Origin of the sequence: Leeuwenhoekiella palythoae (genome assembly GCF_900130045.1) — a bacterium.
GTDB lineage: Bacteria > Bacteroidota > Bacteroidia > Flavobacteriales > Flavobacteriaceae > Leeuwenhoekiella > Leeuwenhoekiella palythoae.
The window spans coordinates 288358-346028 of the sequence record NZ_FQXT01000005.1 but is presented as its reverse complement, the minus strand read 5'-3'; the positions used below and the strand labels follow the sequence as shown (position 1 = coordinate 346028).

Annotated in this window: 50 protein-coding genes and 1 tRNA gene (2 of these 51 only partly in view); 19 read left to right on the top strand and 32 right to left on the bottom strand. The window is 39.9% G+C overall.

Annotation, left to right across the window (positions count from 1 at the left end; genetic code table 11):
* The 11 genes from BUA96_RS14875 to BUA96_RS14825 form a co-directional block, all read right to left on the bottom strand.
* On the bottom strand, positions 1-1594 hold the 5' portion of the coding sequence (locus BUA96_RS14875) for a DNA polymerase III subunit alpha (RefSeq protein ID WP_072984387.1). The gene continues 1415 nt to the left of window position 1, outside the view; 1594 of the gene's 3009 nt are visible here — the first part of the coding sequence; its start codon is at positions 1592-1594; its stop codon lies off the left edge, out of view.
* Positions 1595-1618: 24 nt separating this feature from the next.
* The gene (dinB, locus tag BUA96_RS14870) at positions 1619-2839 is read right to left on the bottom strand and encodes a DNA polymerase IV (protein WP_072984385.1); all 1221 of its coding nucleotides are present in this window, start codon (positions 2837-2839) and stop codon (positions 1619-1621) included.
* A gap of 96 nt (positions 2840-2935) precedes the next feature.
* Complete coding sequence (locus BUA96_RS14865) at positions 2936-3676, bottom strand: LytR/AlgR family response regulator transcription factor (RefSeq protein WP_072984383.1); 741 nt, start codon at positions 3674-3676, stop codon at positions 2936-2938.
* Positions 3673-4707: a sensor histidine kinase gene (locus BUA96_RS14860; protein WP_072984381.1), complete on the bottom strand. Its 1035-nt coding sequence runs from the start codon at positions 4705-4707 to the stop codon at positions 3673-3675. Before BUA96_RS14860 ends, BUA96_RS14865 begins: the two co-directional genes overlap by 4 nt.
* A gap of 77 nt (positions 4708-4784) precedes the next feature.
* Complete coding sequence (locus tag BUA96_RS14855) at positions 4785-6005, bottom strand: ABC transporter permease (RefSeq protein ID WP_072984379.1); 1221 nt, start codon at positions 6003-6005, stop codon at positions 4785-4787.
* A 1-nt stretch (position 6006) separates the two neighbouring features.
* Positions 6007-6747 (bottom strand): ABC transporter ATP-binding protein, encoded by a 741-nt coding sequence (locus tag BUA96_RS14850; protein ID WP_072984377.1) that lies wholly within the window; start codon positions 6745-6747, stop codon positions 6007-6009.
* A 4-nt stretch (positions 6748-6751) separates the two neighbouring features.
* The gene (locus BUA96_RS14845; RefSeq protein WP_072984375.1) at positions 6752-7957 is read right to left on the bottom strand and encodes an efflux RND transporter periplasmic adaptor subunit; all 1206 of its coding nucleotides are present in this window, start codon (positions 7955-7957) and stop codon (positions 6752-6754) included.
* 4 nt (positions 7958-7961) lie between these two features.
* On the bottom strand, positions 7962-9320 hold the full coding sequence (locus tag BUA96_RS14840; RefSeq protein ID WP_072984413.1) for a TolC family protein: 1359 nt from the start codon (positions 9318-9320) through the stop codon (positions 7962-7964).
* A 175-nt stretch (positions 9321-9495) separates the two neighbouring features.
* Positions 9496-10338: an EcsC family protein gene (locus BUA96_RS14835; RefSeq protein ID WP_072984373.1), complete on the bottom strand. Its 843-nt coding sequence runs from the start codon at positions 10336-10338 to the stop codon at positions 9496-9498.
* Between the two features lie 206 nt (positions 10339-10544).
* Positions 10545-10829: a GIY-YIG nuclease family protein gene (locus tag BUA96_RS14830; protein ID WP_072984371.1), complete on the bottom strand. Its 285-nt coding sequence runs from the start codon at positions 10827-10829 to the stop codon at positions 10545-10547.
* Positions 10830-10879: 50 nt separating this feature from the next.
* Positions 10880-10952: transfer RNA gene (locus tag BUA96_RS14825), tRNA-Phe, on the bottom strand.
* A gap of 146 nt (positions 10953-11098) precedes the next feature.
* On the opposite strand from BUA96_RS14825, the gene BUA96_RS14820 reads away from it, so the two are divergent.
* From BUA96_RS14820 to BUA96_RS14790, 7 genes are all read left to right on the top strand, one after another.
* Positions 11099-11830, top strand: coding sequence for a type III pantothenate kinase (locus BUA96_RS14820; protein ID WP_233430659.1), 732 nt, complete (start codon positions 11099-11101; stop codon positions 11828-11830).
* Positions 11830-13086: a BamG family beta-barrel-assembly machinery protein gene (locus tag BUA96_RS14815; RefSeq protein ID WP_072984368.1), complete on the top strand. Its 1257-nt coding sequence runs from the start codon at positions 11830-11832 to the stop codon at positions 13084-13086. Before BUA96_RS14820 ends, BUA96_RS14815 begins: the two co-directional genes overlap by 1 nt.
* A 31-nt stretch (positions 13087-13117) precedes the next feature.
* Entirely contained in the window at positions 13118-14494 is a 1377-nt protein-coding gene (locus BUA96_RS14810; RefSeq protein ID WP_225597692.1) for a tetratricopeptide repeat protein, read from the top strand.
* Positions 14495-15085: an LPS export ABC transporter periplasmic protein LptC gene (gene lptC / locus BUA96_RS14805; protein ID WP_233430658.1), complete on the top strand. Its 591-nt coding sequence runs from the start codon at positions 14495-14497 to the stop codon at positions 15083-15085.
* Positions 15085-15279, top strand: coding sequence for a hypothetical protein (locus BUA96_RS14800; protein ID WP_072984364.1), 195 nt, complete (start codon positions 15085-15087; stop codon positions 15277-15279). Before lptC ends, BUA96_RS14800 begins: the two co-directional genes overlap by 1 nt.
* Before the next feature lie 3 nt (positions 15280-15282).
* Entirely contained in the window at positions 15283-16569 is a 1287-nt protein-coding gene (locus tag BUA96_RS14795) for a hemolysin family protein (RefSeq protein WP_072984362.1), read from the top strand.
* A gap of 105 nt (positions 16570-16674) precedes the next feature.
* On the top strand, positions 16675-18798 hold the full coding sequence (locus tag BUA96_RS14790) for a peptidylprolyl isomerase (protein WP_072984360.1): 2124 nt from the start codon (positions 16675-16677) through the stop codon (positions 18796-18798).
* A 224-nt stretch (positions 18799-19022) separates the two neighbouring features.
* Here the strand turns inward: BUA96_RS14790 and BUA96_RS14785 are convergent, their stop codons facing one another.
* Genes BUA96_RS14785 through BUA96_RS14775 form a run of 3 tightly spaced genes read right to left on the bottom strand, consistent with a single transcriptional unit; the run spans position 19023 to position 22418 of the window.
* A complete protein-coding gene (locus BUA96_RS14785) occupies positions 19023-19940 on the bottom strand; it encodes a GYDIA family GHMP kinase (RefSeq protein WP_072984358.1) in 918 nt (305 codons plus the stop codon).
* Position 19941: 1 nt separating this feature from the next.
* On the bottom strand, positions 19942-21027 hold the full coding sequence (locus BUA96_RS14780) for a serine hydrolase domain-containing protein (protein WP_084673179.1): 1086 nt from the start codon (positions 21025-21027) through the stop codon (positions 19942-19944).
* A gap of 59 nt (positions 21028-21086) precedes the next feature.
* On the bottom strand, positions 21087-22418 hold the full coding sequence (locus BUA96_RS14775) for a hydroxymethylglutaryl-CoA reductase, degradative (protein ID WP_072984356.1): 1332 nt from the start codon (positions 22416-22418) through the stop codon (positions 21087-21089).
* A gap of 344 nt (positions 22419-22762) precedes the next feature.
* Between BUA96_RS14775 and BUA96_RS14770 the strand changes: the two genes are divergently transcribed.
* The 4 genes from BUA96_RS14770 to BUA96_RS14755 are packed head-to-tail and all read left to right on the top strand — an operon-like array spanning position 22763 to position 28699.
* Positions 22763-24934 (top strand): S9 family peptidase, encoded by a 2172-nt coding sequence (locus tag BUA96_RS14770; RefSeq protein ID WP_072984354.1) that lies wholly within the window; start codon positions 22763-22765, stop codon positions 24932-24934.
* Positions 24935-24940: 6 nt separating this feature from the next.
* Positions 24941-26353, top strand: a complete 1413-nt coding sequence (locus BUA96_RS14765) for a peptide MFS transporter (protein ID WP_072984352.1) — start codon at positions 24941-24943, stop codon at positions 26351-26353.
* A gap of 15 nt (positions 26354-26368) precedes the next feature.
* Positions 26369-28111, top strand: a complete 1743-nt coding sequence (locus tag BUA96_RS14760) for a peptide MFS transporter (protein ID WP_072984350.1) — start codon at positions 26369-26371, stop codon at positions 28109-28111.
* 39 nt (positions 28112-28150) lie between these two features.
* Entirely contained in the window at positions 28151-28699 is a 549-nt protein-coding gene (locus BUA96_RS14755) for a thioredoxin family protein (RefSeq protein ID WP_072984348.1), read from the top strand.
* 7 nt (positions 28700-28706) lie between these two features.
* On the opposite strand, the gene BUA96_RS14750 is transcribed toward BUA96_RS14755, so the two are convergent.
* From BUA96_RS14750 to surE, 4 genes are read right to left on the bottom strand one after another with little or no spacing between them, the layout of a single operon-like run.
* Entirely contained in the window at positions 28707-30752 is a 2046-nt protein-coding gene (locus tag BUA96_RS14750; RefSeq protein ID WP_175546504.1) for a ComEC/Rec2 family competence protein, read from the bottom strand.
* A gap of 47 nt (positions 30753-30799) precedes the next feature.
* The gene (locus BUA96_RS14745) at positions 30800-31378 is read right to left on the bottom strand and encodes a C40 family peptidase (RefSeq protein WP_072984344.1); all 579 of its coding nucleotides are present in this window, start codon (positions 31376-31378) and stop codon (positions 30800-30802) included.
* 13 nt (positions 31379-31391) lie between these two features.
* Positions 31392-32510: a lipid-A-disaccharide synthase gene (lpxB, locus tag BUA96_RS14740; protein ID WP_072984342.1), complete on the bottom strand. Its 1119-nt coding sequence runs from the start codon at positions 32508-32510 to the stop codon at positions 31392-31394.
* Positions 32511-32543: 33 nt separating this feature from the next.
* A complete protein-coding gene (gene surE / locus BUA96_RS14735) occupies positions 32544-33326 on the bottom strand; it encodes a 5'/3'-nucleotidase SurE (protein ID WP_072984340.1) in 783 nt (260 codons plus the stop codon).
* 142 nt (positions 33327-33468) lie between these two features.
* Here surE and BUA96_RS14730 point away from each other — a divergent pair, with 142 nt between their 5' ends.
* The 3 genes from BUA96_RS14730 to BUA96_RS14720 are packed head-to-tail and all read left to right on the top strand — an operon-like array spanning position 33469 to position 37533.
* Entirely contained in the window at positions 33469-35598 is a 2130-nt protein-coding gene (locus BUA96_RS14730; RefSeq protein WP_072984409.1) for a carboxy terminal-processing peptidase, read from the top strand.
* Positions 35599-35601: 3 nt separating this feature from the next.
* A complete protein-coding gene (locus BUA96_RS14725; protein ID WP_072984338.1) occupies positions 35602-36720 on the top strand; it encodes an ABC transporter permease in 1119 nt (372 codons plus the stop codon).
* Between the two features lie 3 nt (positions 36721-36723).
* Positions 36724-37533: a DNA/RNA non-specific endonuclease gene (locus tag BUA96_RS14720; protein ID WP_072984336.1), complete on the top strand. Its 810-nt coding sequence runs from the start codon at positions 36724-36726 to the stop codon at positions 37531-37533.
* Here the strand turns inward: BUA96_RS14720 and rodA are convergent, their stop codons facing one another.
* From rodA to purH, 6 genes are all read right to left on the bottom strand, one after another.
* Positions 37534-38799, bottom strand: coding sequence for a rod shape-determining protein RodA (rodA, locus tag BUA96_RS14715; RefSeq protein ID WP_072984334.1), 1266 nt, complete (start codon positions 38797-38799; stop codon positions 37534-37536).
* Complete coding sequence (gene mrdA / locus BUA96_RS14710) at positions 38799-40715, bottom strand: penicillin-binding protein 2 (RefSeq protein ID WP_072984332.1); 1917 nt, start codon at positions 40713-40715, stop codon at positions 38799-38801. Before mrdA ends, rodA begins: the two co-directional genes overlap by 1 nt.
* On the bottom strand, positions 40712-41218 hold the full coding sequence (locus BUA96_RS14705) for a rod shape-determining protein MreD (RefSeq protein ID WP_072984330.1): 507 nt from the start codon (positions 41216-41218) through the stop codon (positions 40712-40714). Before BUA96_RS14705 ends, mrdA begins: the two co-directional genes overlap by 4 nt.
* On the bottom strand, positions 41208-42032 hold the full coding sequence (mreC, locus tag BUA96_RS14700; RefSeq protein ID WP_072984328.1) for a rod shape-determining protein MreC: 825 nt from the start codon (positions 42030-42032) through the stop codon (positions 41208-41210). The genes BUA96_RS14705 and mreC overlap by 11 nt, the downstream gene beginning before the upstream one ends.
* A gap of 14 nt (positions 42033-42046) precedes the next feature.
* Positions 42047-43075 (bottom strand): rod shape-determining protein, encoded by a 1029-nt coding sequence (locus BUA96_RS14695; RefSeq protein ID WP_009779085.1) that lies wholly within the window; start codon positions 43073-43075, stop codon positions 42047-42049.
* Between the two features lie 70 nt (positions 43076-43145).
* Complete coding sequence (purH, locus tag BUA96_RS14690; RefSeq protein WP_072984326.1) at positions 43146-44672, bottom strand: bifunctional phosphoribosylaminoimidazolecarboxamide formyltransferase/IMP cyclohydrolase; 1527 nt, start codon at positions 44670-44672, stop codon at positions 43146-43148.
* 138 nt (positions 44673-44810) lie between these two features.
* On the opposite strand from purH, the gene BUA96_RS14685 reads away from it, so the two are divergent.
* Positions 44811-46064 (top strand): ABC transporter permease, encoded by a 1254-nt coding sequence (locus BUA96_RS14685; protein ID WP_072984324.1) that lies wholly within the window; start codon positions 44811-44813, stop codon positions 46062-46064.
* Between the two features lie 70 nt (positions 46065-46134).
* Here the strand turns inward: BUA96_RS14685 and BUA96_RS14680 are convergent, their stop codons facing one another.
* On the bottom strand, positions 46135-46593 hold the full coding sequence (locus BUA96_RS14680; RefSeq protein WP_072984322.1) for a GAF domain-containing protein: 459 nt from the start codon (positions 46591-46593) through the stop codon (positions 46135-46137).
* Positions 46594-46631: 38 nt separating this feature from the next.
* On the opposite strand from BUA96_RS14680, the gene xrtF reads away from it, so the two are divergent.
* From xrtF to BUA96_RS14665, 3 genes are read left to right on the top strand one after another with little or no spacing between them, the layout of a single operon-like run.
* Positions 46632-47174, top strand: coding sequence for an exosortase family protein XrtF (xrtF, locus tag BUA96_RS14675; protein WP_072984320.1), 543 nt, complete (start codon positions 46632-46634; stop codon positions 47172-47174).
* Complete coding sequence (locus tag BUA96_RS14670) at positions 47171-47608, top strand: exosortase F system-associated membrane protein (protein ID WP_072984318.1); 438 nt, start codon at positions 47171-47173, stop codon at positions 47606-47608. The genes xrtF and BUA96_RS14670 overlap by 4 nt, the downstream gene beginning before the upstream one ends.
* A 40-nt stretch (positions 47609-47648) precedes the next feature.
* Positions 47649-48188, top strand: coding sequence for a DUF3347 domain-containing protein (locus tag BUA96_RS14665; RefSeq protein ID WP_072984316.1), 540 nt, complete (start codon positions 47649-47651; stop codon positions 48186-48188).
* An 89-nt stretch (positions 48189-48277) separates the two neighbouring features.
* Here BUA96_RS14665 and groL read toward each other — a convergent pair whose 3' ends face one another.
* From groL to miaB, 7 genes are all read right to left on the bottom strand, one after another.
* Positions 48278-49921, bottom strand: coding sequence for a chaperonin GroEL (gene groL, locus BUA96_RS14660; protein WP_072984314.1), 1644 nt, complete (start codon positions 49919-49921; stop codon positions 48278-48280).
* A gap of 76 nt (positions 49922-49997) precedes the next feature.
* Positions 49998-50273 (bottom strand): co-chaperone GroES, encoded by a 276-nt coding sequence (locus BUA96_RS14655; RefSeq protein ID WP_072984312.1) that lies wholly within the window; start codon positions 50271-50273, stop codon positions 49998-50000.
* A gap of 146 nt (positions 50274-50419) precedes the next feature.
* Entirely contained in the window at positions 50420-50767 is a 348-nt protein-coding gene (secG, locus tag BUA96_RS14650) for a preprotein translocase subunit SecG (RefSeq protein WP_072984310.1), read from the bottom strand.
* Between the two features lie 53 nt (positions 50768-50820).
* Positions 50821-51768 (bottom strand): hypothetical protein, encoded by a 948-nt coding sequence (locus BUA96_RS14645; protein WP_072984308.1) that lies wholly within the window; start codon positions 51766-51768, stop codon positions 50821-50823.
* Between the two features lie 41 nt (positions 51769-51809).
* Entirely contained in the window at positions 51810-52325 is a 516-nt protein-coding gene (locus tag BUA96_RS14640) for an LptE family protein (protein WP_072984306.1), read from the bottom strand.
* A 52-nt stretch (positions 52326-52377) separates the two neighbouring features.
* Positions 52378-53634, bottom strand: coding sequence for a sigma-54 interaction domain-containing protein (locus tag BUA96_RS14635; protein ID WP_072984304.1), 1257 nt, complete (start codon positions 53632-53634; stop codon positions 52378-52380).
* Positions 53635-53644: 10 nt separating this feature from the next.
* The gene (miaB, locus tag BUA96_RS14630) at positions 53645-55090 is read right to left on the bottom strand and encodes a tRNA (N6-isopentenyl adenosine(37)-C2)-methylthiotransferase MiaB (protein WP_072984302.1); all 1446 of its coding nucleotides are present in this window, start codon (positions 55088-55090) and stop codon (positions 53645-53647) included.
* A gap of 268 nt (positions 55091-55358) precedes the next feature.
* Between miaB and topA the strand changes: the two genes are divergently transcribed.
* Positions 55359-57671 carry the 5' portion of a type I DNA topoisomerase gene (gene topA, locus BUA96_RS14625; protein ID WP_072984299.1) on the top strand. It continues 198 nt past the right edge of the window, so only the first 2313 of its 2511 coding nucleotides appear in the window; its start codon is at positions 55359-55361; the stop codon falls past the right edge of the window.

Below are 57671 nucleotides of genomic sequence, written 5' to 3'. Positions count from 1 at the left end.
TCGCATTGATTTTTGGATCTTTAAAAAAAGGTTTTGGGTTACGTATATCTAAAAGTTGTGCTTCGGGTTGATTTTTTTTGATGATGCTAACGGCGTCTTTGATCTTACCTAAACCGCGCTGCCCTAAAATATCAAACTTGCACAGACCTACATCTTCAGCAATATGCATATCAAATTGTACTGTTGGAAAATCTTTAGGTGGTAAATGCGTCGCAGAAAAGTAATGAATAGGTCTATCTGAAATTAAAATTCCGCCGGCGTGAATGCTGAGATAATTAGGCTTTTTATGAAAATAAGCTGCATACTTAAGAATGAGCTGCGCAATCGAATCTAAGTCTGAAACATTAAACTGACCGCTACTCAACTTGTCTATTTCGGTTTTAGGGAGTCCAAAAACTTTCCCCAGTTCGCGTACGGCCCCGCTATGTTTAAAAGTGACATAAGAGCCTAGTAAAGCAACTTGATTGTTTTTTCCGAATTCTCTAAAAATATATGCCGTTACATCCTCACGATCCCAAGTAGAAAAGTCGATGTCAAAATCAGGCGGACTGCTTCTATATTCATTTAAAAAGCGTTCAAAATAAAGATCTAATTCTATAGGGTCCACATCGGTTATGCGTAACAAGTAAGCTACAATACTGTTGGCACCGCTACCGCGACCTACATAAAAATAATCTTGACTTCGGGCGTATTCAATGATCTTCCAATTGATCAGGAAAAAAGAAACAAAGTCTTTCTTCTTGATCAGTGTAAGCTCACGTTCTAGTCGCTCCCTAATTTTAGGTGTGATCTCATCGTAACGCTCTTTTAAACCCTTTTCACAAAGTGCTAAAAGATGCTTGTAGTCTTTTTGTTCGCTGCCAAAAACAGTTTTTAAATTTTGATTTTGACGCTCTTTAGCAAATTTAAAATCGATGCTGCATTGCTTTAATAATGCTTGAGTGTTTAATAGAATCTGCGGAAACTCTTCAAATAGATTTTCTATCTTTTTTGGATCAAACATCAACTCATCAGGCAAGGCCTGTGCTTCTTTTGGGAGTTTGCTCAGCAGACAATTCAAATCTATGGCACGCAGTAACCGGTGCGCATTAAAATCTCTTTTAGAATTGAAACTCACCGGAAGCAACAAGACCAATTTGTCGTGATAGGTGCTGTATTGAGAAAAGCGTAGCTTGTTTAAATCGTGAATACCAATACCTATAAACTCATTTTCACTGAAATGGGTTTTGTCTAATTCAAGTGCGCGTTCAAAAGCATAAATGGTGAATGCATTTTTAAAAGATGGAGCTGTTTCGGGGAAATTAGTTTTGTTATGAAGATGCTGAGCTAAAAAGTTATTGAGTTCAAGATAGCCTTCGTTATTTTTAGCAAGGCATACATAGCACTGTTCGATTCTGTTTCTAAAATCTACACCTAGCACAGGCTTGACTTTTTTTTCTTTTGCTTTGCGTACAAAATTGAGTCCGGCAGAAGTACTATTAATATCAGTAAGTGCAATAGTGTCCAGTTTATGATCTACCGCAAGATCAAGTAACTGCACCTCAGAAAGAGTGCCGTAACGTAAACTAAAAAAAGAGTGACAATTTAAATACATAAAATGCTTAGGTTGCTATAAATGCTACTGATGTCTGTGTGCTAAAATAATAGGCGGTTGCCCATTAAACGGATTGCCTTGTCCACCAATGGTGCGCGAACCTTCGCCCAGCGTTGCAGCGCGCATAATACTGCGGTCGCCGTAACGTAGGCGTATCGCATCCATCGCTTTATAGAGATTGACGGTGCGGCTAGTGTTTTCAAAAAGATCTATCTGGTAGTGTCCTTCGGTCAAGCCGCTGTAGCGCACACCTACTAATCGTATGAGCAGTCTGCGGTTATAAAGTTTTTCAAAAAGCTCTAAGACCTGCGGAATCAAGTTGTGATCTGCCGCGGTATATGGAATCTTAAGTTGTTTTGAATAGGTCTGAAAATCTGAATATCTCACTTTTACCGTAATGCAGGAAGTCAATTTATTGCCTGCACGTAATTGAAAGGCCAGATTTTCGGCCATTGCACGTATGGTTGTTTTGAGTTTTATGAGATCTGTGGTGTCTCTACCATACGTACGCTCACTAGAGATCGATTTGCGCTCGTGGTATTGCACAATAGGTGTGCGGTCAATACCATTTGCACGTTCCCAGATGACTCTTCCGTTTTTGCCAAAAACAGAAACCATCATTTCTACCGGCATTTGCTGTACCAGTCCCACTTTTTTAACGCCCAGATTACAAAACGTTCTAAAAGTTTTTTCGCCCACCATAGGAATTTTTCTGATAGAAAGTGGCTCGAGAAAGATTTTCTCAAAACCAGCATCAACCTTTAATTGGCTGTCTGGCTTAGCCTCATTTGTAGCGACTTTTGAGACGGTTTTATTCACTGAAAGGCCAAAAGAAATAGGCAAGCCTGTTTCTCTAATAATTTTAGTTCTAAGCTCTTTAGCAAATTTATAGCAACCAAAAAACCGATCCATCCCGGTAAGGTCTGCGTAGAACTCGTCTACACTTGATTTCTCTAAAACAGGCACTTGTTCCTGTAAAATATCGGTTACCATTTTAGAGAATTTGGTATAAACACTTGCGTTACCGCGTATGTAGGTAGCGTGTGGACAAAGCTGTCGCGCCATACGCATCGCCATACCAGAGTGTACGCCATAAGCACGACACTCATAGCTGGCAGCGCTCACCACACCACGATCGCCGGTACCTCCTACAATCACTGGTTTGCCTATGAGTTTGCTGTTTAATCTTCGTTCGCATGAAACGAAAAAAGTATCAAGGTCGAGATGTAAAATATTTCGGTTCATAATAAATAGGAATAAATACAAAATTATGGAAATATTCCTAATAAGTGAAAATCTCAAATTTTATTTGATGTTAAAACTTATGCGGCCTTGTCTGGTCTAGGATTGTATAGAATTGTCTGAAATATAATTTTGAAAGGCTTCTTTGTAGCCTTCAGAAACAGTTATGCGTTTTCCTGAAATGATAACTTGACTACGTTCTATTTCATCAATTTTATCTAACGAAATAATAAATGAGCGATGTATGCGCATAAAGTCAGACGGCAACTCTTGTTCTAAAGCTTTTAGACTTTTTAGGGTGAGCACCGGTTTTGACTGACTCGCGAGGTAAATCTTTATGTAGTCTTTTAAACCTTCAAAATACAGGATGTCGTCGAGTTCTAATTTTACCTGTTTATATTCAGATTTTACAAAAAGGTATTTTTTAGGCGGTGTGGTGGTAGTGTCAGTAGCTGTGCTAACTAACTTAAACCACGATAGCGCTTTGTTTGCCGCTAGTAGAAATTCGGTGTAATTAAAAGGTTTTAAAAGATAGTCTAGCGCATCAACTTTATAGCCTTGCAAGGCATAACTATCAAAAGCTGTTGTAAAAATAACACGCGTGGTTTTGCTAAGCGTTTTAGATAGTTCAATGCCTGTTAGATCGGGCATCTGGATGTCTAAAAAAATAAGATCTATTTGTTCTGTATTCAGAATTTTAAGCGCTTGAATGGCACTACTGCATTTTCCTTTTAGATCAAGAAAGGGTGTTTTTTGAACATAACTTTCTATAAGATTGAGCGCCATAGGCTCATCATCAACAACAATACAGGAAAGTTTAGGTTCTTGAGAAATACTCATCTAACAGGAATATTGAGCTTAGAGATAAATAAATCATTTTGCACATCTATTTTGAGCTTGTGATCATTACCGTAAATCAATTGTAAACGTTTATCTAAGTTAAGCAATCCTATACCAGAACCACTCTGATCTGTGGCATCTTTAGGATAATAATTGTTAACCGAAACAAATTTAATAGTTTCTTCTTCTACGCTGATTTTAAAATCAATGCGGGATAATTCAGTTGATGAGATCCCGTGTTTAAACGCGTTCTCGATAAGTGTGATGATCAGAAGGGGCGCTATTCTTACGTCGCCGGAAACTGTAGGAAAACTATAATTAACGATGACATTGCTAGAAAACCGCAGTTTCATCAACTCGATATAGGTTTTTAAAAAATCTATTTCTTTCTGAAGCGGTACATACTCGGTAGCGGTCTCATAAAGCAGGTAACGCATTAATTTACTCAAGCTGTGAATGGTTTCTTTAGCTTGGTCTGGAGCAATATCTACAAGCGAGTAAATATTGTTTAACGAATTAAAAAAGAAATGCGGCTGAAGCTGGTAACGTAAATACTGCAGTTCTGATTCAAGCTTGATCTTTTCAGCTTCTTGCGTGCGGGTCTCGTCTTTTTTCCACTTTTCGATGGTTTTAAATGCCAGTGCAAAAACTAACGGAACCACAAAAGTGATACTGTTTAAATAAATGAATAAACCCTCGTGAGGTGGGCGCTCTATAGTCTTGTTCTTGGCGAGAATATGCTCAAGATACATTTCTTTAAGCTCATAATTTAAAAACGCTAAAAGACCAATGAGAACCAGATTGATGAGGATAAAAACAGTGTTCTTTTTCTTAAACAGAAATGCATTGATCAGGTATAAATAATTCAGATAAAAAATAACTGCATACAAACCTAGAGGCACCCAGGTATTCATAGCTACCGGCGACAACTCTACCTGACCACCTGCTAAAAAATAGGGCGTAAAAAACAGAGCCGCCCACACCATAAGGTGCAGTAAGATTAGAATTCGTTTGTTTCTTGTGAAATGCATACTTGTTTTTTTATTGGCTCCGCCAAAGAGTTTAATATTCCGTCCCGATAGCTATTGGGATGTTTTGAAATTAAAAGTTACTCGTAACGTAAGGCCACAATAGGATCTAGAGCAGCTGCTTTGCGCGCAGGATACCAACCAAAGAATATTCCGGTGATGGCACATACTGCAAAAGAGATGATCACAGAATATAAAGTTACAATAGTGGGCCAGTTAAACACATTCTGAATGATCAAAGTTGCGCTGATGCCTAGAAGCACGCCTAAAATTCCGCCGGTGATGCTTATAAGAATAGCTTCGATCAAAAATTGAATCAAAATATCAGCTCCTTTACCGCCTACCGCCATTCTTAGTCCAATCTCGCGTGTACGCTCTTTAACCGAAACATACATAATATTCATAATCCCGATTCCGCCAATTAATAATGAGATACCGGCGATGGCTACCAAAAGTACGGTGAGAATTTCGCTGGTAGAACTCAGTGCGGTGATCAACTCTTCCATAGAAAAAACATTGAAATCATCTTCTTGCGGATTGGTGATCTGGTGGTTTTCTCTAAGAATAGCCGAAACCTCTTCAACGGCATCTGGCGCCTGCTCTTCATTTACTGCCGAAGCAACAATAGATTGTAAATAATCTATGGCCAAAATACGCTTTTGAACAGCAGTATACGGCGCCAGAATAATATCGTCTTGATCCTGCCCAAAGGTATTCTCGCCTTTAGGCTCAAGAACCCCAATGACTTTAAAAGGGATTTTATTAAACCGAATCATTTTACCAATAGGGCTCTCTCCATCAGGAAAAATGTTCTCAACAATGGTCTGGCCTATCACGGCAACTTTAGCGGCAGATTTAACTTCAGCGGAAGTAAACATACTGCCCTCTGCCAGCTCAAGTACGCGAATGTCAAGATACTCCGGAGTCACCCCATAAATAGAAGACGGCCAGTTATTAGCACCGCTAATCACTTGACCACTACCGGAAACTTGAGGCGAAATCGCGGTGAGTAAAGTCGCTTGATCTCTAAGGCTCTCATAATCTTCGAGCTTAAGACTTTGCATTTCGCCGGGATCAGTACGCACACCACCCTGCATTCCTGCGCCGGGACGTATCGTGATCATATTAGACCCCATGCTTGATATTTGAGTTTTTATACTTTGTGTAGAACCTTCTCCCACAGCAAGCATCGCAATGACTGAAGCAACACCAATTATAATCCCCAACATCGTCAAAAAAGTGCGCATCTTGTTCAGTTTGATAGCGCGCCAAGCGATCTTTAATAAGTTTAAAATTCTCATATTAATTTTCTTTAGGAAGCGCTGCAAGCTCTTGGGCAGCGTCTAAAATGTCTTCGTTGATTTTATCTGAAATGATAGTGCCGTCTTTTAAAATAATGGTGCGATTACTGAAGCGTGCTATATCATCTTCATGCGTTACAAACACAATGGTTTTGCCTTTTCGGTTTAAGTCTTGAAAAAGCGCCATGATCTCGTAAGAAGTTCTGGTGTCTAAGTTTCCGGTGGCTTCATCTGCTAGAATCACCACGGGATCATTTACCAGTGATCTGGCAATCGCTACACGCTGTTGTTGCCCTCCAGAAAGTTGTGCCGGGGTATGATCTAGACGCTCGCCTAATCCCACAAGATTTAAAGCGTCAATTGCGCGTTTTCTGCGTTCTTCAGAAGAAACCTTACTGTTGTATAAAAGCGGAAGCTCTGCATTTTCAATAGCTGAAGTTCGCGGTAATAAATTATACGACTGAAAGATGAAGCCAATTTTCTCGTTGCGTATTTGCGCGAGTTCGTTTCGGCTTAATGCATTTACGGCAACTTGATCAATTTTATAACTCCCAGAAGTAGGCTGGTCAAGACAGCCTAGAATATTGAGCATTGTACTTTTGCCGCTACCGCTTGAGCCCATTATGGTTACAAATTCACCTTCTTTTATAGCATACGAAATGCCTTTAAGGGCGTGAACGGTTTCGGTACCCATAATAAATTCACGTTTCAGTGTATCTATGTCTATGATCGTTTTACTCATGATTTTACTTTTTTCCGGGAGGTTTTGGCATAAAAGGGCTACTACTGTCTTCTGCGCCGCTTTCTGAAGCGGTAATTGTTTTTAAATTATACACCAGTTTAGTGCCGGCTTGCAAACCAGATTTAACCTCGATATTGATTCCGTCGCTTGCGCCTAAAGTAACTTCTACCGGTTTTAGTGAACCATCAGCGCCATATTGCCAAACTCTACTTTTTCCTTCGGAAACTTTAGGGATTTCGGACATGGTTTTATCAATTCCCTGTTGTTTGTAGTAGGTGTTGATCTCATTTAAAGCTGGATTGAAGTTTACCGCTTTAGCTTCCGTAGTCAATACATCATCAAGCTCTAGCGTGTAGATCGAAACGGTTGCGGTAAGTCCCGGTTTAAGTTTAAGGTCTGGGTTGTCTGCTTTTATGACTACCGTGTAGGTGATCACGCTTTCTTCTTCGGTAGGATCTAGACGCACCTGCGTTACTGTACCCGTAAATGTCTCGCCTTGATAAGCATCTACTGTAAAACTTACGCGCTGTCCCTCGGCAACATTGCCTATATCTGCTTCATCTACATCTGCTTCAACCTGCATTTCTTTAAGGTCTTTTGCGATGGTAAACAAAGTAGGAGTTTCAAAGCTGGCTGCTACCGTTTGTCCTTCGTCAACCTCTTTAGAAAGTACTACGCCGTCAATAGGCGAATAAATATCTGCATAACTCAAGTTGGTTTTTGCTTCCTGCAAATCAGAAAGTGCTTGAGTGACCGAAATTTTGGAGTTGTTGAAATTGTATTCTGCATCATCAAAATCTGCCTGACTGATGACCTCTTCTTCGTAGAGTTTTTTCTGTCTTGAGTAGATTTTATTATAATAATCGCGCTGAGTTACCGCATTAGAATAAGAAGCATTTGCTTGCTGAAGGGCTGCTATTAAATTGGTTTTGTCTAACTCGGCAAGGAGTTGACCTTTAGTGACTGTACTGTTATAATCTACATAGATCTTCTCTACTTCGCCTGATACTTGAGTACCTACTTCAACTTCAGTAAGAGGTTCTATGGTGCCGGTTGCGGTAACCATAGTGGTTACTTTTCCTTTGGTTACCGTTGTGGTTTCGGCGGTAATGGTTGTGCCTGAATCTGCACCGAAGAAGGCATAGCCTACCCCTGCGATAACGCAAACCAGTATAACGGCAAGAATTATTTTTGACTGTGTTGTTTTCATCTAATTAAAGTTTGATTTCGTTTCCTTGATAAAATTGAAGCAGCTGCGCATAAAGGATTCCTAGGTATTTTGCCTGAATGTAATTTTGCTCAGCATTGCTGTATGTGTTCTGGGTAAGCACCAAATCTGTGGTATTGATGGCGCCTACTTCATATTGTTTTTGAGCAAGTTCGTAAGAGTCTTTTGCTGCATTTCGGGCAGCCTCAGCGGCGATTAACTGTTCTTGAGAAGAGCGGGCATTTCTCCACGCGGTCTCTACTTTATTATAAAGTTCTTTTTCTTGAGTACGCAGGGCGATGTTTGCTTTTTCAATATTGATTTTGGCGTTTTGTACGTTGGCTTTAGTCTGACCTCTATTAAATATGGGCACACTTAAAGAAAGTCCCAGACGCTGGTTGAAATTAATATCAAACTGATCTGTAAAACTCATATCCTGTATGCTGGTATATCCACTACCTAAACTACCTGTTAAGGATAGTGTTGGGAGATAGGCGCCTTTTGCGATCTCAAGATCTTTTTCTGAAATGTCAATGTCTAGTTTGCTAGCGGCAATTTCCGGAAGGGTATTCAAAGCATTGTGATAGACGTCTACTTTGTTTAGCAGCAGTGTGCTGCCGTTATAATCAATATCAGGATCAACGATATCAAAGTTGGTCTCAGGCTCAAGTTCTAGCAATTGTCGTAACAGCAGCAATTGAGCTTCATAACTGTTTTGAGCTTGAATCAATTCGTAATTATTAGATGCTTCCTGAGATAAAGCATCAGAATAATCTTTTTTAGCGATTGCTCCCGCATCATAACGTGACTTAGCAATTTTTGATTCTTGTTGTGAACCTGTTAATGTATTTTGTGCAACTGCAATTGCTTCTTTATAGTATAAGGCTTGAAGATAGGCTTCGGTAAGACTTAACGTGATATTGTTTTTAGCTTCCTCAATAAAGAGCGCACTTTGATCAAGCAACAGGGCGTTTTGATCTATTTGATTATTCAGTTGTGAACCTTGAAATAATGTGATTGAAGTATTTAAAGAGGTGCTTGTGCTAAAGATATCCTGATTTACATAGTTGCTGGTAATGGGGTCAATGCTGTAACCGCGACTGTAAGATTCAGATGCGCTACCGGTAAGATCGGGTAATCGTTGTTGTTTTGATTGCTTGTAGTTTACCGCGGCACTGCTTGCATCTAATTGGGCGTCTAGAACCGTAAGGTTGTTCAGAGCAGCATAATCGATACAGTCTTGCAATGACCAGGTAACTTGATCAGGATCTGTTTCGGTAAGTTTCTGCTGAATTGCTTCAAGCTTTTCTTGAGCTCTTGATAGCAGCGGAAACAATACAATTAGTATGATGAGGTATTTTTTCATTTGGCTATTCATTAAAAATGATAGTCCAAAATACCTGAGTTTAAAGCAGTTTTACACTACGTAATAGAAGTTGAGCGCGATTCTCTAGACGAATCCCGTTGTTTTATAGAAGTTATTTTTTAGTTAACTGAAGAATTATGTAAAAACAGAGTATGCCTGGGTTGTAAAATTAGTGCTAAGCTATTTGATTTAAATTCAGGTTTTCATAGGTTTCTTGAATGAGGGCTTTAGAGTATTTACGTTCTAAGCGTCTCAACGTAAAATGTGCAGTAGCCATTTTCTGAAAATGCGAGATGAATAAAACATTGATTGAAGCGCCAGCGGCAGCCCCAATAACAGGGATGGCCTGAGCGGCAAATTTTTCACCTACTTGTACACTAAAACGCGCCGCCACCTGGTTAATGAGTTTTGCAATAGGAGCTGCAGTTTGAGCAGTGATCGTTTCTATGATCTTTTTAGTGCCATTTTCGGCAATATAAGCGCTGGCTTGATTCATCGTGGTGTGTAGTGCGGCTCGAGTCGCATAATAGCTGGTGTCGAGTTCGTCATCGTGTTCAGAAGTTCCGCCTAGCGCGAAGACTTGTAAACAGGCTAGTTGGGTATCGATACTATGAATATCTTCACCTTGACTTCGGGCGATATCCATTATGGAGCGCATCATAAACTTAGTAGAGAATAATAAATCTGCTGTAAAACCCGCCACACCAAAAAATCCACCTGTAGCTCCGGAAATTCCGGTGGCGAGTTTATAGGTTAAATTAGAAGAAGGCAGGCTGCGCTTTTCGGGTTTTAGCGTTTTTAAATTGGCTTTTACAGCTAACTGTAATGCTTTTTGAATCGTATCACTAACCTTATTCTGAAGATTTTTTGGTAAAAGCTCTAATCCTGAATCTATGGGCGTGCCAATGGTATTGAGCGCGCGCATCAAAAAGGAAATCTCATCAAGGTCTTTGCGGGATTTTTTGATGAGGGCTAGGTCTTCTAGCGAAATTTTATCTGTTTTAGTGAGTTGCGTCATGAGTGTTATTCAACAGTTATAAGCCTAAGATACACTTTACAAATTAAGCGCGAATACAGCTAAATGATAATATGTAGTTAAAACGAAACTTTAGAATTTTTATTGGCGCAGCAAGTGGTATGGGATAAAAACAAAAAACCCTGAAACATTTGTTTCAGGGTTTAATTTGTGGTACCTCCAGCCCCGATGCTTCGGGGGAACCAGGGTTACTTTTTATTTAAAATATTAAACAGCAAATAGGGATCATCAATTATTTTCTGAATAAATTTCTTACTCTTCATGCGTTTTATAAAGCGTTCAAGAAATAAAGCTTCGGTTCTGTCCTTACAAGGAAAAGATAGCATTAGTTTCCAGTCACTCGCAGCTTTTGTATAAGCAGTTTTAATTGCGTGGTTGTTGTGTATAATTATGCGCTCTTGAATATTTGATGTTTCACCGGTATAGAACTTATCTAGATCCTTTGAATAAATGATGTATAAATAGTGTTTCATTTTGATCTAAAACAAAAAACCCTGAAACAAGTGTTTCAGGGTTTAATTTGTGGTACCTCCAGGAATCGAACCAGGGACACACGGATTTTCAGTCCGTTGCTCTACCAACTGAGCTAAGGTACCTCGCCAAAGCGGCTGCAAATATAAAATCAATTTTTAGATTGCACAACAGTTAAATGAAAAAATCTGCTAATAATTTTTATTCCTTTTTCTAATTATATGATTGCGAGGTATTAGGTATTTGTATTTTTACCAAAAAAAATTGACTTATGATCAATCTTGCTATAGATTTTGGAAATACTCGCGTAAAATATGGCGTATTTCAAAATTCAGAGTTAAAACTAACCTGGGCAGGAAGCGTGTCTGATGCTAAGACAAAGCTGGTTGAATTACAAGAAACCTATGTCATTGATAAAGCAATGCTTTGTGCTACGGGCAATTCAAAAGATTTTGTCACGTTTGTAAAAAAAGCAGGTCTTTCAATTGAGGTTTTATCGTCACAGACACCGCTGCCGTTTGCAAACGATTATGAGACACCACAAACACTAGGTGTTGATCGTATCGCTCTGGTGGCTGCTGCTCAAAAGTTGTATTCAGGAAACCATGTTTTGGTTATTGATGCAGGTACGTGTGTGACGTACGATTTTAAAGATGCTTATGATGTTTATCAGGGAGGTGCAATCGCTCCGGGGTTGCACATGCGTTTTAAAGCGATGCATGAGTTTACGGCAGGTTTGCCGCTTGTGGCTTATCCTGAGGCAGAGGTTCCGGTGATTGGCAAGAATACAGAAAGTGCCATGCAATCTGGTGTGATTAATGGATTGATTGCCGAAATAGAAGGTGTAATGCGTTGGTATCAATTAAATTATAAGCAATTAACGATTATTTTAACAGGAGGGGATGGGCTATTTTTGTCTAGTAGGTTAAAAAATGGCATCTTTGCGCATTCTAATTTTCTCCTGGAAGGACTGAATTATATAATAGAATTTAATAGAGATTAATGATAAAAAGAATATTAGTAGTTGTTTTAATTACCATCACAACTTCTGCATTTGCTCAGGAAGGAAATTCATCACCGTATTCATTTTATGGCTTGGGGCTCTCTAATTTTAAGGGGTCAATAGAAAATCAAGCGATGGGAGGGTTAAGTATATTAGGAGATAGTATACATACTAACTTTAGAAACCCTGCCGGATATGGCGCACTTAAGCTCACAAACTTTACCATTGCCGGAAGTCATCGGGAAGTAAATCTAGAATCTGATAATCAAACAGGTTCTACCACTTCTACTACCATAGACTATTTATCTTTAGCTTTTCCTGTGTCAAAAAGAGTGGGTGTTGGCTTCGGTCTGATCCCTGAAACTTCTGTTGATTATGAAATTTTTGAAGGTGATGATGAAGCGCTCTCACAATATACCGGGAGAGGCGGAGTCAATCGCGCTTATTTAGCTGCGGGTGTTGAGTTGTTTAAAGGCTTTAGAATTGGTGCAGAAGGAAGCTATAATTTTGGAAGCATTAAAAACGAGAGTATTCAAGCTAACGTTGATCAGCAATATAGCGTGCGCGAAATCAATGAGTCTGATGTAAGCGGGTTTACCTATAACCTAGGCGCTCAGTTTGAAACAACACTGACCAGAGATTATAAAATTTTTACTTCTGCGAGCTTTCAGCCGGAAACCACCCTTACGCTGGAAAATGAGCGTGCTTTAGAATCTGTAATTTATTCGCGCTTAGATAATGCAGTTATAGGCGTGGTGGATTCTCAGGATATCCCGGTAGGAGATACCGAGTTTATTAATCCAAATACATACTCGTTTGGTTTAGGTACAGGTCAAGTAAATAAGTGGTTTGCCGGTGGTCAAATTGAGTTTTCTGAAACGAGTAAAATGACCAATAGAGCATTTAATATTGCAAATGCTTCTTATGACGATTCATTTAAATATCGATTGGGAGGTTATTTAGTTCCTGATTATAATTCACTTACAAGTTATTGGAATAGAGTGACCTATAGAGTGGGTGCGCGCTATGAAGAATCAGGATTATTAATAGAAAATCAGTCTATTGATGAGTTTGGCATATCTTTTGGACTTGGGTTACCGTTAGGAAGAGGATTCAGTAATGCCAACATCACTTTTGAGTATGGGCAACGCGGAACAACAACCGCCGGTCTCGTAAAAGAAGATTTTTTTAAAGTTGGTCTTAGTTTATCGCTTAACCCGCTTAGACCGTGGTTTGTTCCTAACAAATACAACTAAAATTCTTAATATTGCTTTTTTAAACCTTACAATGATGAAAACTAAACTGACATTACTTTTTATAGCCCTTGTGGGAGCTGTAAACTTCGTGAGCGCTCAAGCAACCGAAGAATGCATTACCACAATGTCTATTTTTTCAGAACACGCAAAAGTTAAAAACTATGATGCGGCTTATGAGCCTTTCATGAAATTGCGTAAAGATTGCCCAACCACTTCTTATGCACTTTATCAATATGGAGAGCGTATTCTTCACCATAAAATCGAGAATTCTACCGGTGCAGAGCAGAAAGCATTTCTTGCTGATTTAAAGAAATTATATAAAGAGAAAAAAACACATTTTGCAAGCAAAGCAAAAGAAGGTGATGATATTGCTGATGTTGCACTCGTAATGAATGAGAATAACATTGGTACTGCTGAAGAGCAATATGCAATGTTTAACGAGGCTTGGGAGACTGATAAAGAGACTTTCAACAATGCTAAAGGACTTTATGTGTATTTCAACTTAGCTGTTGAATTACAAGAAGCAGGCAAAATTGAATTACAAGAAGTATTTGATCTTTACGATGCATTACAAACTAAGATCACAGATGTTCAGAATGATTATGCAGAGCGTCTTCAGAAGATTTTAGAGAAAAATGAAGCAGGTACTGCGTTAACTTCACAAGAGAAAAGAGTGGAGCAAATTGCAGAAGTAAACCTTTCAAACTATTCTAAAATTGCTGCTGGTATTAACCAGAAATTAGGAGTGCTTGCAGACTGTGATCGTTTGATTCCTTTTTATGAAGCAGATTATGAAGCTAAGAAAAATGATGTTGCTTGGGTAAGAGGTGCAGCAGGTCGTTTGATCTCAAAAGAATGTACAGATAGTGAATTATTTGTTACTCTTGTTGAGCAGTTAAACACTTTAGAGCCTTCAGCTAAAACTTCATACTACTTAGGTCGTCTTGCTGAGCAGCGTGGTGAAGATGCAAAAGCACTTCAATACTACGAGGAGTCTGCAGAGCGTCAAGATGATCCTGCTGAAAAAGCTAAAGTATATTACAGACTTGCAGAAAACTTTAGAGGTAAAGCAAGCTATAGTAGAGCTCGCGGATACTACCAGAAAGCGGTAGCGGCTCAGCCTTCTATGGGTATTGTGTACTTAAGAATTGCAGATATGTACGCTAAAAGTGCCAACAACTGTGGTAACACACGTTTTGAGAAATTAGCGATCTATTGGTTAGCTGCAGATATGGCTGCACGTGCAGGACGTATTGATCCTTCATTAGCAGATACAGCTAATAAAACTGCAGCTGCTTACAGAGGTCTTGCTCCTACAAGAGAGATGATCTTTAGTGAAGGAAATGCAGGACAACGTATTTCATTCAGCTGTTGGGTAGGCGGTAGTGTAACCGTACCTAGTCTATAAGTGAGTAAAAACTCAAGACATATAATCTTAAACTTAGTCACAGCATTTGCTGTGACTTTGTTTTTTAGCTGCGGAAACAACACTGAAGCGATTCAGAAATTCAATCAGCGCTCAGAAGGTCCTTCGGCAGAAGGTGAGGGAGTGTTGTTAAAATACACAGATTCTGGTAAGGTTGTGGCTACGCTAAAAACTCCGTTGATCATCGAGTATGGGTTGGTCGACTTAGCGTATGAAGAATTCCCAGAAGGGGTTGCGGTGACTTTTATAGATGATAATAAAAAGGAGAACTACATCACTTCAGATTATGCGATTCGGTATAAACGTACCAATCTTATAGATCTTAGAAAAAATGTGGTGTTGATTACCAGCGATTCTACCAGACTTGATGCTTCGCAATTGTTTTGGGATCAAAAGAATAAATGGGTGTTTACAGATAAACCTTACACCATTAAATTTCCTGATGATTCTTATAATAACGGGGATCTTTTTGACAGCAGTGAAGACTTTAAAAATTTTATATCTTTAGATAATCAAAGCCGAATGTATGTAAGTGAAACTGCAACTGAGGCACCTAACGACAGCATACAATAATGTCAAAATACTTTAAATACTTCGAATACGCCTACCTGTTCTTTGCTGCGCTCTTTTTATTTGAAGCCGTAAGAATTTGGAGTACAGAGCCTAATAAGGCATATGTATTCTTATTTTTTGTGGCAGTAGCCATAGGGATGTATTTCTTCAAGCGTAGGTTTAGAAAGAAGTACGAGCAACGCAATCAGAATTAATCAATGGAGACTGATATTCTCATAATTATTATTTCCTTGATTTTGTCTGCATTCTTTTCCGGGATGGAGATTGCGTATGTTTCTTCAAATAAAATTCATATTGAGATTGAAAAAAAGCAAAACGATCTCATAGCAAAAGTACTTACTAAGCTTACTCAGAAACCGTCAAAGTTTATTGCGACAATGCTGGTGGGTAATAATCTCGCACTAGTAGTGTATGCCTATTATATGGGAGGAATTCTTCAATCTTGGATTGAAGGCGCGAATTTTGGTTACCCGTGGCTGACTGATTTTTTTGTAGAATTCAGTTTGTTGACGCAAACGTTGATCTCAACGCTCTTAGTACTTATTACTGCCGAATTTCTTCCTAAAGTATTCTTTCAGATTTATGCTAATTCCCTGCTGAAAATATTTGCTGTACCGGCGTACCTTTTTTATGTCGCATTCAGTTTTATCTCTTCCTTTATCATTTGGATTTCTGATAAGGTTTTAAAAAAATTCTTTAAAACGGAAGGAGATGAGGTGCAACTCGCGTTTACAAAAGTAGAATTAGGGAATTATATCACCGAGCAAATTGAGTCGGTAGAAACTAACGAAGAACTCGATTCTGAAATTCAGATTTTTCAGAATGCGCTGGAGTTTTCCGAAGTAAAATCCCGAGAGGTGATGATTCCACGTACCGAAATTGTAGCGGTAGAAAAAGAAGAATCGCTTTCGGAGCTTAACGCGATGTTTACAGAGACCGGACTTTCAAAAATATTGATCTATCAGGAGTCTATCGACGATATTGTTGGGTACGTGCATTCGTTTGAGCTGTTTAAAAAACCAAAAAGCATAACCGATATTTTGCGTCCGGTGATTTTTGTGCCCGAAACCATGCTGGTTAAAGATGTGCTGAATATTCTTATAAAGAAGCGTAAAAGTATCGCGGTTGTGATCGACGAGTATGGTGGAACCAGTGGGATGATGACGGTTGAGGATATTGTAGAAGAGCTTTTTGGAGAGATTGAAGATGAGCACGATAGCGTTGTGCTTATTGAAGAAGAAGTTGCAGAAGGTGTGTATAAATTTTCGGCGCGATTAGAGGTTGATTATATCAATGAGGCTTATAAGTTAGAGCTACCCGAAGATGAAAATTATGAGACCTTGGGCGGACTCATTGTTAACCATACCGAAGGAATTCCAGAAGAGAATGACGTGGTGGATATAGAAGGCTACCAATTTCATATCATACAAACTTCAAACACTAAGATCGAGCTGGTGCAAGTACGCGTCATAGAAAGCGATTAAGGTCTTCTCAATTCCATTAACAATACTTTTTATTTTGGCGATTTTAGATTTTATTTTTTCATATAAAATGGTATTTTCGCCCACTATTTGACAAACACTTAAGAAATGGCAGTTTTAAACAAAATTAGACAGCGCTCTGTATTTTTAATTGCGATCATCGCCTTAGCATTATTTGCATTTGTATTGGCAGACGTATTTAAAAACGGTGGTTTTTCTACAGATAAATCGCAGCGAATTTTAGGCTCTGTGAACGGTGAAGATATCGAGCAGCAAGAATTTGCGCAATTAGTAGATAACCAGACCGCGCGTTACGGTAACAACATTACCAATACTCAGGCGGTAAATGCAGCTTGGGAACAAGAAGTGCGTCGTATCATTCTTGATGAGCAATACGAAGAGTTAGGTATAAGCATTGAGCGTGATCGTATAAATGATCTGCTTAAAGAAGCTTTGCAAAGTGATCCTAATTTTCAAAACGAGAATGGTGTTTTTAGTGAGCAGAAACTTAGAGAGTATATCGCTACGTTAAAATCTACTAACCCGCAAATGTATGAGCAGTGGGTGGCTTACGAGCAGCAGCTTGCAAAGAATGAGCAGCAGCAAATTTATTTTGATTTGATCAAAGCTGGTTTGAATACAAGCTTTAAAGAAGGTCAAATGGATTTTGAAATGGAAAACAACCTGCGCGATTTAGAATATGTGCAAGTGCCTTACACTTCAATTCCTGATGAAGAGGTTACAGTTTCTAAAGAAGAGATTACAGCGTATATTAAGGAGCACGCTAACGAATTTCAAACTGAAGCTGCGCGTAACATTCGTTATGTGAAGTTTAGTGAAGATCCAACTTTAAGTGATGAAGAAGCAGTAAAAGCAAATTTATCTGAATTGCTTGAGAACCGAGTAGAGTATACAGCGGCTACAAAAACTAACGATACTGTAGCAGGTTTAGCAAATACTACAAATCCTGAAGATTTTGTAAACGAATATTCAGACGAGCGCTATACTGATCTGTATATTTTTAAAAATGAATTACCGGCAGATGCTTCTGACGAACTTTGGGCATTGAATGAAGGTGATGTATATGGGCCATATAAAGATGGTGCTGCTTTTAAAATTTCAAAAGTGGTAGCAGTGTCTCAGATTCCTGACTCGGTACAATCTTCACATATTTTACTTACCTATCAAGGTTTGGCAAACGCGGGTGCACAAACACGCACCAAAGCCGAAGCTAAAGCGCTTGCAGATAGTCTTGCCGGGGTAATAAAAGGAAATGCTTCAAAGCTTGCAGAATTAGCTCCTGAGTATTCAGCAGACGGAAGCAAAGAAAAAGGCGGAGATCTTGGTTACGCGACCAAAGGTCGTTTTGTACAACCTTTTAACGACTTTATCTTCGACGGAAAAACCGGAGATGTTGGAGTTGTTGAATCACGTTTTGGCTATCACGTAATCCGTATTACTGATCAGAAAAATGTTCAGCGTGCAATTAAATTGGCGACCGTAACTAAAGCTGTTGAGCCTTCTCAAGAAACCATTAACAATGTGTTTAACGAGACTACTAAATTTCAAATGGCAGTCACAGAAAACAAAAATGGTTTTGAAGATGTGGCAAAAGAAGGAGGTTATAATGTACGTCCTGTAAACAGTATCAAGGCTCTTGATGAGACGTTACCGGGACAAGGAAGTCAGCGTGAAATCATCAGATGGGCATTTGATGAAGAGCGTAAAACCGGAGATGTTGAGCGTTTTAATGTTGATGGTGGCTATCTTGTGGTGCAACTTACTAAGAAAACAGAAAAAGGTCTTTTGCCTGCGGATGAAGCTTCACCACGTGTGACGCCTATCGTACGCAATCAGAAAAAAGCTGCGCAGATCAAGAAGAATATTTCAGGGTCAGATTTAGCAGCTATCGCTAGTGCGAATAATGTGACGGTTCAAACTTCTCCTGGTGTAAACCTTAAGAACCCTACTTTGGCTGGTTCTGGTACAGAACCTAAAGTTGTGGGTAAAGCATTTGGTTTAGAAGAAGGAAATGTTTCTGCTCCTATTGAAGGAAACCGCGGTGTATATGTGGTTAAAGTAACTAAAATTACTCCGGCGCGTGAACTAGACAATTATGCAAGTTTTGCGGTTCAGAAGCAAAATGCTGACCGTGCTACTGTAAATATGCGCGTAGTACAAGCTTTAAAAGATGCTTCAGAAATTGAAGATAAACGTTCTAACTTTTACTAGTAGAAACGTTATTTAAAATAAAAAAGCGCCGCACAATTGTGTGGCGCTTTTTTTATTGGCGCCGCCAAAGGATTAATATTCCGAGGCTTGCCGTGAAATTGAAAATTTGTTTCTAACTAATGCCTTACAGGCTTACTCTGGGATGGTTTACGGGTAGTTCTAAAAGGAACAATCGCGCTGCAAAAGTTTGTCTTCAGACTATTAATTAGACTGAATGGGCATCCTTAGCTGAATATCATTTCGTCAAAGCTAAGTATGGTTTCATAGCCTTTGGCTCTAAAATAATTCTTCGCTTCAGGACCACCGGTAGCTAAAATAAAATCACCACCCCAGGCACCGAGACTTTTAATGCTTCCTTTAAAATCAGGAAATAAGTTTTGCTTTACGGTTGGGATGTTCAAAACAGAAGCAATGATGCGTTCATGGGCTTCTATAAGCACATTAAAGCTGAAAATACTATCAACGGTCAATAAAGTTTCGGTAATACCGGAAACCTTCTGAATCGCCTCTTTTTTGCGTGCTTCGGGTTGCTTGCGGTAATTGGCGATAGCTTCACGACTGTTTTGTTTTTTATTGAGATAAACAAAGAAAAGCTGATCGCTAAAATCAGGATAAAAATTGGTTTGAAAAACCTGCGGAATGCCCTCAGAGCTTTGATACAAAATCGGGCTGTCGTTTCCTGCGCAAGCAATATCATAACCGCTTCCGCCAAAGGTGAGTTCGAGCAGTTTATAAGCATCAACTTCTGCCCACTGTGCAAGCATATAAATCAAAGTCGACGAACTGCCTAATCCCCATTTTTGATGAAATTCCAATTGCGTAGTCACTTTTAAAGAAGGTTGTTCTTTAAGAAATTCGGGATTCAATTTTTGAGCTGCAAGTAGAATTTGCAGTAAACGAATTTCAGGATTTTCAGACGCTGCTGGTTGCGATTGTTTAAATAATGCATAATCTAAATGAAAGGTAAACCAGACCTCGCCAGATTCTTTCAGTCCTTCCCAGGTGATACCGGGTTGTTCAGCTTCGGCTACCGTTAACTTCTGACCTTTTTTAGTAGGAATGGCAAGAGCTAATGCTCCATCAAGTACAAGGTATTCGCCGGTGATCAATAGTTTTCCGTGGCCATAAAAGTGTTGTGGCATATTATTCGGTTACATTTTCGGGATTATCAGAAATTGATTTTTGAAGTGTGTAAATGGCATTTACAGCATCTTTAGTGGCTGTATTGGCCATTATCGCTACGGCAATCTCTTTATGAGGAAATACCACCACGTGGCAGTAATAGGTGCCTGAACTTCCGTCGTGATAACTTATCTGATGGCCGTTTTTAGAAATGTTTCCCCAGCCATAAGCATAATTGTCAAGTCCAAAATGCAACTCTTGGTAAGCCTCTGCTCCGAGAAAATTATCTTTTCCTAAAAGTCCTTGAAGGTGCAGTTGTAAAAACCGAGCATAATCCTGACTGTTCATTGCAATATCTCCTGCGCTAGACATATACGCGGGTAATTTATATTCGTGATCAGGACCTAATGCCGTCAGCGTGCCTTTTGAGTTTATATGCCCCCAAGGATTGGTATCATTTTCTTTGCTTGGGAAGCCTACAAAATAATCTAAGTCCAAAGCGTTCATAGTTTCATTAAGCAAAGTTTTAAACGGCTTTTCAGTGGATTTCTCTAACATAAGTGCGGCAATTACATAGCCGGCGTTAGAATATGTGCCAGGATCTGAAGGTTTTTCTTTTAGAATTTCCTGTGTAAATGCATAGCGTTTTTCGCTTGTTGAACCTTTTAGAGTATTGAATTTTTCCAGATCTACACCTTTAGTATAGGCGTTGATCCCCGCGTTATGCGACAGCAATTGACCCAGCGTGATATCTAGGTAAGCAGGATTACTGCTGTTTTCTAATTCAGGAAATAACTGAAAAAATCGTGTGTCCCAGTTAATAATTCCTTGTTCACTCAAATGCTTGGCGATAAACGCGGTGATGGCTTTAGAGTTACTCCCTAAATGAAATTTAGCGTCTTGGGGTATTCGAGCTTTTTTAGCAGTCCTAACTTTGCCGTTTACAAAAGAAAATATACTATCTGGAGTGATCAAATTAACAGATATCGCCGGAATCTGATGTGCTTGCTGTGCTTTCTTGACCTGAGACTGAAAAGCTTCAGTGAATTGCTGAGCAAACCCAAAACTGCTGATTAGCATTAAAAGTAAGAGTACAGACTTTTTCATAAATTTTGGTTTAACGCAAATTCAAATTACTGATTGAAGCGCTTTTTGTCACCTTTAATTTAAGCGTTTTGTGCCGATTTTCGAAGGTTGGTTATAAGATTCTCTACGGCGCTGTAGGTGACTTTGTTGGTCTTGAAATGTTGAATTGCCTGATTCTTTTCTTCCTCAGATGCTTCAAATTGATTGAGCATATTCATCAGATGCATTTTCATATGCCCTTTTTGGATCCCGGTAGTGGTCAAGGATTTTACAGCGCCAAAGTTCTGCGCAAGGCCGGCTACTGCAATGATTTCCATAAGCTGTGGTGCACTTGGGTTGCCCAGCATTTCTAAATTCAACTTCACTAGAGGATGTAATTTTGTCAGTCCGCCCACAGTACCTAATGCCAATGGGATTTCAATCCAAAATTTAAAAATGCCGTCTTCTATGGTTGCGTGGGTTAAACTGGAGTAGCTTCCGTCTTTGGCAGCGTAGGCGTGAGCAGCAGCCTCAATTGCTCTAAAATCATTGCCGGTGGCGAGCACTACGGCATCAATACCGTTCATGATGCCTTTGTTGTGTGTGACCGCGCGATAAGGCTCAACTTCTGCAATGCGCACAGCTTGTACAAATTTGTTTGCAAAGAGCTGTGGATCGATCCCATCTGCTTCTGAAAGTTCAGACACCGGGCAGCTTACTTCTGCGCGTACAACACAGCCGGGAACATAATTACTCAAAATGCTCATGATAACCACAAGCTCTTGATCAGCAGATTTAAAAGAAGCCTTTTCATTATACAAACGCTGCCAACTCTCGGCGATCTGCTCTAGGCACGTATTGATAAAATTGGCGCCCATTGCATCAAGCGTTTCAAACGTAGCGTGCAGTTGATAATAGTGTTCAAGCGCATTGGTTTTGTTGACAAGTTTAAGGGATTTTAGACCTCCGCCGCGACGCTCCATAGATTCCGTATGCGGTTTTAAATCTTCGATGATCTGCGCTTTTTGTTCTTCAAAAAAAGCACTGATCTTTTTAGAATCTCCGGAAAAAGTAAAGTGAACCTGACCTATTTTTTCGGTACCTAATATTTGAGTTTTAAATCCGCCCCGTGACATCCAGAATTTTGCAGCTTTACTCGCTGCTGCTACCACCGAACTTTCTTCGATCGCCATGGGGATGGCAAAACTCTTATTGTTGATGATAAAATTAGGAGCAATGCCGAGCGGAAGATAATAGTTAGAAATGGTGTTTTCTATAAACTCATCGTGCAGCTGTTGCAGTTTTTGATCATCATTCCAGTATTGCTTTAAAATTTGGGTAGCATTTGCGTTAGACGACAAGAAGTTTGAAGTTAACCAAGCTATTTTTTCATCTTTGGTCAATCGGGAAAAACCTTGAATGGTGTGTGGCATAGCAAAAAATAGTATTGAAAGTCAGCGTACTTTTGTTTTTAGAAAGTGACGCGCCAACAGGCAATTTAATTGAAATTCTAAAATTCAGGTTGCCGGGTAAAGATAGTATTTTGAATAGGTTAGTGCTGAAGAAATGCATTTTCAAAATCAAAAGAGAATCCAAATTCTTAAGAAAGAGGGCAATTGATGAAACCCATTTATAAATCGACAATTGTCTTCCGTAATAAAAATGATAAAGCAACGCAGTATTTTACGCAAATCACTGCGTATTTAACAACGAAATTGACGGTTCTTTAGTTAATTTTTAGTAAAATTGGCGGTCTATTTTTTACGATATAATAACTATGAATATTAGAAAAACTACCCTTTTGCTATTATTGCTGGTAGCGGGAGTGGTCACTGCACAGCAAAAGAATATCACCCTAGAAGAAATTTACGACGGCACCTTTAGAATGCAATATCTTGACCGACTGCATTCTATGAATAACGGGAAAGAATATGCCGTTCTCAATACCGACCGCAACACGGGAACAAAAACACTAGATGTTTATAGTTATAAAACCGGTGAAAAAGTAAATACCTTGATCAATTCAAGCGAGATCGACGGGCTGGATTACTTTATTGGTTACACGCTGAGTGCAGATGAGAGCAAAGCTTTACTGAGTACAAAATTACGCTCTATCTACCGTCGCTCATCGTTAGGCGTTTATTACGTTTATGATTTAGATACCAAAGAATTGGTTCAGGTTGCTGAAGAAGCTATTCAGGAGCCTACTTTCTCGCCAGATGCTTCAAAAGTAGCTTATGGCCGTGATAACAATATTTATATTAAAGATCTGTCTAGCGGAACGACCACGCAAGTAACTACAGACGGAGCTAAAAATAAAGTGATCAACGGGATCACCGATTGGGTTTATGAAGAAGAATTTGCGTTTGTAAGAGCTTTTGATTGGAATGCAAACGGAGATAAAATCGCGTACATTCGATTTGATGAAAGCGAAGTTCCAGAATTTTCAATGGATGTCTTCGGAAATGAATTATACCCTTCTAAAGATACGTTCAAGTATCCAAAAGCCGGGGAAACCAACGCCACTGTAAGTTTGCATATTTACGATGTAGCTTCAACCGAAACAAAAGCGGTAGATTTAAGTGGATTCCAAAACTATTATATTCCGCGTTTAGAGTGGACGCCGGAAGCAAACGTACTAGCAGTACAAACCACAAACCGCAAACAAAACGATATCAACCTTCTTTTTGTTGACGGGACTTCGGCAGAAGCAAAACTTATTCTTTCAGACAAAGACGATGCTTATGTTGATGTAACTGATAATCTTACTTTTTTAGAGGATAATGATTTCATTTGGACCAGCGAAAAAGACGGCTGGAATCATATTTATCTTTATGATAAAAACGGAAAGTTAAAAAACCAAGTGACTCAAGGTCCTTGGGAAGTGACTAGCTATTATGGCTATGACCCTAAAAGCAACCGTGTATTTTATCAGAGTTCAGAAAACGGTTCAATTAACCGCGGCGTGTATTCAATTAAAGTAAACGGAAAAGGCAAAGAAGCCCTTGCTGCAGAAGCGGGAACCAACTCGGCTAATTTCAGCACAGATTTTACCTATTTCATCAATAGCTTTTCTGACGCCGAAACACCATATGTATTTACGTTAAATGATGCTAAAGATGGAGATGTAGTTCGAAAGATCAAAGACAATCAAGCCTTAAAAGATCAATTTGATGACTATGTAATTTCAGAAAAAGAGTTTTTTACGCTTCCTGTAAATGGGGAAGAGCTTAATGCGTATATGATCAAGCCGAAGGATTTTGATCCTAATAAAAAGTATCCTGTATTTATGACCCAATATTCTGGGCCGGGATCGCAAAGTGTGGCAAACAGCTGGAGCGCCGGAAACGGATATTGGTTTCAAATGCTCGCTCAGGAAGGCTATATCATTGTTTGTGTAGACCCTCGAGGAACCGGATTAAAAGGGCGTGACTTTAAGAAAATGACCCAAAAAGAATTGGGTAAATATGAGGTTGAAGATCAGATCGCTGCTGCGCAAGCATTAGGCGAGCGTGATTATGTAGATGCAGAACGCATAGGTATATGGGGATGGAGCTACGGTGGTTTTATGGCTTCTAACTGTATTTTTCAAGGAGCAGACACCTTTAAAATGGCAATTGCTGTTGCGCCGGTAACCAGCTGGAGATTTTACGATTCGATTTATACAGAGCGTTATATGACGACACCACAGGAAAATGCTTCGGGCTATGATAATAACTCTCCGCTTTCTCACGTAGATAAATTAGAAGGTAAGTTTTTATTGGTACACGGTAGTGCAGATGACAACGTGCACGTTCAAAACAGTATGCGTTTGATCGAAGCTTTAGTACAAGCTAATAAGCAGTTTGACTGGGCGATCTATCCTGATAAAAATCACGGGATTTATGGCGGCAACACGCGCTTGCATCTGTATACTAAAATGACAAATTTCATTAAAGAAAATCTATAAGCACTTATGGCACAATCAGCACAACTTCCTAAACAGAAAGAATTGTTTGGGCATCCGGTAGGACTGTATATTTTATTCTTCACAGAAATGTGGGAGCGCTTTTCCTATTATGGGATGCGGGCGATTTTAGTATTGTATTTAGTTGCAGAAACAGCATCTGGAAATCCAGGTTTAGGATGGACCAATGCCGAAGCGCTTTCGCTTTACGGTACATACACAATGCTAGTTTATGTTTCTTCCATTCCGGGAGGTTGGATCGCCGATAAATATTTGGGTCAGAAAAAATCTGTGCTTTACGGGGGGATTCTTCTTGTTGCCGGGCACGGTATTCTTGCGGTTGAACAAATGTGGGCGTTTTACACAGGGCTTGGTTTGATTATCGCCGGAGTTGGGATGTTAAAGCCAAATATCTCTACAATGGTTGGTGGTCTGTATAAGCAAGGAGACATTCGTCGTGATAAAGGATTTACTATTTTCTACATCGGAATCAACTTGGGTGCTTTTATCTCAAGTTTGGTAGTTGGTACGGTAGGTGAAGTTTACGGATGGCATTATGGTTTTGGTCTAGCAGGAATTGGTATGGCTTTAGGGCTCTTGCAATATATGCTAGGTCAGAAATACCTTAAGCGCGTAGGGAACTTTTTAGGTTCGTCTACAGATCCTGAAGAACTTGCAGCGAGTAAGCGACCATTAAGTAAAATTGAAAAAGACCGTGTGATCGTTTTATTAGTTTCTTTCTTAATGGTGATCGTTTTTTGGGGAGCTTTTGAACAAGCAGGTGGTTTGATGAATATTTACGCTTCTGAAAAAACTGATAGAACGCTTTCTTTCGCTTTACCATTTATCGGTAATGAAGTACCTGCATCTTGGTTCCAATCTTTAAATGCGTTATTTATCATTTTGCTAGGAACATCAGTGGCTGGTTTTTGGGCAAAGCGTAAACTCAAAGGAAAAACTGCTACCTCTCTATTTAAAATGACAATGGGACTTATAATTATGGGTTCTGGATTCTTTTTTATGACAGCTGCTTCTGCGCAATTTCAAGCGAACGGAGCGTCTGCAATGTATTGGTTGGTATTGGCTTATTTATTCCATACTGTAGGAGAACTTTGTCTTTCGCCGGTTGCGCTTTCATACATTACTAAACTTGCGCCTTTAAAGTATGCGTCTATAATGATGGGCGTTTATTTTGCAATGACAGGTTTTGGTAACAAAGTAGCCGGACTTTTAGGAGAGTCTGCTTCTGAGTTGGGTGAGTATACCATTTTTACCGGAATTGCAGTTTTCTGTATCGCTTTTGCTTTATTGGTTTTGGTTTTTAGAAAGAAATTAGAAAAGCTCACCCACGGCGCTGAAGATAATGAGCGTGAGATGCTGGAGCAAGAGGAGTACGAACTCGCAGATCCTGATATTAACTAATACAGAAACGTTCAAATGGCAACTACGTCTACAGAACAATTTTTCAAAAATCCGGTGTTGGGTCATCCCGCCGGATTATTTGTTTTATTCTTTACCGAAATGTGGGAGCGCTTTTCGTATTACGGGATGCGCGCACTGCTGGTTTTATTTTTAACGGCTTCGCTGTTTGAAGAAGGTTGGGCGTGGCCAAGAGAGCACGCCTTGTCGCTCTACGGAACTTACACCTCTATGGTATATCTAACACCAATTTTGGGCGGTTATATTGCCGACAGAATCATCGGGTATCGGATGGCGGTGGTCGTAGGGGCTTTATTGATGACCTTAGGCCACGCATCAATGGCGGTTGACAGCGAGTTTGCGTTATATCTTGGACTCTTCTTCTTATGTGCAGGTAATGGCTTTTTTAAGCCTACAATGACCTCGATCATTTCAGAAATGTATGCCAATCACGAGCATAAAAAAGACGGCGCATACACCATTTACTATATGGGTGTTAATGCCGGAGCTTTTTTAGGGATTTTACTGTGTGGATACCTAGGTGAGCAATGGGGTTGGCATTGGGGCTTCGGTCTGGCCGGAATTTTTATGTTCGCAGGAATGCTTCAGTTTTATTTTGCTCAAGGAATATTTGGCGAAGTAGGGAAGAAGCCGGTTAAAACCGAAAGTAAAGAAGTCACCGAAGATCCTTCGGTTAAAAGAAATCCGTTTACGGCGATCGATAAACTATTAATTGCTGTAAGTGCACTTATCGGGTTGGTGTGGATCATTAATGATCCCATGTCGAAAATAGGCGGGACTGATGTTTTTGCGTTTGAAGTAGCTAGTCTTTCTGGAAGTAACTTTATGATCCTTCTAGCGCTTTTAGTATTTCTGATTTTGGTTGTAGCAAGAATTGTTCGCTATACGACCGTGGTGCGCGACCGAATGATCGCAGTATCTATTTTTGCCTTCTTCACCATCTTTTTCTGGGCGGCTTTTGAGCAAGCCGGTGGCTCGATGACCATTTTTGCAAATGATTACACAGACCGCGTTTTAAAAGGAAGCGCCGGAACGATTTTTAGAATCGCAAACACGTTGATCACGATCATTCCGTTAGGGGTGATCACTTGGGTGTTGTGCTTGTTGTTTAAGCAAACGTTCAAGAATTATAAGTGGGCAAATATCATTTTAGGAGCAAGCTTTTTAATAATCTGGGGACTAGTATTGACGATGCTTTACGAGCAGCACACTGCAGAATCTCCTGAAGTTCCTGCTTCATGGTTTAGCGTATTAAACTCTTTATTTATCATCATTTTTGCACCACTTTTTTCTAAAGTTTGGGAATCAAAATATAACCCCAGTGTGGCTGTAAAATATGGAATCGGACTCATACTTCTTGGGACTGGTTTTGCAGCTTTGGCATACGGTGCTAGCGATATTCCGCAGGGTGCGCAAACCGCCGCTGTAAGTATCATTTGGTTGATTCTTGCCTATTATTTTCATACGATGGGTGAGCTTTGTCTGTCTCCGGTGGGGCTTTCTTATGTTAGTAAACTGGTGCCTGGTAGAATGATCGCAATGATGTACGGAGTTTGGTACCTGGCAATAGCTATCGGAAACAAGTTGGCCGGAAGCACCGGTGGAATGATCGATCAGGTTACCCAAGAATATAGTTTGTCAACCTTCTTTTTATTATTCTTTTTAATTCCGGGAGGAGCAGGAGTTTTAATAATTTTGTTACACCCTTTACTGAAGAAATTAATGCACGGAATTCATTAAAACGGTCTGTTTTTTGAATTACCACCCTAAAAATAATATATGCAACGAGTTATAGTTTTTTTAATGATTGCCATTTGTAGTGCCGGAAGCCTTTCAGCACAAGAAAAAATAAAATGGATGAGTTTTGGAGAGGCGCTTAACGCACAGAAAAAAGAGCCTCGCAAGATCTTTATGGATGTGTATACAGATTGGTGCGGGCCGTGTAAGTTATTAGATAAAAACACCTTTCAGAATCCTGATGTCGCAAAATATGTGAATCAAAATTACTATGCGGTAAAATTCAATGCAGAAGGAACAGAGTCTATAGATTATCAAGATTTTGTGTACACAAATCCTAATTATGATCCTAAACGAAAAGGGCGCAACAGTCAGCATTTATTTGCGCACGCGATGAAAATTAATGCGTACCCCAGCATTGTATTTTTTGACGAAAAAGGCAATTTGATTCAGCCGTTGCCGGGTTATAAAACACCACAGCAGTTAGAACTTTTTCTGAAAATGATCGAATCTGATGATTATTTAGAAATCACGACTGCCGAAGCTTGGGAGGAATATCAATCTAATTTTGAAAGTACGTTTAAGAGTTAAAACGTAATTACTCTATCTTATAAAATCCCTTTTCATACGTATTGTGAAAAGGGATTTTCTTTTTTGTGCAAGTAGCTTCCCAGCGCGCTACATAACTTTTGTAGTTGCTTCCGTCAGCAATGTAAACCGTATTAGGATAACGTTCAGTAACCCGATCCAGATTCACTTTTGGAGACTGAGTAAGAACAATAAAATCGGGTTCAAGCTTCGAGATCTCAAAAACGGCACTGCTATCTATTCGAAAAATAGTCTGCTCTTTAATTTGGTAGAAGTGTTTCAGCTCAGCTGTTTGCACTGCAGTAACCTGCTGATGCGTTTTAAACTGGTTTAAAAGTTGTTGAGGTGGTTCGCGATCTGATTCGGTGTAATAAGTGAATTCAAGTTGCTCATTTTGATGAGAAAACAGACTGGTTTGGTATTGATGAAGAATGTAAAACTTAGGTTGCCTTTGGGTGAATTCAGAAAAAAGAAGCGTGATAGGAAAGCCTATAAGTACTAGAAGTAGCAGGCTTATGTTTTTAAAACTAAACCTTCGGCTAAAGTTTTCCGCGGAAAAAATTAAAAGATACGATAGGATGACGAGCGGAAACGAGAAATAAATGTTTTCGATCAGGAATATATCAAGACTCGCCAATCCTTTTATAAAAGTATTAAGCCAAGTCAGGATCAGGTCATAGCATTCAACCGCAACCTCAGGAAGAAGGTTGAGCGCAGCTGCGGTCAGTAGGACCAAGCCGTAAATTAGGATGAATCCTAAAAAGGGCAACACGACACAATTAGCTATAAGAAATACTCCCGGGAATTGGTGAAAATAAAACAGGCTTAGCGGCAGTACGCCTATTTGTGCGGCAAGACTGACCAAAATGATTTTCCAGTAATACTGTAGTAGCTTGTTCTTTGGGAGGCCTAATTTTTCAAATTTTGGATAGAGCCACAGGATTGCAAAGACCGCAGCATAACTCAATTGAAAACCTACTTCAAACAGTAATCTTGGTTTGATCGCCAGCAATACAAATGCCGAAGCGATCAGCGCATTGAATCCTGCTTTTCGCTGATTAAAGAATAATCCAACCTGAATGAAGGTGAACATAGTTGCAGCTCTTAATACGGATGGCGAGAAGCCGGTGATTAACGCAAACCCCCAGATCACTAATAAAACGATAAGTGTTTTTAGAATGCGGCTGCGCCGATAGTTGCCTAGTGGTTTGAGCAGAAATTGTACTATAAGCATAAGGATTCCCACGTGAAGGCCAGACACAGCTAGTATGTGAATGACTCCGGCGTTGGCGTAATCATTCTGCAAGTCGGTAGAGAGGTCTTGGCGTTGTCCTAACACAAGTGCGTTCAATACCGCTCTGTTATCCGGATGCATCGTGAAACGGTCTAGTTTAGCATTAAGGCTTGCGCGTAGATGATCTGCAAAGGATTGTGGCGAATTTTTAGAGTAAGGAAGTTGTAGCAACTCTTGCTTAGATACTGTTATTGCAGCAAAAATACCTCGTTGTTCGAGATAGGCTTTGTAATCAAATTGAAAAGGATTACGAGGTGGTGCGATCGTTTGTGCAACTGTTTTTGTTAGGATGTATTGCCCTACTCTGAGATCTGACGCTGGTTTGGTACTGTCTTTTTCAATATTCACAATCAGTTTTCCGCTTGCGGGTTTATTCTGAATTTGAAGTACGCGGGCTACATATTTAGAGTCGAAAAAACCGGGTTTTAGTTTTTTGTCAATTTCAAGCAAGATCGTTTGAGGTTGCTCAAAGGCTAAAGTTTTGGTGTAATGCGATTTTTTGAGCAAAGGATCAGAAAGCGTAACTAGTAAAACACCAATAGAAACAAAAAGCAAAAATGCTGCGAATGCTGTAAAAACACTGTAGATGTGTTTCCGTTTAAAAATATAATGAAGACTAAGGAAGTTGAAAAAGCAACTTAAAAATACAGTGAATTGTGTGAGTAAGCTGAAGTTCAAAAACGGGCATAAGAGGATACCTGAGATCAAACCCAGTAGGGCAATGCAAAGTGTTATGTTGATGCCTTTCATAACAAATGGCAACAAGAAGTGGGTTAGTACTTTGCAATACTAATCAAAAAATCAATGAGTTACATAATTCTTCGGGCTTCTTTAAAGGCGTTGTTCCAGTAGCCTTCATTAAGTGAAGACACGATAACGCCTTGAGAGGTAGAAGAGTGAATAAAAAGAATTTGTCCCGGTAAAACATCAACCACAATACCTACGTGATTGATTTGACGGCTGCGTCTGCCGGTAATGAAGAACAATAAATCACCGGGAATTACATCATCGGTTTTAATGCGTTCACCTTCTTCTGCAATATGTCTGCTCACACGCGGAATGCTTATTCCTTCCTCTAGAAATGCAGTGTACACGAGTCCGCTGCAATCCATTCCTTTAGGGGTTGTGCCCCCGTATTTATAGGGCGTGCCTTCATACTGGCGTGCATTTTTGATGATATTGAATCGAAGCTGATTTTCTTCACTCGGTTTTATTTCTGATAAATACATCAATTCACGCGTTGAAGGATCAGAGGTAGGGACCGAACTTTTTTCTGGAGCAATATATCTCGTGTTTTCTATTGTCGTTGCAGATTTTACCGCTTTTTTACTTCCGCCGCAGCTTACTAAAGCAATACTTATAATTATAGAGAGGCTTGTTCTGGTCATATACAATCTAGAGTCAGTTTGACTGAATAGCATTTACAATAAGTTTAGCCGTAGTGGCACTTGCACCTACGCCGCCTAACTTTTTTTCTAATTTATAATATTCTGAAAAAAGTGCTTTTCTTTTTTCTTCTTCTAAAATCTCTGCTAACGCTTTTTTAAGCGTTTTGGTATTGAATTCGGTTTGAATTAATTCTTTTACTACTTCGCGATCCATAATAAGATTTACTAACGAAATGTAATCGAGATTAATAACGCGTTTTGCGATCTCATAAGAAATTCTTCCACCTTTATAACAAACGACTTCAGGAACTTTAAAGAGTGCGGTTTCAAGAGTCGCTGTGCCAGAAGTTACCAGCGCAGCGTGCGCAACGTCTAGTAAATTGTAGGTTTGATTCATGACGATATGAACTCGATTCTTCTTTAAAAATGGTTCGTAAAAGTCGAGGTCTTGACTTGGGGCTCCGGCGATCACAAACTGATAATTGGGAAAATCAGGAGTAACGCTCAACATAATCTCAAGCATTTTTTGAATTTCCTGCTTACGGCTTCCGGGCAATAGGGCGATAATAGGTCGCTCATCTAATTGGTGTTCCTTTCTGAAATTTTCAGGAATCACCGGTGTACGTGCACTAATCTCATCAATTAAAGGATGTCCCACAAAGTGCACCGGGAAGTTATGCTTCTCCTCATAAAATTGCTTCTCAAATGGAAGAATCACATACATCGCATCAACATCTTGTTTGATTGCTTTAATGCGGCCTTCCTTCCAAGCCCAGATTTGTGGAGAGATGTAGTAATGGTTTTTGTAGCCTTCTTGTCGTGCCCATTTTGCAATACGCATATTAAAACCGGGGTAATCAATATAGATGATCACATCGGGGTTAAACTGAGCGATATCTTTTTTACAAAATGCTAAATTCTTAGTGATCGTGCGCAGATTCATAAGCACTTCGAGAAAACCCATAAATGCCAGATCGCGATAGTGTTTAACGAGCGTACCGCCCACTTTTTGCATCAGATCGCCACCCCAGAACCTAAAATCAGCATTAGGATCTTCGGCTAAAATTGCCTTCATCAAATTAGCTGCGTGTAAATCGCCACTGGCTTCTCCTGCTATGATATAGTATTTCACGACTTGCGTAATTGTTTTCCGTAGAACGAAAAGTTAATCATTAAATTTCCAGTCATTCAGTTTTTCTATAAAATGATGTGCGGTCAGATCAAATTGCACAGGAACCACCGAAACATAACCGTTAGCCAAAGCCCACTCATCTGTATCCTCGCCTTGATCTTCGTTTACAAACTCGCCACTCAACCAATAGTAATCTCGTCCCATTGGGTTGGTGCGCTTGTCAAAATCTTCAACCCATTGCGCATTAGCTTGACGCCCCACTTTAATGCCGCTTATTTCGCTGGCTTTTAATTTTGGGATGTTTACGTTAAGCACAACACCTTTTGGCAATCCGTTTTGTAATACTTCTTGCGTGATCTTTTTAACGTAAGGCGCGCAATGCGAGAAATCAGCATCTATAGAGTAATCGAGTAGCGAAAACCCAATTGCGGGAATTCCTTCTACACCTGCCTCTACAGCCGCGCTCATAGTACCGCTATAAATAACATTTATAGATGAATTAGAGCCGTGATTTATACCACTGACACAAATGTCAGGCTTGCGATGCATAATTTCTTGTACGGCGATCTTAACACAATCAGCCGGTGTGCCGGAGCAACGGTACTCTTTGTGCGTGTCATCCTGAAATTCTTTTACCGGGTCGCAATAAATAGTGTCGTTGACAGTTATAGCATGGCCCATACCGCTTTGCGGGCTGTCAGGAGCTACAACGACCACATCTCCAAGCTCTTGCATGATGCTGATTAATTTGCGTATTCCGGGAGCCGTGATGCCATCGTCGTTAGTGACTAATATAAGAGGTTTTTGATCGGTCATTTGGTTTTGCTTTCTGACGCTAAAATACTAAATTACCAAGCCATAGCCCGGCTTAACGTTTAACAAATTGTTAGCTCAAAAATTAAGCGCTGGCACGGTTTTTAATGTAGATTGCTAGTAAAAGATGAAAATGCAACGTATTATGATAAAAAATGTGAAGGTGCTCGTTTTGGCCTTACTGTTAGCTGTAGCTTCTTGCAGTTTTACCACAAGTGATGAAGATCCCGGAAAAGATAAAGTACTCGTTAGCTTAATTTCTTATGTGCTCGAAAAAGGGCACTATGATGCCAAAGAATTTAATGATGAATTCTCTGAGGAGGTTTTTGATGATTTTGTAACTGCCTTAGATCCTCTAAAGCGTTATTACCTTAAAAGTGACATCAAAGAATTTGAAGCCTATAAAGATCAGATAGATGATCAAATTAGAAAGGAAGATATTAGCTTTTTTGATTTAGCATACACACGACTTAGAGAACGTATGGAAGAGTCAAAGGCGATTTACGATGATATTTTATCTCAGCCATTTGATTACTCTAAAGATGAAACTATTGATACAGAGTATGAGAATTTAGACTATGCTAAAAATCAAAAAGAGCTTAAGGCACGTTGGGAAAATCAACTGAAGTTCAACACCATTGGCACGTATTACGACCGTATTGAAGAAGAAGCTAAAAAGGCTAAAGACTCAACAGGATATACACCGTTATCAAATTCAGAAATTGAAAAGGAAACGAGAGAGACTACCAAGCAATCTTTAGTTGAATATTTTGAGTTTGCAGATGAATTAGATCGAGAAGATTACTTTTCAATTTACATCAATTCTATAGTTGAAGAATTTGACCCGCATACCACGTATTTTGCACCGGTTGATAAAGATCGTTTTGATATGCAAATGAGTGGGCAGTTTCAAGGAATTGGCGCCCGTCTTCAGAAAAAAAGTAACGAGATCAGTATCACCGAAATTATTTCTGGTGGACCAGCTTGGAGAGGTGAAGAGCTTAAGGAGGGAGACATTATTCTAAAGGTAAAACAAGCAGATGAAGATGTTGCAACTAGCGTTGTTGGTATGCGTTTAGATGATGCGGTAGAGCTAATTAAAGGCCCTAAAGGAACCGTTGTAACCCTTAATGTGAAGAAAAAGGATGGCTCTATCAAGAATATTGCAATTACACGTGATGTTGTGGAAATTGAAGAAACCTATGCTAAAACCACGACTGTAGATAAAGACGATAGAACGTACGGTGTGATCAATTTACCAAAGTTCTATTTTGATATGCAGAATGCAGAGCAACGCAATGCTGCTACTGATGTTAAGAAAGAGATTATTCGTCTTAAAGAGCAGGATGTAGATGGTCTTGTAATTGATTTAAGAAGTAACGGTGGAGGATCACTTTCTACTGTGGTAGATATCGCAGGTTTATTTATTAAAGAAGGACCTATTGTACAGGTAAAATCAAATGGAGCGGATAGTGAAATTTTAAAGGATAAAGATCCTGAGATTTTATGGGACAAGCCTCTTGTGATATTGGTTAATGAAATTTCCGCTTCTGCAAGTGAAATTCTTGCAGCTGCTATGCAAGATTACAAAAGAGCTGTGATCATAGGTAGTAAGCAAACCTATGGAAAGGGAACAGTTCAAAATGTATATGACCTAAACCGCTGGTTGCGTCAAAATGATTTAGGCGATATGGGAGCTTTAAAAATCACTACACAGAAGTTCTACCGAATCAATGGTGGTTCGACTCAATTAGAAGGTGTGAAAAGTGATGTAGTGGTTCCAGACCAATTCAGTTACATTGATATTGGTGAAAAAGATCTAGACAACCCGCTACCTTGGGATAAGATCGCTGCAGCAGATTATGAGGTTTGGGATGGTTATATAGATTATGATCAAACCATCAGCAACAGTAACGCACGTATGGCTAAAAACAAGCAGTTGCAATTGATTGAAGAAAATGCAAAATGGATCAAGAGCAAGCAAGATGATTCAGTTTGGCCTTTAAATATTGATGCATATTCTGCTAAGATGGAACAAAACGAAGAGGAAGCTAAACGCTTTGATTCCTTACGCGATTATAAGTCAGGCTTAACGTTTAAATCGCTTCCATACGAAATTCAAAAATTTGAAAGCGACACGGTTTTAAAACAAAAGCGTGAGCGTTGGCATCAAGATCTTGCTAAAGATGTGTATATGGATGAAGCCATTAACGTGTTAGAAGATCTTAAAGTAAATAATATTAGAAGAGGTAAATTGGCTGACGTTAGGGATTAACCTATGGGAGAACATTCAAGTTCATTAACTCATTTAGCGCTCCAGAAATTCAAAAGAAATTTCTGGGGCGTTTTGAGTTTTATATATATCGTGCTCTGCGGTTTGATCGCCTTATTTGCATATTTGATCGCACCAGACGACTCGAGCAATGCCAATCAAATGCATTTGGCTATCCATTCTAAAAAGCCCGGATTTCGTGTTGAAATGCTGAATGTTCCCGGGCCGGAACATCAAAAGCAAAGTTGGATAGGAGCGCTGTTAAATGGGGAAGTTAATACCGATACAGAAATCCCGATCTCGAGTTGGACCTTGCACGAGGATGAGGTAGAATATAAGCCATATTCTGAAGATGAAGACCTCGAGTTGACCAAAGCAGTTGCTTTAGAAGATTTTGGAATTACAGAGGTTGCTAAGAAAGACTTCGAGGAACAATTTATATCTGAAAAAGTTTTTTTTCTGGGTACTGATAAATACGGTCGTGATTTGCTGAGTAGAATGCTCATAGGTACGCGTATTTCTTTCAGTATTGGTTTTGTTGCCGTTTTGATCTCACTGTTGATCGGTGTGGTCTTAGGAGCAATTGCTGGTTATTACGGTGGCAAAATAGACGCATTCATTATGTGGATTATCAATGTTACTTGGTCTATTCCTACATTGCTGCTAGTAATTGCCATTACTTTAGCCTTAGGAAAGGGTTTCTGGCAGGTTTTTATAGCTGTAGGGCTTACGATGTGGGTAGAAGTAGCGCGTGTAGTCAGAGGGCAGGTTCTGAGCGTTAAGGAAGCACAGTATGTCACCGCCGCTCGAGCTCTTGGTTATGGAAATATGCGCATTTTGTTTAAACATATTATCCCTAATATTTTGGCACCGGTAATCGTGATCAGCGCCGCAAATTTTGCCAGCGCAATACTTATAGAAAGCGGACTCAGCTTTTTAGGGATTGGTGCACAACCGCCCATTCCAAGTTGGGGAGCGATGATCAAAGATCACTATTCTTATATTATTTTAGGGAAAGCCTACTTAGCAATTATTCCCGGTCTGGCGATTATGAGTTTAGTGATGGCATTTATGCTTATGGGTAATGCCTTACGCGATGCTTTGGATGTAAAAGGAGTAAAATAATTTATGCGAAGAAAATACACTTACCCGCTATTGATGATGGTGGCTATTACGATCATTTATCTTGTAAATCAGCATTTAGATCAAAAGCAAAAAGAGCGACATGTAGACACCGGTGCGGAAATCAAGTCAACGGCATTAAGCTTTTTACTTCCGGAAGCTGCGCCAGAAACGCTGGTGCATCATCAGTACTACAGCTTGTCATACAACGAAGCGGCAGAGCAGGCCTCTTGGGTGGCTTACACGTTAGAAAAATCCCAACTGCAGAACAGCAAGAGTTTGAGTAGACCGTATTTTATGGTAGATAATGCTGTGGAAACGGGAGCGGCGGACTGGCGTAATTATAAAAACAGCGGTTATGACCGCGGACATCTATGTCCTGCTGGTGACCGAAGCTTTAGCACGCAGGCGTATAATGAAACTTTTTTAACCAGTAATATTAGTCCGCAACTGAATGCGTTCAACGCGGGAATCTGGAATCGCCTTGAAAATCAAGTTAGAGATTGGGCTTCGCGGTACAATAAGATAACGGTAATAACTGGCGGATTAACAACTAACGGTTTGGGTACGATAGGAACCGAGAACGTGGTCGTTCCTAGTGCTTTTTACAAGATCGTCCTTCGGAAAAATGATTCAGGCTACTCTTGTTTGGCTTTTTTAATTCCGCACCGCGAAAGTGACGCACCGCTTCAGCAGTTTGTGGTCTCTGTAGATGAGGTAGAAAATGCAACCGGAATTGACTTTTTTCCGCAGTTGGAAGATTCCGTAGAACACAAAATAGAAGCTGAAAAACCCGTGGATCGCTGGGTGTTTTAATTACCATTCATTAACCCGATTGCTGTCGAGTTTAATAAAAATAAACAGCAAAATGGTGAAGCCCCAAAGCCCCGAACCACCATAGCTAAAAAACGGCAGTGGGATACCTACAGTAGGGAAAACTCCGGTAACCATCCCGATGTTCACCAAGAAGTGTATAAACAATATTCCGGCGATGCTGTAACCATAAATGCGACTAAACTGACTCTTTTGTCGTTCTGAAAGAATGATGATCCGCAGCATTAAACCTACAAAAAGAAGGATTACCAGCGTGCTTCCTAAAAACCCCCATTCTTCGCCTACGGTGCTAAAAATATAGTCTGTATGCTGCTCCGGTACAAAGTTTCCTTTAGTTTGAGTTCCCTTTAAAAAACCCTTGCCGGTCAGTCCGCCGTTGCCGATGGCAATTTCAGATTGATAGGTATTATAACCTATACTTTTCATATCTACATCTTTGCCCAAGACCACATTAAAACGGTCTCTGTGGCGCTGTTCAAAAACGTTCTGAAAAATATAATTCACCGAAAGTACAAACAGAATAGATACTATTGGCAGAATGTAAAAATACCGTTTACCAAAGCGCTTTTTTCGGTTTTTGATGAGCAGAATAATAGCGATCAATACAATGCCGGCAATGATATACACAGGGCCAAAAGCAAGCGTTAAAACAAACAGCGCGATGGTAATAGAGCCGGTAATTAAATAAATTCCAGAAAGTCCTTCGCGATAAAGCGGAAAGAAAAAGGCTGCGTAAACAAGTGCGCTTCCGGGGTCAGGCTGCGGTACAATACAAAGCGCAGGCAAAGCGATGATGATAAAAGCTCTAAACTGGTGGGTGAATGACTTTACATCAGTCTGAATGTCGCTAAGATATTTGGCCAAGGCTAGGGCAGTAGCTGCTTTAGCAAATTCACTAGGTTGTAAACTGAAGCTTCCAAAGGCGTACCAACTGGTTGCACCACTTATATTTTTTCCGAAGACAAAAAGGCCTAGTAAGGAGGCGATCGAAACGACGTAGATCACACTGGCAAACCGCTCAAAGAATTTGGCTTCCAGTGAGAGTATGAACACAATTAGCAGTAAACTCAAAGCTATAAAGAGCAGCTGCTTTGTATACAGATTGCTGAGGTCAAAAAAGTTGGAAACTCCTGAAGGATCAATAGAAGCAGAATAGATATTTACCCAGCCAATACCTACCAGCGCTAGATAGATCACTATAAGAAGCCAGTCAAAATTATTGCGTGCGTTGCGTGCTGTACTGCGCATTAACTTTTGAGCTTTTCTTCGATTTTACCACTTATTTTTTTACCATCATTAATTGGGAATGGCTTTCCGCTTAAGGGTTTTGCGTATTCTTCTTCGAGACTGTGCGTTAAGATCCAGTCTTCAAGATCGGTACGGGTAATCTCACCTTTTATATGCTTTTCGATCATTAGACTGGCAATCTTTCCGCCGTAGCGACCACCCCAATACCCATTTTCAACAAAAACAGCAATAGCAATTTTAGGATTGTCTTTAGGAGCAAAAGCTACAAAAATCGAATGATCCGTAAGCTGCTGACGTTTACCGTCTATTTTGGTATAGTTTTCAGCAGTTCCTGTTTTTCCACAAATCTCAATTCCAGGGATCTGTACGCCAGCCGCTGTACCGTAATTATATGCGCCAGACATTCCTTCAACCACAGGTTCGTAGTTTTTAGCATCGATGGTCGTATAATTCTTAGTGCGGTATTTTTCAGGAATAGCGTCGTGTTCGCCTTCAATATCTTTTACTATATGCGGCGTATAAAACCAACCTCTATTTGCAATGGTGGCGGTCACATTTGCAAGTTGAATAGGCGTGAGACTCACTTCACCCTGCCCGATAGAATTTGAGATCGTAGCAGTACTAAACCATTTGTATTTAGGATATTCATAGGCTCTGTTGTAGTAATCGCTATCAGGAATATAACCGGGACGGCCCGTAGGTAAATCGGTTCCCATATATTGCCCGAGGCCAAAACTTGCCAGATGATTGTGCCAAACGTCCATACCTTCCTGTGGAGTGTCATACTTCTCGATCACGCGGCGGTACACATTGGCAAAATAGGCATTGCACGAGTTTGCGATTCCTGGCACCATACTCAACGGACTTGGGTGGCTGTGACAGCCTAATTTTCTTCCTCTGGAGCCATAATAATAGCCCATATGGCAGGCAAAACTTTCTTGAGGGTCTACCACATCTTCCTGTAAAGCAATAAGTGCATTCAGGGTTTTGAATGGAGATCCCGGAGGGTATTGTGCTTGTAAACCGCGGTCGAAAAGTGGTTTTGCAATAGAATCGTAATACAAATTGGTAAAGTTGCGAGAACGCTCTCTACCCACAAGCAGGGCAGGATCAAAATTAGGTGCGCTTACTAAGGCAAGAATTTCACCTGTTGAAGGTTCAATGGCGACAATTCCGCCGCGCTTATTTACCATTAGTTCTTCGCCATACTTTTGCAGCTCAGCATCAATGGTAAGTGTCAGGTCTTTTCCGGGCTTGGGAATGGTATCGAGGCTTCCGTTTTTATAAGCGCCAATATCACGATTAAAACGATCTTTCTGAATGTATTTAACTCCTTTTACTCCGCGTAAAATTTCTTCGTATTGGCGTTCAACACCTGTACGCCCTTTTAAGTCACCTGATTGATAGTACGGGTTATCTTCAATATCAGCACGATTTACTTCGGCGATATAGCCTAAAAAGTTTGCACCATAATCTACCTGATAATCACGCAACGAGCGTTTTTGAATGTAAAAACCTTCATACTTACGCATTTTTTCTTGCAAATAGGCGTACTCCGATTTTGTAAGCTGCGGAATCACAATAGACGGAAGTCTGGGAGAATACACACGGGCTTTGTCTAATCGCTTGACCAATGCTTCTTTAGTCATTTTTAATAAGCCACAAAACTCGGTAGTGTCAAAGGGTTTTACTTCTCGAGGAATAACCATAACATCATACGAAGGTTGGTTGCTGACTAATAGCGAACCGTTGCGATCATAGATGTGGCCGCGTTGCGGGTAATCATAAATTCGCTTGATCGCATTGTTTACCGATAAACTGGCATAGGAAGTATCTAAAATCTGAAGATAAAAGAGCCTTCCTGTTAATAGGATTCCGGAAATTAAAACAATAGAAAAAAGCAGAATTTTTCTCATCTACGCTTAACGCTAAAAAGGGTTATTAGAATGATACAAAGAAGCACAGTAAAGGCCCCACTGAACAACGTCTTTTTAAGTATATAGATTATGTCTGAAAAGTTAAAACTTTCGAGGAAAAATAATAGCAAATGATGTGAGAACACTAAGATCGTGGTATACAGTAAGCGTTGGCCAAAAGCCGCTTTAACCACTTTTACTGCGTTATATTCGTAGGCAAGGCCAAAAATCGATTGTAAGATCCAAGGTCTTAAATAGGCTATGGTCACACAACTGGCAGCGTGCATTCCGCCGCTGTTGCAAAACATATCAATGCTGATCCCTAATAAAAAGCTCAGTGCCAACAATAAGGCTTTGTTATCTCCTATGGGGAATAAAATAATAAACAACACGTAGGGATACGGATTGATATACCCTAAAAAATTGATGTTGTTAAAAATTGCGATTTGAACCAGAACAAGAAATACAAACCGCAGTATGTTTTGCGTGACACTATTGTTCATCTGCTGTTTGTTGTTCTAGAGTTTGTATTTCGGTTCTGTCAAGATTTTCAATGACATACACATAACCAATGTTTGTCATGTCATTAAAAAGTTCAACTTTAATACTGTAAAAGTTTTCGCTAGGATCAAGCTCAAAAGACTTGATAGTACCTATGCCAATACCTTCCGGAAAGATGGTTGACTTTCCGCCGGTAACAATGGTGTCGCCTTTTTGAACCGGGGCTTTAGACTGTACATCGATAAGATCTACGATATTAGGATCCCCGCCGCGCCATACTAAAATACCAAAGTGATTACTTTTCTTCAGCTTGGCATTGATCTGAGAATTGCTATTAAGAATGCTTATCACAGTGGCATAATTGGCCGAAGCGCGATCTACGATACCTACAATTCCTTTGCTGGTGATCACGCCTAAATCTTGCTTCAGGCCGTCTTTAGTCCCGGCACGTAGCGTGAGAAAATTGTCCTTAAACGTATAGTTGTTATTAATGGTTTTAGCGGTGGTAAACCGGAAGCGCTTATGAAAAGTAGCCGTGTCTATTTTTTGCGAAATGCTGTCTCGCGTGTTGAGCAATCGGGTGCGTAACCTGTTGTTTTCTTCAACAAGCTGCGCATTGTGCACTTTTAGATCGAAGTACTCTGTAATGTTATCAAGACTGCTGTAAATCCCACCGCTTAAAAAGTTAGCTGAATTTACAAACTTGCTACGATGATACGAGTGCGACTGAATCGTAAAAACCAGCGAAATAAACAGCAAAAAGGCATAGAGCAGAAAGTTTCTGTACTTTATGAAAAAATTGACGATTTGCTGCATGAATCACGATGCTATTATTTGATGAGTACGCTTTTAAACTTGTTTAGGTTTTTAAGCGTGATCCCGGTACCACGCACCACAGCGCGCAAAGGATCTTCAGCAATGTACACCGGTAAGTCGGTTTTTTGAGACAAACGCTTATCTAGTCCGCGCAGCATACTACCACCACCGGCAAGGTAAATCCCGGTGTTGTAAATATCTGCAGCAAGTTCTGGAGGAGTTTGAGAAAGCGTTTCCATCACGGCGTCTTCAATACGTAAGATAGATTTATCTAAAGCTTTAGCGATCTCTCTAAATGAGATTTGAACCTGTTTTGGTTTCCCTGTAAGCAAATCGCGTCCTTGAACACTCATATCTTCTGGCGGAACCTCTAAATCTTCGGTAGCTGCTCCTATTTGAATTTTTATTTTTTCCGCACTGCGCTCTCCAACATACAAGTTGTGTTGGGTACGCATATAATAAATGATATCATTGGTGAAGACATCACCCGCAATTTTAACCGATTTGTCACAAACAATTCCACCTAAAGCGATCACCGCGATTTCAGTCGTTCCACCACCTATATCTACAATCATATTTCCTTTAGGCTGCATAATGTCAACGCCAATACCAATAGCCGCAGCCATAGGCTCGTGAATCAGGTAAACCTCTTTGCCGTTAACACGCTCAGCACTTTCTTTTACCGCACGCATCTCAACCTCTGTGATTCCTGACGGAATACATACCACCATTCTAAGCGCAGGAGCAAACATACGTTTCTTAAGCGCCGGAATCTCTTTGATGAACATACTCATCATTTGCTCACTGGCATCAAAATCAGCAATTACACCGTCTTTGAGCGGGCGAATGGTTTTGATGTTTTCGTGCGTTTTACCTTGCATCATCGCAGCGTCTTTACCGGCAGCAATGATCTTATTGCTCATGCGGTCACGGGCTACAATAGACGGACTGTCAACCACAACTTTGTCATTGTGAATAATAAGGGTGTTTGCGGTACCAAGATCTATCGCTATTTCTTCGGTAAGAAAATCAAAAAAGCCCATATGCGCTGTTGGAAATTAGGGTGAGTATGCTAAAGGTTAAATCTTAAATGTAGTTAAAAAATATGATTTTTTAATGTTTAAAATGTCTGGTTCCGGTCATAACCATGGCCAGTTCATTTTCGTTGCAATAATCAATGCTCAGCTGATCTTTTATAGAGCCACCCGGTTGAATTACCGCTGTGATTCCGGCTTTGTCTGCGAGTTCAACACAATCCGGAAACGGGAAAAATGCATCACTGGCCATCACTGCGCCTTTAAGGTCAAAACCAAAAGAAACCGCTTTATCCACAGCTTGACGTAACGCGTCAACACGTGAAGTTTGACCGGTGCCGCTTGCGCAAAGTTGTTTACCTTTTGCAAACACAATCGTATTTGATTTGGTATGCTTACAGATCTTAGAAGCAAAGATTAAATCACTTAACTCTTGTTCTGTAGGTTTATTGTTTGTGACGGTAGAAAGATCTTCAAGACTATCTGTTTTTGCATCTTTATCCTGAACTAAAATACCATTTAAACAACTGCGCACTTGATCGTTAGGAAGCGCGATAGGTTTTTGAATTAAAAGAACACGATTTTTCTTTCCTTTCAAAATTTCAAGTGCTTCTTCAGAATAGCTAGGAGCGATAACTACCTCACAAAATAATTTGTGAATTTCTTCAGCAGTAGCTTTATCAATTTCTTTATTAGCGATTAAAATTCCACCAAAAGCAGAAACCGGATCTCCGGCTAGGGCGTCTACATACGCTTGGTGTAATGTGTCGCGCTGGGCAAGGCCACAGGCATTATTGTGCTTTAAGATTGCAAAAGTGGGCGCTTCATTTTGAAATTCTGCCATTAAATTAACCGCAGCATCTACGTCAAGCAGGTTGTTGTATGATAATTCTTTACCGTGAAGTTGGTCAAACATCGCATCAAAATCACCAAAGAAGGTTCCTTTTTGATGTGGGTTTTCTCCGTAGCGTAAAGACTTGCCTTGTGTGTAGCTGGCCTTGTAAACTACTTCTTCTTCATTAAAGTAATTGAAAATAGCAGTGTCATAATGCGATGAAACATTGAATGCTTTTGCGGCAAAACGCTTACGGTCAGCTAGCGTGGTCGTTCCTTCATTGGCGCTGATAAGCTCTAAAACCTCTTCATAATCATCAACCGAAGAAACACACAGCGTGTCTTTAAAGTTCTTTGCGGCGGCACGAATCAACGAAATACCGCCAATATCAATTTTTTCAACAATATCTTGTTCTGAAGCTCCTGAGGCAACCGTTTTTTCAAAAGGATACAAGTCAACGATCACAATGTCAAGTTGCGGAATGTCGTATTCTTTCATTTCAGCAACATCGCTCTCATTGTCTTGACGGTTTAAAATTCCACCAAAAACTTTAGGGTGAAGGGTTTTTACTCTTCCACCTAAAATTGAAGGATAAGAAGTCACATCTTCAACAGGTACAACCGGTACGCCAAGATCTTTAATGAATTTCTCTGTACCCCCCGTAGAATAAAGGGTTATACCTAATTCATCAAACTTTTTAATCAACGGCTCAAGGCCTTCTTTACTAAAAACGGAAATCAGCGCGGCTTTTGCCTTTATCGGAGTGCTCATGAAGAAATTTTTAATTTGGGTGCAAAAGTATGAATTTAACTACTAAAATAGCTTGCTAATTTTCGTAATTTCTTAGCTTAAATTTGTAACACACAGCGGGCTTTTGCGTCATACCTGTGTTCAAATTAAAACGCCTTTATGCTCATCTATCTTAGGGTATTAAAAGAAAGTCTTGCTTTTGCTATCAATGCGTTGCGCAATAATAAGTTGCGTACCCTGCTTTCCTTACTGGGGGTGACCATTGGTATTTTTTCAATTATCGGGGTTCTTGCTGCAGTAGACTCGCTCAAACAGGAGATCAAAGGTAGCCTTGCTTCGTTAGATAATAACACGATTATCATCATGCGTTTTTCGTTTGCGCCCACTGATATTCCACAATGGAAACGCGAGCAGTTTCCAGATGTGAGTTATGACGAATACCAGTATATTAAACGAAATGTTCCTGATGTTGAGGCGGCATCTTTCAGCTTAAATGTAGGCGCCGAATCTATAAAGTACGGAGATAAATTAGTGACGGGAGTAAACATTATTCCTGTGACTGACGGGTATTATAATATCGAAGCTTTGCAGCTTACTGACGGAAGATTTTTTAATGAGTCAGAATCCAATAGTGGTTCAAATGTTTTGGTTTTGGGTCAAGAAATCGCCGAAAGTTTATTCGGAAGTTTAGATCCTATTGGTAAACAAGTGCGACTTTATGGACAGCGCTTTTCGGTAATCGGAGTTTTAGAGAAGGAGGGAAGCAGTATGTTTGGTCCGTCTAAAGATGGCATGGTGATCTTGCCTGTAAATGTGGTGCGCCGTATTTATGGAAGCAATAATAAATCAGCTTTTCCTCAAATTGTGGTAAAGCCGGCTGAGGGTGTTGATATCCCTGAATTTAATGCGGTTCTTGAGCAGCGTCTACGCCAACTCAGAGGATTGAAGCCTAATGATGTAAGCAACTTTTTTATCAATCAGCTTTCGGGCTTTACAGACTTGATCGATAATATCACCGGCACCATGTCTACTATTGGTGGTTTTATTGGGTTATTTTCTTTACTCGTAGGAGGCTTCGGTATTGCAAATATTATGTTTGTGAGCGTGAAAGAACGTACCAATTTGATTGGAATTCAAAAAGCACTAGGAGCCAAAAACCGATTTATTTTACTTCAGTTTTTATTTGAATCGGTGATTCTTGCCACAATAGGAGGTTTGATCGGTCTGGGACTCGTTTGGATCATTGCGCAGGTCATGTCGCAATTTACAGGAGACTTTCAGTTTGTGCTTTCGGCAACCAATATATTTTATGGATTGTCAAGTTCTATCGTGATTGGGCTTTTCGCAGGAATTGTGCCTGCATTTATGGCTTCGCGACTTGATCCTGTAGAAGCCATCAGAACCGGAATGTAATCCTTTAATCCTAAAAAAGGCAGCGCTGTTTCCAGGTACTGCCTAATGAATATTTTCTTAGAGGTAGTTGCTATGCCAAGATCGAAGAAACCTGCTCATTAACCCATTCTAAAAAGCGCTCGTCAGCTTCAGTAAAGGGATCTGGAGTGTTTGAATCAATATCGATTTGCCCAATGTTTTCACCATTAACAAAAAGCGGGACAACAATTTCAGCCTTTACAGTGATGCTGCACGCAATGTAATTGTCCTGCGCGGCAACGTCAGGAACAACAAAGTTTTGATTAGAGACAGCGACTTGGCCGCAAATTCCTTTCCCAAAAGGGATAATGGTGTGGTCTGTAGGAGCCCCAGCATACGAACTCAATTTCAGTTCGTTTTTATCCCCATTTTTAAAGTAAAAGCCAACCCAGTCATAATACGTCACATTATCTTTAAGTAACGTGCATATTTCTTCTAAGCGATGCTCAACAGATAGGTTGCTGCTGTCTAAAATTTTTGATACTTCAGGTTTTAGGGCTTCAAACGTCATTTTTCTTGTAATTTAGGGCGGTCTAAACCGTGTTGAAATTGTTTAAAATAGTTGGCAAATATAAGTCGGTAATCTTATTTATCCTTACATTTTTAGGAGTGTATGTGGTGCTGAGTTTACTTTATGGATTTTATCTGAGTAGGTCAGCGTCAAGTAGCTATTATCCTGATTACATTACTCATCAAGTTGCCGTGCAAAGTGCGTGGCTTGTTGATTTATTGGGGTATGCAACGCAGTTGGCGCCGCATCCTGAAGAAGCTTCCATGGTGCTCGGCGTTGAGAATGTTTATGTTGCTCGAGTGGTAGAGGGATGTAATGCGATGAGCGTCATTATTTTGTTTGTCGCTTTTGTGATGGCTTTTTTTCAAGGTTGGCAACGTACCATTCTTTTTACTTTAGGCGGTGTAATATTGATTTATGTCGTGAATGTTTTGCGAATTGCTTTGCTGAGCATCGGTTTGTATCGCTTTCCTGAAGCTCAAAATTTGTTACACGATATTGTGTTTCCGGCGATTATTTACGGTCAGGTTGTTCTACTGTGGCTGCTTTGGGTACGCAATTTTAAAAAGCAGGCAGGTTGAAATTACTTCTCAAAATAAGCATTGTAAGTGCTGCAATTTTCTGTTTAATCGCTATTAGATATTGGCAAGAACAGCTTTTTTACGACCCGCTTCTACATTTTTTTGAAGGAGAATATCTGCAAGCGATAAGCCTTCCTGAGTTAGACGCTCTCAAACTACATATTCACGTTATACTTCGGTTTTGGTTAAACGCTGCTTTATCAATATTGATATTAGTAGTGCTTTTTCCGAAGAAAGAAATTTTTAGAATCACACTTCTGTTGTACGGTTGTTTGTTTTTATTGTTGATAATAGCTTTTGTGACGATCATTGGTATGTACGACGCGCAGTGGAGTATGCTTTTATTTTATGTGCGACGTTTTTTAATACAGCCCATTTTACTGTTGGTTTTAGTGCCTGCTTTCTATTATCAAAAACTACTTAGCAAAACCTAGTTTGTATATTTGCTCAATTATTTTTTAAAGAATTTATAGAATGAAAAGAATATATATAAGTGTTGTCTTACTTGCACTAGTGGCTTGTGGAGATTCAAAATCGAAGCAGCAAACAGTCGAAGTCTCTCAACAAGAAACCGCTCATAAAACTGAAGCGTATTCCTCAGAAGAGCGCAACGCAGCATTTAAAAATCCCGAAGTTGCTCAGGTATATGATGATTATAACCTTTTAAAAACGGCCTTGGTAAATACAGATGCAGAAGCAGCAAAAAATGCAGCACAAGTAATGCTTAAAAACAGTGAAGCTAGTACTTTGGAGTTGGGTTTTGTAAAGGCGATTCAGGGGATTGTTGATGAAGATGATGTGAATATTCAGCGGGAACATTTTGAAGCAGTAACCGTTGGAGTTAAAGACTTGGTGGAAGAAAATATAGTTTCAGGAACCTTATATTATCAATATTGCCCGATGGCTTTTGATGGAAAAGGTGCGTATTGGATCTCAAATGAGGAGAAAATTTACAATCCGTATTTTGGAGATGTTATGCTTAATTGCGGTACTGTTGATGCTGAAATAAACTAAGCGAAAAAAGTAGAGGCTTAAAAAAGAAAATCCCTTCAGAACATTCTGAAGGGATTTTTGTTATAAAAGTTTGACTGTGCGGCGCGCGCTTACATCATACCTGGCATTCCGCCACCCATTCCGCCTGGCATTCCACCGCCACCTGTAGGAGCTTCCTCAGGGATGTCAGTCAATGCACATTCGGTAGTTAAAATCATTCCAGAAACTGATGCTGCATTTTCTAATGCCACACGCGTTACTTTCTTAGGATCAATAATACCTTCTGCTAGCATATTCACGTAGCGATCAGTCTTAGCGTCATAACCGTAGTCTTCATCACCTTCAATTACTTTAGCGATAACTACAGAGCCTTCGCCGCCGGCGTTAGCTACAATAGTGCGTAAAGGAGATTCAATCGCACGGTTTACAATTTTGATACCTGTAGCTTCATCTGCGTTAGCAGCTTCAAGTGATTCAAGTACACGTTTTGCGCGTACTAAAGCTACACCACCACCGGCTACAATACCTTCTTCAACAGCAGCACGTGTTGCGTGAAGTGCGTCATCTACACGGTCTTTTTTCTCTTTCATTTCAACTTCAGAGGCAGCACCTACATAAAGTACAGCTACACCACCTGCTAGTTTAGCAAGACGCTCTTGAAGTTTTTCTTTATCATAATCGCTAGTTGTAGTTTCAATTTGCGCTTTGATTTGATTCACGCGCGCTTTGATATCGTCACTGTTACCAGAACCATTTACGATAGTAGTGTTGTCTTTATCGATAGTTACATTTTCAGCAGTACCTAACATATCGATAGTTGCGTTGTCTAGAGAGAAACCGCGCTCTTCGCTGATTACAGTACCACCAGTCAAGATTGCAATATCTTCTAACATTGCTTTACGGCGATCACCAAAACCAGGAGCTTTAACTGCTGCGATCTTAAGTGCACCTCTCAATTTGTTAACTACTAAAGTAGCTAATGCCTCACCGTCTACATCCTCAGCGATGATCAATAAAGGCTTACCTGACTGAGCGACTGGCTCAAGAACCGGTAATAAATCTTTCATTGAAGAAATTTTCTTGTCAAATAACAAGATGTAAGGGTTCTCCAATTCAGTTTGCATTTTTTCGCTGTCAGTAACGAAATACGGAGATAAATATCCACGGTCAAACTGCATACCTTCAACTACGTCTACGTAAGTTTCAGTACCTTTTGCTTCTTCAACAGTGATCACACCTTCTTTACCAACTTTACCAAATGCTTCAGCGATAAGCTCACCAATTACATCGTCATTGTTAGCAGAGATCGCTGCAACTTGCTTTATTTTTTCTGAAGAGCTTCCTACTTCTTTAGTCTGTTTTTCAAGATCTTTAGTGATCGCTTCTACTGCTTTGTCAATCCCACGTTTTAAGTCCATTGGGTTTGCGCCAGCAGCTACGTTTTTAAGACCTTCTTGTACAATTGCCTGAGCAAGTACGGTTGCGGTGGTAGTACCGTCACCGGCAAGATCGTTAGTTTTAGAAGCAACTTCTTTTACCATTTGCGCTCCCATATTTTCAAGAGCATCTTGCAATTCGATCTCTTTTGCTACAGAAACACCATCTTTGGTTACTTGTGGTCCACCAAAAGATTTACTGATAATTACGTTACGACCTTTAGGTCCTAAAGTTACTTTTACTGCGTTTGCGAGTGCATCTACACCGCGCTTAATGCCATCTCTTGCAGAGATGTCAAAGGTTATATCTTTTGCCATTTTTAATGTTATTTAAATTTTTCGCGGCTGCGAAAAATAGCGTGTTGTTATTAAAGTTAAATAGAAGAATTAAGGCTTAGATTATTGCAAGAATATCATCCTCACGCATGATAAGATAATCAGTGCCTTCTAGTTTTAATTCGGTCCCGGCATATTTACCATAAAGAACAGTGTCTCCTATCTTTACGGTCATGTCGTGGTCTTTTTTACCGCTTCCTACAGCTACAACTTTACCTTGCTGAGGTTTTTCTTTTGCTGTGTCAGGAATATATAGTCCTGAAGCTGTTTTGGTCTCGGCAGCCATTGGCTCTACCAAAACGCGATCTGAAAGAGGTTTAATGTTTACTCCCATTTTTAATATAAATTTTTAGTTAACAATTTTCTTAGTTGTGCTGCTGTATAGTCAGAAATTATGCCATCAAAATTTCACTGACAAAACGGCAAAAAAAAGACCGCAATATTGCGGTCTTCTTAAATTGTATATGTCTAAACTGTCATTTAGTTTGATGTGCTGTCTGAAGCAGGTGCTGCATTTGCAGGAGCCTGAACGTCCTGAACCGGCATAATATTTTCTACATCTTCACCTTCAATAACCTTAGATTCGTTAGCTGAACGACCACCAAAAATGGTTACGTTAGAAATAAGAATTAGAATCAATAACGCAGTCGCAAGTCCCCAGGTACTTTTGTCAAGAAAATCGCCGGTCTTTTTTACACCGCCTATTTGCTGAGAACCACCGCCACCAAAAGAAGAAGATAAACCGCCACCTTTAGGGTTTTGAACCATAATTACAACAATAAGTAAAAAGGCTACAATTACGATTAAAACTAAAAATATAAAAAACATAGTTTTGACTTTATAAAATGCGGTTTAAGTTCTGGCTTGTTCCGCTAAGTTGTTTATTTATTTTCTTGCAATTTTTCTATTGCCCGAATTTGGTCTGCAAAGAAACCACTTTTTTCCGGATATTTCAAACTTAAAATTCTATAAGCTTGTTTAGCTTTTGAAAAGTTTTTTTGCTCCACATAAACGCGAGCCAAAGTCTCGGTCATCAAGCTGTCATTGGGCTGAAAGCGGTCTTCTAGATTGGGCTTTTTAAATGAGCTGTCAGGAGCGCTTACCTTGATCTTAGGGTTGCTCTCAATAAATTTGTCAATCAATTCTAATCTGCGGGCGCGCTCGGCGTCTGGTTCCGGCTCTGTAGATGATTCTTCTGAGGTTGGTTCTGAAACTTCTTTTGATGTGACTGAGGATAATACTGACTCATCAAGGGTTGCGGTTTTTTCTCCTGCGTCTAGATCAGTTGTATTTTGCTGTGGTTCTTCTTCAGAACGGTTGATTTTATTGAATGATGTGAGCTTTAACCACTCGCTAAAGGAGTGCGTTTCGGCTTTATTAAAATCAAGAGGCTTGCCTAACTGAAGCTGTTCTTCAGGTTGGGTTGCTTCTGGTTCTTCCTTCGGAATAAAAAATTCAGGATCTAAAACTTTGTTGGCTTTCTCTAATTCTTCGGCTTCCATTTCAGCAGAAACATCAACTGCATCCGTGACGGTCATATTTAAAAGCTGAGCTTCCTGAGCTTTTATTTGCGCGCTAATATCTTGCTGATTAAAAATATCTGAAGTGATGAAATCAAAAAGCACTGCGCGATCCTGGGTATGTGCAGCGGTCTTTTTTAATTGCGTGTTGTATAAGAAACTGTCTTCATTTTTTAGACCTTTTAGATGCAAGGCACGCGCCGCCTGAAAAAACGGGAATTCGTTAAGTACCGTTTTTAGCTGCGAAGTTTGCTCTGAATTGATCGTGTCAGGGTGTTCTAAAAGATATGTAAACGTTTCTGTATTCATATACGCAATAGGCGAGATGTTTAACAGGTTACTTTAATAGTTTACCAATTGGCTAGCGATTCTTGAAAAATATCTTGGGTGATACGTTCGTAAATTTCTTCGATAGCGCCATCTAAAACTGGACCTACCGGCTGTGCCGTACCTGCCAGATCGACGAAAAAGGAAAAGCGTTTTTCAAAATCCTGGCTTCCATCTGCAATAGATTTATTGGTGAATCTACAAAGAATCACGATCGTCAGTCGGGTTTGTGCCGCGACATTGTCTGAGGTAGCCGTTTGCGGAGCAAAATAGTAATCTACAATTTCACCTTCATAGATCAAGTCGGCACTTTCTGCATTCGCCGAAAGATTCAAGCTGGTTTGATTTTGAATAAGATCTGAAAGCGCAAACGTAAAGTCTCTGTCAATTCCAGGTTCTACAATGGGCGCATTGTTTTGAAAATAACGCACATAAAACGATTCGGCAGCACCGATATCTACTCCGGTGAACGAATAAAATCCGCAGCTGTTATAGCAAAGCAGGCTTAAAAATAAAAAGGCAATTTGTAGTTTTTTCATAAACGAGAAGCTTCTATTGTTATGCTATAACGTGCGCTAGGCTTAATGGATTTTATAGATCGTATTGTTTTATTTTTCGGTACAGTGTGCGCTCGCTGATGCCTAATTCTTTGGCGGCAGCTTTACGTTTTCCGTTATGGCGTTCCAAAGATTTTTCAATCAGTTCGAGTTCTTTTTCTTGAAGTGAAAGGGTTTCTTCTTCCTCTACATCTTCAGCAAAATGATACTTGTCTTTCATTGGCGAACTCACCACAGACTCTTCTGGAAGCTGAAGCACTTCGGTAATATCTTCTGCGCTTTCGTAAGCGTCGCTGTCATCTTCGCTGTAGATCTTTTTGATCAGCGATTTATTCTCTTCTTGAACCGTGGCGTTGTTACCATTTTCCATCAATTCAAGCGTGAGTTTTTTAAGATCGTTTAAGTCACTTTTCATATCAAAAAGTACTTTGTACAGAATCTCGCGCTCACTGCTAAAATCGCTTTCACTCTTTTTATTCTGGCCAATAACTGCAGGCAAATTAGAACCGGTATCAGGTAAATACGCTCTCAATTTTTCTGCGGAAATACTTCTGTTTTGCTCTAAAACCGAAATTTGCTCGGCCACATTACGCAACTGTCTGATGTTTCCTGACCAGCGATATTTTAAAAGATTTTGCACGGCATCATCTTCTAGTCTAATGGTAGGCATCTTATATTTTGTGGCAAAGTCTGAAGCAAACTTTCTAAACAAAAGATGAATATCATTCTTGCGATCGCGCAACGGCGGAAGGTTAATTTCTACCGTGCTCAATCGATAATAAAGATCTTCTCTAAAACGCTCATTTTTTATGGCGTCAAACATTTTGACGTTGGTTGCTGCCACAATGCGTACATCGGTCTTTTGGGTTTTAGACGAACCTACTTTTAAAAACTCGCCGTTTTCTAAAACACGCAGTAGGCGTACTTGCGTAGGTAAAGGCAATTCGCCTACCTCGTCTAAAAATATGGTTCCACCGTCTGCTTCTTCAAAATAACCGCTTCGGGTTGAAGTTGCGCCGGTAAAAGCGCCTTTCTCGTGACCAAAAAGTTCACTGTCTATGGTTCCTTCAGGAATCGCACCGCAGTTTACGGCGATATACTTGTTGTGTTTGCGGTGTGAAAGGGAGTGAATGATGCGCGGAATGCTTTCTTTTCCCACACCACTTTCACCGGTTACTAAAACCGAAATATCAGTAGGAGCAACTTGAATTGCTTTTTCAATCGACCTGTTGAGCTTAGGGTCATCACCAATGATCCCAAAACGCTGTTTTATTGCGTGAACTGATTCCATCTATAATCGATTAATTATTATCTGAATATCCAACGGCTTTTCCCAAAAGCGTAGTGCTGGTGCAATCTAGTATTTCAACATTTACAAAATCACCTACGTTGTAGTGCTCTTTAGGGAATACAACTACGGTATTTTGGGAATTGCGACCTGCCCATTCTGCATCGCTCTTTTTTGAGGCCTTCTCAATAAGAACTTCAACCGTTTTGCCTACTTGCTTTTGTGTATTATATAAAGAGTGCTCTTGTTGAAGCGCGATCACTTCGGCTAAGCGACGTTTTTTTACATCTAATGGTATGTCGTCTTCCAGTTTACGTGCAGCTAAAGTTCCCGGGCGTTCGCTATAGGCAAACATAAACCCGAAATCATATTTTACATATTCCATCAAACTCAAGGTGTCTTGATGGTCTTCTTCGGTCTCGGTAGGGAAACCGGTGATCATATCTTGAGAAATCGCGCAATCTGGTATAATTTCTCTGATATTGTCTATAAGCTCAAAATATTCCTGACGGGTATGCAGGCGATTCATTTCTTTTAAAATACGATCACTACCACTCTGTACAGGTAAGTGGATGTATTTACATATATTAGGATATTTTGCCATCGTTCTTATCACATCAAGCGTCATATCCTGTGGGTTAGAAGTGGAAAAGCGAATGCGCATTTTAGGTTGTGCTTCGGCAACAAGGCTGAGTAGGCCTGCAAAATTTACAGCGGTAGCTTTTGCCATATCGCTGGCTTTTTCAAAATCTTTTTTAAGACCGCCACCGTACCATAAATAACTATCTACGTTTTGCCCAAGAAGTGTTACTTCTTTAAAGCCTCTTGCCGCAAGATCATTTACTTCTTCAACGATACTTTGAGGATCTCTACTGCGTTCGCGACCACGGGTAAACGGCACCACACAAAAGGTACACATATTATCACAACCTCGGGTGATGCTCACAAAAGCGGTAACGCCATTGCTTTGCAACCGCACCGGTGCGATGTCGCCATAGGTTTCTTCTTTAGAGAGAATAACGTTGATAGCGTCTCTACCTTCTTCAACTTCGCCTAAAAGATTAGGCAAATCTTTATATGCATCAGGGCCTACTACAAGGTCAACGATCTTCTCTTCCTCAAGAAATTTACTTTTTAAGCGCTCTGCCATACAGCCCAGAACACCAACTTTCATCGTTGGATTTCCTTTTTTAACGGCGTTGTATTTCTCAAGACGCTTACGCACCGTTTGTTCAGCCTTGTCTCTAATAGAGCAGGTGTTTACTAAAACCAGATCGGCGTCTTCTAAATGCTGGGTGGTATTGTAGCCTTCTTTGGCTAATATAGAAGCCACGATCTCGCTGTCGCTAAAGTTCATCTGGCAACCATAACTTTCTATAAAAAGCTTTTTACCATTGGTGGTTTGTGGCTCGAGAACCAGTGCTTCACCTTGTTTGCTTTCGTTAATAATCTTCTCCATAATACGTACTGCTACCTAAAAATAGTGGGCAAAGATACGATTAACAAAAGTTGTGACAAAGTGTCATTAAGCCGAAAATGAAAAAGAAATTTTAAAGGGGTGCAATGGATTTTTGGGACGCCTTCTGGTAGGTTTTATTTGTTGCTATAAACAGCGACAGGATACCGAATAATAAATTTTCTACTACTTTTGCCAATCTAAAGTCAGAAAAAATGTAGACTTGTGCAGTCTTTAGGATTTTAAATGACAAATTTTTGAAAAGAGCATTATGGCAAAAAATCTGGTAATTGTTGAGTCACCTGCAAAGGCAAAAACTATTGAGAAATTTTTAGGTAAGGATTTCAAAGTAGAAAGTAGTTTTGGGCATATTGCAGACTTGCCAACAAAAGAACTTGGGGTAGATGTAGATGGTGATTTTTCGCCAAAATATACGGTCAATAAAGACAAAAAAGCGGTTGTTAAAAAGCTGAAAGATTTAGCGAAAAAGGCAGAGACAGTATGGCTAGCGAGTGATGAGGACCGGGAGGGAGAAGCGATCGCTTGGCATCTTGCCGAAGAGCTAAAACTTGATAAAGATAAAACCAAGCGTATTGTCTTTTCTGAAATTACCAAGAAGGCTATTTTACGAGCGATTGAGAATCCGCGGGATATAGATTATAATCTGGTTAATGCACAACAAGCGAGACGTGTTTTAGATCGTTTTGTGGGGTATGAGATTTCTCCGGTTTTGTGGAGAAAAGTAAAAGGCGGACTCAGCGCCGGAAGGGTGCAATCTGTTTCTGTGCGGCTTATCGTAGAGCGGGAGCGCGAAATTCAAGCTTTTAATACCGAAGACTATTTTAGAGTAGACGCTGAATTTGCCAATGCAGATGGAAAAACCTTAAAAGCAAAACTTCCGAAGAATTTAGATACTAAAAAGGAAGCTGAAGAATTCTTAAAAGCGAATGCTGACGCCACATTTACGGTTGAAGCTTTAACCACAAAGCCTGCTAAAAAGAATCCGGCGCCACCATTCACGACGTCAACACTTCAGCAGGAAGCATCAAGAAAGCTTTACTTCTCGGTGAGTAAAACAATGAATATGGCTCAGCGTCTTTATGAGGCTGGTCTTATTACATATATGAGAACTGATAGTGTGAATCTTTCTCAAGATGCAAAACAAGGAGCAGCAAATGAGATCGTTTCTGCTTACGGCGAGAAGTATCATAAAGAACGTAATTATAAAGGAAAGAGTAAAGGGGCTCAAGAAGCTCACGAAGCGATACGACCTACAGATTTTAGCAGACATACTGTAAATCTAGAGCGCGATCAAGCGCGTTTATATGAGTTGATCTGGAAACGTGCAATCGCTTCGCAAATGAGTGAAGCTAAATTGGAGCGCACTAATGTTCAGATCGCATCGTCTAATCACCCTTTTAATTTTACTGCAAATGGTGAGGTGATCAAATTTGACGGATTCTTAAAAGTGTACCTTGAAGGAACCGACGATGAAGATCAAGAAGAAAGCGGAATCCTGCCTCCGTTGACAGAAGGCGAAGCGCTAAACAATCTTTGGATTACGGCAACAGAGCGTTTTACCCGAGCGCCTTACCGTTATACCGAAGCATCTTTGGTTAAAAAATTAGAAGAATTAGGTATCGGGCGACCTTCAACTTATGCGCCTACCATTACTACGATTCAGAACAGAAAATATATCGAGAAAGGTAACGTAGACGGTACCGAAAGAGAATACGACCTACTTACGCTAAAGAAAGGGAAAGTGAGCGCTAAGAAGCTTACAGAAAAGGTAGGTTCTGATAAAGGAAAACTGGTGCCAACAGATGTTGGGATGGTGGTGAACGACTTTTTAGTAAATCACTTTGAGAATATTTTAGACTACAATTTTACTGCAAAAGTTGAAGAAAACTTTGATGAGATCGCAGAAGGAAATGAGGAGTGGACTAAAATGATGAAAGACTTCTACAAAGATTTTCATCCGCAGGTAATGAATGTTGCCGAAAATGCAGAGCGTGAAGTTGGTGAGCGTGTTTTAGGAGAAGATCCTAAAACCGGAAAGCCGGTAAGTGTACGTTTAGGTAAGTACGGGGCGATGGTGCAAATAGGTTCGGTAGAAGATGAAGAGAAGCCAAGGTTTGCAGGTCTCCTTCCTGATCAGCAATTAGAAAGCATCACGTTTGAAGAAGCTATGGATCTGTTTAAGCTTCCACGTGAATTGGGTGAGTTTGAAGGAGAGACGGTTGAGGTAAATAACGGGCGTTTTGGTCCGTATGTGAAATTTGGTAAAACCTATGTGTCGCTTCCAAAAGGAAAAGATCCTTTAGAGGTTGAGTACGATGAGGCTGTTGTTTATATTAAGGAGAAGCAAAAAGCTGATGCGCCTATTTATCATTATGAAGATAAGCCGGTGCAAAAGGGTGTTGGACGCTTTGGTCCGTACATCAAATGGGATGGAATGTTTATCAATGTAAATAAGAAGTACGACTTTGATAATCTATCTGATGAAGATATCGTTCAGCTAATTGAAGATAAAAAGCAAAAGGAAAAAGATAAGATCATTCACGACTTCAAAGATGAAGGCATA

What these genes read in the sequence shown, in the direction of transcription:
- dinB (WP_072984385.1), bottom strand. Translation starts at nt 2,839, where the DNA reads ATGAACCGAAATATTTTACATCTCGACCTTGATACTTTTTTCGTTTCA.
- BUA96_RS14865 (WP_072984383.1), bottom strand. Translation starts at nt 3,676, where the DNA reads ATGAGTATTTCTCAAGAACCTAAACTTTCCTGTATTGTTGTTGATGAT.
- BUA96_RS14860 (WP_072984381.1), bottom strand. Translation starts at nt 4,707, where the DNA reads ATGCATTTCACAAGAAACAAACGAATTCTAATCTTACTGCACCTTATG.
- BUA96_RS14855 (WP_072984379.1), bottom strand. Translation starts at nt 6,005, where the DNA reads ATGAGAATTTTAAACTTATTAAAGATCGCTTGGCGCGCTATCAAACTG.
- BUA96_RS14850 (WP_072984377.1), bottom strand. Translation starts at nt 6,747, where the DNA reads ATGAGTAAAACGATCATAGACATAGATACACTGAAACGTGAATTTATT.
- BUA96_RS14845 (WP_072984375.1), bottom strand. Translation starts at nt 7,957, where the DNA reads ATGAAAACAACACAGTCAAAAATAATTCTTGCCGTTATACTGGTTTGC.
- BUA96_RS14840 (WP_072984413.1), bottom strand. Translation starts at nt 9,320, where the DNA reads ATGAAAAAATACCTCATCATACTAATTGTATTGTTTCCGCTGCTATCA.
- BUA96_RS14835 (WP_072984373.1), bottom strand. Translation starts at nt 10,338, where the DNA reads ATGACGCAACTCACTAAAACAGATAAAATTTCGCTAGAAGACCTAGCC.
- BUA96_RS14830 (WP_072984371.1), bottom strand. Translation starts at nt 10,829, where the DNA reads ATGAAACACTATTTATACATCATTTATTCAAAGGATCTAGATAAGTTC.
- BUA96_RS14820 (WP_233430659.1), top strand. Translation starts at nt 11,099, where the DNA reads ATGATCAATCTTGCTATAGATTTTGGAAATACTCGCGTAAAATATGGC.
- BUA96_RS14815 (WP_072984368.1), top strand. Translation starts at nt 11,830, where the DNA reads ATGATAAAAAGAATATTAGTAGTTGTTTTAATTACCATCACAACTTCT.
- BUA96_RS14810 (WP_225597692.1), top strand. Translation starts at nt 13,118, where the DNA reads ATGATGAAAACTAAACTGACATTACTTTTTATAGCCCTTGTGGGAGCT.
- BUA96_RS14800 (WP_072984364.1), top strand. Translation starts at nt 15,085, where the DNA reads ATGTCAAAATACTTTAAATACTTCGAATACGCCTACCTGTTCTTTGCT.
- BUA96_RS14795 (WP_072984362.1), top strand. Translation starts at nt 15,283, where the DNA reads ATGGAGACTGATATTCTCATAATTATTATTTCCTTGATTTTGTCTGCA.
- BUA96_RS14790 (WP_072984360.1), top strand. Translation starts at nt 16,675, where the DNA reads ATGGCAGTTTTAAACAAAATTAGACAGCGCTCTGTATTTTTAATTGCG.
- BUA96_RS14785 (WP_072984358.1), bottom strand. Translation starts at nt 19,940, where the DNA reads ATGCCACAACACTTTTATGGCCACGGAAAACTATTGATCACCGGCGAA.
- BUA96_RS14780 (WP_084673179.1), bottom strand. Translation starts at nt 21,027, where the DNA reads ATGAAAAAGTCTGTACTCTTACTTTTAATGCTAATCAGCAGTTTTGGG.
- BUA96_RS14775 (WP_072984356.1), bottom strand. Translation starts at nt 22,418, where the DNA reads ATGCCACACACCATTCAAGGTTTTTCCCGATTGACCAAAGATGAAAAA.
- BUA96_RS14770 (WP_072984354.1), top strand. Translation starts at nt 22,763, where the DNA reads ATGAATATTAGAAAAACTACCCTTTTGCTATTATTGCTGGTAGCGGGA.
- BUA96_RS14765 (WP_072984352.1), top strand. Translation starts at nt 24,941, where the DNA reads ATGGCACAATCAGCACAACTTCCTAAACAGAAAGAATTGTTTGGGCAT.
- BUA96_RS14760 (WP_072984350.1), top strand. Translation starts at nt 26,369, where the DNA reads ATGGCAACTACGTCTACAGAACAATTTTTCAAAAATCCGGTGTTGGGT.
- BUA96_RS14755 (WP_072984348.1), top strand. Translation starts at nt 28,151, where the DNA reads ATGCAACGAGTTATAGTTTTTTTAATGATTGCCATTTGTAGTGCCGGA.
- BUA96_RS14745 (WP_072984344.1), bottom strand. Translation starts at nt 31,378, where the DNA reads ATGACCAGAACAAGCCTCTCTATAATTATAAGTATTGCTTTAGTAAGC.
- surE (WP_072984340.1), bottom strand. Translation starts at nt 33,326, where the DNA reads ATGACCGATCAAAAACCTCTTATATTAGTCACTAACGACGATGGCATC.
- BUA96_RS14730 (WP_072984409.1), top strand. Translation starts at nt 33,469, where the DNA reads ATGATAAAAAATGTGAAGGTGCTCGTTTTGGCCTTACTGTTAGCTGTA.
- BUA96_RS14725 (WP_072984338.1), top strand. Translation starts at nt 35,602, where the DNA reads ATGGGAGAACATTCAAGTTCATTAACTCATTTAGCGCTCCAGAAATTC.
- BUA96_RS14720 (WP_072984336.1), top strand. Translation starts at nt 36,724, where the DNA reads ATGCGAAGAAAATACACTTACCCGCTATTGATGATGGTGGCTATTACG.
- rodA (WP_072984334.1), bottom strand. Translation starts at nt 38,799, where the DNA reads ATGCGCAGTACAGCACGCAACGCACGCAATAATTTTGACTGGCTTCTT.
- mrdA (WP_072984332.1), bottom strand. Translation starts at nt 40,715, where the DNA reads ATGAGAAAAATTCTGCTTTTTTCTATTGTTTTAATTTCCGGAATCCTA.
- BUA96_RS14705 (WP_072984330.1), bottom strand. Translation starts at nt 41,218, where the DNA reads ATGAACAATAGTGTCACGCAAAACATACTGCGGTTTGTATTTCTTGTT.
- mreC (WP_072984328.1), bottom strand. Translation starts at nt 42,032, where the DNA reads ATGCAGCAAATCGTCAATTTTTTCATAAAGTACAGAAACTTTCTGCTC.
- BUA96_RS14695 (WP_009779085.1), bottom strand. Translation starts at nt 43,075, where the DNA reads ATGGGCTTTTTTGATTTTCTTACCGAAGAAATAGCGATAGATCTTGGT.
- purH (WP_072984326.1), bottom strand. Translation starts at nt 44,672, where the DNA reads ATGAGCACTCCGATAAAGGCAAAAGCCGCGCTGATTTCCGTTTTTAGT.
- BUA96_RS14685 (WP_072984324.1), top strand. Translation starts at nt 44,811, where the DNA reads ATGCTCATCTATCTTAGGGTATTAAAAGAAAGTCTTGCTTTTGCTATC.
- BUA96_RS14680 (WP_072984322.1), bottom strand. Translation starts at nt 46,593, where the DNA reads ATGACGTTTGAAGCCCTAAAACCTGAAGTATCAAAAATTTTAGACAGC.
- BUA96_RS14665 (WP_072984316.1), top strand. Translation starts at nt 47,649, where the DNA reads ATGAAAAGAATATATATAAGTGTTGTCTTACTTGCACTAGTGGCTTGT.
- groL (WP_072984314.1), bottom strand. Translation starts at nt 49,921, where the DNA reads ATGGCAAAAGATATAACCTTTGACATCTCTGCAAGAGATGGCATTAAG.
- BUA96_RS14655 (WP_072984312.1), bottom strand. Translation starts at nt 50,273, where the DNA reads ATGGGAGTAAACATTAAACCTCTTTCAGATCGCGTTTTGGTAGAGCCA.
- secG (WP_072984310.1), bottom strand. Translation starts at nt 50,767, where the DNA reads ATGTTTTTTATATTTTTAGTTTTAATCGTAATTGTAGCCTTTTTACTT.
- BUA96_RS14645 (WP_072984308.1), bottom strand. Translation starts at nt 51,768, where the DNA reads ATGAATACAGAAACGTTTACATATCTTTTAGAACACCCTGACACGATC.
- BUA96_RS14640 (WP_072984306.1), bottom strand. Translation starts at nt 52,325, where the DNA reads ATGAAAAAACTACAAATTGCCTTTTTATTTTTAAGCCTGCTTTGCTAT.
- BUA96_RS14635 (WP_072984304.1), bottom strand. Translation starts at nt 53,634, where the DNA reads ATGGAATCAGTTCACGCAATAAAACAGCGTTTTGGGATCATTGGTGAT.
- miaB (WP_072984302.1), bottom strand. Translation starts at nt 55,090, where the DNA reads ATGGAGAAGATTATTAACGAAAGCAAACAAGGTGAAGCACTGGTTCTC.